The organism is Salinivibrio costicola subsp. alcaliphilus (genome assembly GCF_001996185.1).
GTDB classification, from domain to species: Bacteria; Pseudomonadota; Gammaproteobacteria; order Enterobacterales; family Vibrionaceae; genus Salinivibrio; species Salinivibrio costicola.
This window is the reverse complement of sequence record NZ_MUFR01000017.1, coordinates 1-57671: the sequence shown is the minus strand read 5'-3', so window position 1 is coordinate 57671 and position 57671 is coordinate 1. Positions and strand designations below refer to the sequence as shown.

The 57671-nt window shown below is 47.7% G+C and carries 42 protein-coding genes and 1 pseudogene (1 of these 43 running past the window's edge); 28 read left to right on the top strand and 15 right to left on the bottom strand.

Translation table 11 applies throughout. The features are described from left to right. The 3 genes from BZJ21_RS07665 to BZJ21_RS07655 form a co-directional block, all read right to left on the bottom strand. Positions 1 to 139, bottom strand: partial view of a methylated-DNA--[protein]-cysteine S-methyltransferase gene (locus BZJ21_RS07665; RefSeq protein ID WP_077669489.1) — the 5' portion only. It extends 389 nt beyond the left edge of the window; 139 of the gene's 528 nt are visible here — the first part of the coding sequence; its start codon is at positions 137 to 139; its stop codon lies off the left edge, out of view. A 22-nt stretch (positions 140 to 161) separates the two neighbouring features. Further along, entirely contained in the window at positions 162 to 593 is a 432-nt protein-coding gene (locus tag BZJ21_RS07660) for a DUF3010 family protein (RefSeq protein WP_077461364.1), read from the bottom strand. Between the two features lie 133 nt (positions 594 to 726). Further along, on the bottom strand, positions 727 to 1878 hold the full coding sequence (locus BZJ21_RS07655) for an HD-GYP domain-containing protein (RefSeq protein ID WP_077669488.1): 1152 nt from the start codon (positions 1876 to 1878) through the stop codon (positions 727 to 729). A gap of 184 nt (positions 1879 to 2062) precedes the next feature. Here BZJ21_RS07655 and BZJ21_RS07650 point away from each other — a divergent pair, with 184 nt between their 5' ends. Both BZJ21_RS07650 and BZJ21_RS07645 read left to right on the top strand, forming a co-directional pair. After that, on the top strand, positions 2063 to 2602 hold the full coding sequence (locus tag BZJ21_RS07650; protein WP_077669487.1) for an NUDIX hydrolase: 540 nt from the start codon (positions 2063 to 2065) through the stop codon (positions 2600 to 2602). 17 nt (positions 2603 to 2619) lie between these two features. Next, positions 2620 to 2850, top strand: a complete 231-nt coding sequence (locus tag BZJ21_RS07645) for a DUF3820 family protein (RefSeq protein ID WP_077647345.1) — start codon at positions 2620 to 2622, stop codon at positions 2848 to 2850. Positions 2851 to 2927: 77 nt separating this feature from the next. Here the strand turns inward: BZJ21_RS07645 and BZJ21_RS07640 are convergent, their stop codons facing one another. Next, the gene (locus tag BZJ21_RS07640; protein WP_077669486.1) at positions 2928 to 3443 is read right to left on the bottom strand and encodes a hypothetical protein; all 516 of its coding nucleotides are present in this window, start codon (positions 3441 to 3443) and stop codon (positions 2928 to 2930) included. Between the two features lie 209 nt (positions 3444 to 3652). Here BZJ21_RS07640 and BZJ21_RS07635 point away from each other — a divergent pair, with 209 nt between their 5' ends. Then, positions 3653 to 5350: an SgrR family transcriptional regulator gene (locus tag BZJ21_RS07635; protein ID WP_077669485.1), complete on the top strand. Its 1698-nt coding sequence runs from the start codon at positions 3653 to 3655 to the stop codon at positions 5348 to 5350. Here BZJ21_RS07635 and BZJ21_RS07630 read toward each other — a convergent pair. After that, the gene (locus BZJ21_RS07630) at positions 5347 to 5997 is read right to left on the bottom strand and encodes a hypothetical protein (protein ID WP_077669484.1); all 651 of its coding nucleotides are present in this window, start codon (positions 5995 to 5997) and stop codon (positions 5347 to 5349) included. The two genes, BZJ21_RS07635 and BZJ21_RS07630, sit on opposite strands and share 4 nt — an antisense overlap. 362 nt (positions 5998 to 6359) lie before the next feature. Here BZJ21_RS07630 and BZJ21_RS07625 point away from each other — a divergent pair, with 362 nt between their 5' ends. Beyond that, complete coding sequence (locus BZJ21_RS07625; protein ID WP_077669495.1) at positions 6360 to 7430, top strand: L,D-transpeptidase family protein; 1071 nt, start codon at positions 6360 to 6362, stop codon at positions 7428 to 7430. Between the two features lie 87 nt (positions 7431 to 7517). On the opposite strand, the gene BZJ21_RS07620 is transcribed toward BZJ21_RS07625, so the two are convergent. The 7 genes from BZJ21_RS07620 to malT all read right to left on the bottom strand — a co-directional run bounded on the left by BZJ21_RS07620 (position 7518) and on the right by malT (position 16362). Continuing rightward, positions 7518 to 7763, bottom strand: coding sequence for an Lpp/OprI family alanine-zipper lipoprotein (locus tag BZJ21_RS07620; RefSeq protein ID WP_021023886.1), 246 nt, complete (start codon positions 7761 to 7763; stop codon positions 7518 to 7520). 207 nt (positions 7764 to 7970) lie between these two features. Beyond that, entirely contained in the window at positions 7971 to 8432 is a 462-nt protein-coding gene (locus BZJ21_RS07615) for a copper chaperone PCu(A)C (RefSeq protein WP_077669483.1), read from the bottom strand. 2 nt (positions 8433 to 8434) lie between these two features. Next, complete coding sequence (locus tag BZJ21_RS07610) at positions 8435 to 9022, bottom strand: SCO family protein (protein ID WP_077669482.1); 588 nt, start codon at positions 9020 to 9022, stop codon at positions 8435 to 8437. Beyond that, positions 9022 to 9516, bottom strand: a complete 495-nt coding sequence (locus tag BZJ21_RS07605; RefSeq protein ID WP_077461356.1) for a hypothetical protein — start codon at positions 9514 to 9516, stop codon at positions 9022 to 9024. Before BZJ21_RS07605 ends, BZJ21_RS07610 begins: the two co-directional genes overlap by 1 nt. Before the next feature lie 3 nt (positions 9517 to 9519). After that, positions 9520 to 10449: a DUF368 domain-containing protein gene (locus tag BZJ21_RS07600; RefSeq protein WP_033379293.1), complete on the bottom strand. Its 930-nt coding sequence runs from the start codon at positions 10447 to 10449 to the stop codon at positions 9520 to 9522. A 102-nt stretch (positions 10450 to 10551) separates the two neighbouring features. Further along, positions 10552 to 13461, bottom strand: coding sequence for a pullulanase-type alpha-1,6-glucosidase (pulA, locus tag BZJ21_RS07595; protein ID WP_077669481.1), 2910 nt, complete (start codon positions 13459 to 13461; stop codon positions 10552 to 10554). A 192-nt stretch (positions 13462 to 13653) separates the two neighbouring features. Then, positions 13654 to 16362, bottom strand: a complete 2709-nt coding sequence (gene malT, locus BZJ21_RS07590; protein WP_077669480.1) for an HTH-type transcriptional regulator MalT — start codon at positions 16360 to 16362, stop codon at positions 13654 to 13656. Positions 16363 to 16870: 508 nt separating this feature from the next. Here malT and BZJ21_RS07585 point away from each other — a divergent pair. The 3 genes from BZJ21_RS07585 (at position 16871) to glgB (ending at position 23642) form a co-directional block, all read left to right on the top strand. After that, complete coding sequence (locus BZJ21_RS07585) at positions 16871 to 19321, top strand: glycogen/starch/alpha-glucan phosphorylase (protein ID WP_077461353.1); 2451 nt, start codon at positions 16871 to 16873, stop codon at positions 19319 to 19321. Between the two features lie 123 nt (positions 19322 to 19444). After that, complete coding sequence (malQ, locus tag BZJ21_RS07580; protein WP_077669479.1) at positions 19445 to 21631, top strand: 4-alpha-glucanotransferase; 2187 nt, start codon at positions 19445 to 19447, stop codon at positions 21629 to 21631. Then, positions 21573 to 23642: a 1,4-alpha-glucan branching protein GlgB gene (gene glgB / locus BZJ21_RS07575; protein WP_394329757.1), complete on the top strand. Its 2070-nt coding sequence runs from the start codon at positions 21573 to 21575 to the stop codon at positions 23640 to 23642. Before malQ ends, glgB begins: the two co-directional genes overlap by 59 nt. Positions 23643 to 23828: 186 nt before the next feature. Here glgB and malK read toward each other — a convergent pair whose 3' ends face one another. Further along, a complete protein-coding gene (gene malK / locus BZJ21_RS07570; RefSeq protein ID WP_077669477.1) occupies positions 23829 to 24968 on the bottom strand; it encodes a maltose/maltodextrin ABC transporter ATP-binding protein MalK in 1140 nt (379 codons plus the stop codon). 498 nt (positions 24969 to 25466) lie between these two features. Here malK and malE point away from each other — a divergent pair, with 498 nt between their 5' ends. From malE to malG, 3 genes are all read left to right on the top strand, one after another. Continuing rightward, positions 25467 to 26648 (top strand): maltose/maltodextrin ABC transporter substrate-binding protein MalE, encoded by a 1182-nt coding sequence (gene malE / locus BZJ21_RS07565; RefSeq protein ID WP_021023899.1) that lies wholly within the window; start codon positions 25467 to 25469, stop codon positions 26646 to 26648. 64 nt (positions 26649 to 26712) lie between these two features. Next, complete coding sequence (gene malF / locus BZJ21_RS07560; RefSeq protein WP_077661105.1) at positions 26713 to 28287, top strand: maltose ABC transporter permease MalF; 1575 nt, start codon at positions 26713 to 26715, stop codon at positions 28285 to 28287. Between the two features lie 11 nt (positions 28288 to 28298). Further along, a complete protein-coding gene (gene malG, locus BZJ21_RS07555) occupies positions 28299 to 29189 on the top strand; it encodes a maltose ABC transporter permease MalG (RefSeq protein WP_077461349.1) in 891 nt (296 codons plus the stop codon). Between the two features lie 81 nt (positions 29190 to 29270). Here the strand turns inward: malG and glgX are convergent, their stop codons facing one another. After that, the gene (glgX, locus tag BZJ21_RS07550) at positions 29271 to 31235 is read right to left on the bottom strand and encodes a glycogen debranching protein GlgX (RefSeq protein WP_101494566.1); all 1965 of its coding nucleotides are present in this window, start codon (positions 31233 to 31235) and stop codon (positions 29271 to 29273) included. A 412-nt stretch (positions 31236 to 31647) separates the two neighbouring features. On the opposite strand from glgX, the gene BZJ21_RS07545 reads away from it, so the two are divergent. Both BZJ21_RS07545 and BZJ21_RS07540 read left to right on the top strand, forming a co-directional pair. Then, on the top strand, positions 31648 to 32967 hold the full coding sequence (locus BZJ21_RS07545) for a maltoporin (protein WP_077669475.1): 1320 nt from the start codon (positions 31648 to 31650) through the stop codon (positions 32965 to 32967). 64 nt (positions 32968 to 33031) lie between these two features. After that, positions 33032 to 33859 (top strand): MalM family protein, encoded by an 828-nt coding sequence (locus tag BZJ21_RS07540; RefSeq protein WP_077669474.1) that lies wholly within the window; start codon positions 33032 to 33034, stop codon positions 33857 to 33859. Positions 33860 to 33962: 103 nt separating this feature from the next. Here the strand turns inward: BZJ21_RS07540 and BZJ21_RS07535 are convergent, their stop codons facing one another. Further along, a complete protein-coding gene (locus BZJ21_RS07535) occupies positions 33963 to 36050 on the bottom strand; it encodes a methyl-accepting chemotaxis protein (protein WP_077669473.1) in 2088 nt (695 codons plus the stop codon). Between the two features lie 793 nt (positions 36051 to 36843). Here BZJ21_RS07535 and tssB point away from each other — a divergent pair. The 16 genes and pseudogenes from tssB to hcp-2 form a co-directional block, all read left to right on the top strand. Next, positions 36844 to 37353: a type VI secretion system contractile sheath small subunit gene (tssB, locus tag BZJ21_RS07530; protein ID WP_077461344.1), complete on the top strand. Its 510-nt coding sequence runs from the start codon at positions 36844 to 36846 to the stop codon at positions 37351 to 37353. Between the two features lie 43 nt (positions 37354 to 37396). Further along, on the top strand, positions 37397 to 38869 hold the full coding sequence (gene tssC, locus BZJ21_RS07525; RefSeq protein WP_077461343.1) for a type VI secretion system contractile sheath large subunit: 1473 nt from the start codon (positions 37397 to 37399) through the stop codon (positions 38867 to 38869). A gap of 2 nt (positions 38870 to 38871) precedes the next feature. After that, on the top strand, positions 38872 to 39309 hold the full coding sequence (gene tssE, locus BZJ21_RS07520) for a type VI secretion system baseplate subunit TssE (RefSeq protein ID WP_025740375.1): 438 nt from the start codon (positions 38872 to 38874) through the stop codon (positions 39307 to 39309). Between the two features lie 5 nt (positions 39310 to 39314). Then, positions 39315 to 41084 carry a type VI secretion system baseplate subunit TssF gene (tssF, locus tag BZJ21_RS07515; RefSeq protein WP_077669472.1) on the top strand — a complete coding sequence of 590 codons (1770 nt, stop codon included), beginning with the start codon at positions 39315 to 39317 and terminating at the stop codon, positions 41082 to 41084. A gap of 11 nt (positions 41085 to 41095) precedes the next feature. After that, positions 41096 to 42049 carry a type VI secretion system baseplate subunit TssG gene (tssG, locus tag BZJ21_RS07510; RefSeq protein ID WP_236719535.1) on the top strand — a complete coding sequence of 318 codons (954 nt, stop codon included), beginning with the start codon at positions 41096 to 41098 and terminating at the stop codon, positions 42047 to 42049. A gap of 2 nt (positions 42050 to 42051) precedes the next feature. Next, positions 42052 to 43524: a type VI secretion system-associated FHA domain protein TagH gene (gene tagH / locus BZJ21_RS07505; RefSeq protein WP_077669471.1), complete on the top strand. Its 1473-nt coding sequence runs from the start codon at positions 42052 to 42054 to the stop codon at positions 43522 to 43524. Positions 43525 to 43526: 2 nt separating this feature from the next. Further along, entirely contained in the window at positions 43527 to 44003 is a 477-nt protein-coding gene (tssJ, locus tag BZJ21_RS07500; protein ID WP_077669470.1) for a type VI secretion system lipoprotein TssJ, read from the top strand. Between the two features lie 5 nt (positions 44004 to 44008). Continuing rightward, the gene (tssK, locus tag BZJ21_RS07495) at positions 44009 to 45343 is read left to right on the top strand and encodes a type VI secretion system baseplate subunit TssK (protein ID WP_077577317.1); all 1335 of its coding nucleotides are present in this window, start codon (positions 44009 to 44011) and stop codon (positions 45341 to 45343) included. A gap of 2 nt (positions 45344 to 45345) precedes the next feature. Next, a complete protein-coding gene (gene icmH / locus BZJ21_RS07490) occupies positions 45346 to 46113 on the top strand; it encodes a type IVB secretion system protein IcmH/DotU (protein WP_077669469.1) in 768 nt (255 codons plus the stop codon). Positions 46114 to 46151: 38 nt separating this feature from the next. Beyond that, positions 46152 to 48791, top strand: coding sequence for a type VI secretion system ATPase TssH (tssH, locus tag BZJ21_RS07485; RefSeq protein ID WP_077669468.1), 2640 nt, complete (start codon positions 46152 to 46154; stop codon positions 48789 to 48791). Between the two features lie 2 nt (positions 48792 to 48793). After that, positions 48794 to 50374, top strand: coding sequence for a sigma-54 interaction domain-containing protein (locus tag BZJ21_RS07480; protein WP_077461335.1), 1581 nt, complete (start codon positions 48794 to 48796; stop codon positions 50372 to 50374). Further along, positions 50371 to 51045: a type VI secretion system-associated protein VasI gene (gene vasI / locus BZJ21_RS07475; protein ID WP_236719534.1), complete on the top strand. Its 675-nt coding sequence runs from the start codon at positions 50371 to 50373 to the stop codon at positions 51043 to 51045. Before BZJ21_RS07480 ends, vasI begins: the two co-directional genes overlap by 4 nt. Before the next feature lie 2 nt (positions 51046 to 51047). Further along, a complete protein-coding gene (gene tssA / locus BZJ21_RS07470; RefSeq protein ID WP_077669467.1) occupies positions 51048 to 52460 on the top strand; it encodes a type VI secretion system protein TssA in 1413 nt (470 codons plus the stop codon). A 61-nt stretch (positions 52461 to 52521) separates the two neighbouring features. Then, a complete protein-coding gene (gene tssM / locus BZJ21_RS07465; RefSeq protein ID WP_101494565.1) occupies positions 52522 to 56022 on the top strand; it encodes a type VI secretion system membrane subunit TssM in 3501 nt (1166 codons plus the stop codon). Between the two features lie 48 nt (positions 56023 to 56070). Then, positions 56071 to 57342 (top strand): type VI secretion system ImpA family N-terminal domain-containing protein, encoded by a 1272-nt coding sequence (locus BZJ21_RS07460; RefSeq protein WP_077669465.1) that lies wholly within the window; start codon positions 56071 to 56073, stop codon positions 57340 to 57342. Between the two features lie 191 nt (positions 57343 to 57533). After that, positions 57534 to 57671: pseudogene (gene hcp-2, locus BZJ21_RS07455) on the top strand (type VI secretion system effector Hcp-2); the annotation flags it as partial.

The window sequence follows — 57671 nt, the reverse complement described above, 5'->3', positions numbered from 1 at the left end:
GTATGGGGTCACCGTCGGGCGCGATGCTTGCCGCTGAGGATGACGGTGCTCGGCGAGGCAAGTATAGCCCCGTGAGCCCATTGGTATCCGCTTCTAATGTCAGCATGCCTAATGGCGATGGATATCGGATAACTGGCATGACACATCCCTGTGGTCGATGATTATTTCTTATCTTGATTGCAATAGGCGCAGGCTGTTAAAAACGCATGCTCTTGAAACTGCTTTAAGCCCAATTCTTTTAGATTGACATCGATCGGGTGGCGTTTGAGTGTTTGCTTCATGATGTTATTAGGCAGCACTTCTGCTTCAACCCCATCGATAAGCTGCAAGACCGCTTCCATTTTAAAGCCCGCACTGCTTCCGGCGAATTTACCTTTAGTTTGACGCTCGCGGATCACAATCGTTTCTACTTGATAGTCTTCGACCAGCTTGCTCATGGTGCGGTGGAAATGTTGAATGCTTTCTTGTGATTCGGGTGATGGCACATTGATTTTCTTTGCTCGACAATCAGGTACCGAAAAAAGGTCATTCTCGCTATCTAGCAATACCAGGTTGGCTTCGTTGCCTTTTAGATCAACCGCGCATACTCTCATTGTTTTCTCTCTATCGTTTATTTAGCAAAGCCACAGTCTTTGGTGAAACACAGCCTTTGGCCAAAACAACCTTTGGCCAAAATGGTCACTGAGGCGAGGCAGTATACGCAAAAGCGCCTGCGACGTCACAGGATTAACGAAATGCGTCGACACAGATGTCTAGTGCCCCTTCACTGGTAGCGCGTGCGATGCGCAGATCGTGGCGCCTACCCAAGTCGATATACTCCACCTCGCGAAAATGGTTACTGCGCACGGAGTAGAAGGTTTTCACAACTGGACGCGTGATGTCATCAAGGTTCTCTTGCCACACTAAACCAATACGCCCATCGACAAGTTCCACTAACGAACCAATCGGATAAAAGCCAATACACTGAATAAACGCACGCAACAAAGTGGGATCCAAATGAAACGGAGTCAGTCCCATCATGATTTTAAACGCTTCTGACGGTGACATGGCTCGCTTATAGCAACGATCGGCGGTGAGCGCATCATAGATATCGACAATGCCACTCATGCGGCCAATCGTATGTATTTCTTCACCTTGTAATCCGTTAGGGTAGCCATTGCCATCAAGCTTTTCATGATGCATCAAACTGACATCACGTGCGGTTTGCGATAAATCGGGAATACTGTCTAACACCGGTTGAGAAAAGACCTGATGGAGCTTCATGTGATCGAATTCTTCAGCGGTCAGTTTGCCAGGCTTATTCAAAACCTCATCGGCAACTAATACTTTACCAATATCGTGCACAATTCCACCCACAGCCAACTCTTGTAAAGTATGGTGATCGAATCCTAAATGCTTACCAAAATTAACCAGCAAAAACGCGACGTTAAGCGAGTGCTCCATCAAGTAGGCACTTTTATCTCGAATACCACTGATCCAGGCAACGGCGTGCTGTCGTTCAAAAATATTATCAACAATACTGAGCCCTAAATCCTCAATAGGGGCCATATCGATAGGCTTGTTGGCGTAGATATCTTTTAATAACCGACAAAGCTGTTGTTTTGAGGCATCGATTAATTCTCGGGCTTGTTCCATATCCGCCCCTGTCGCGGCATACTTCCCTCTGACCAAAGGGCCTTTGTAGTGGATCTCATCCAGGTTTAAAAGTTGGTCCGCATCAACCCAAATATGCTGCACCCCACTTTGACGCAGCTTTTCAATCGTTTCAGGTCGACGCACATAGCCAGGCTTTGCCATGCGTGTGCGGGAGTGTTCAGTTTCGATGTGTTCAACATACATGCCGAGGGTTAGCTGTTGTATACTAATTTTTTGCAACATCCTAGATTGCCCTTCCTACATCATCATCCTGATATGAATATCGGGAACAGTATCGCTCAAAGGGCGTACCTACGCTATTTAAATGCGGAGAAAATTAAGTTTCTGTGCGGACAAGACCAGTAGCTCTGTGATGCGCTATGTGTGATATACTCTCGTGCTTAATATCTATCTTTCTGAGCGTTTTATGCAGATTATTGCCAAACATACCGATGAGCGGGTGCTACCGCTAGAGAGTAAAACCGTTATCAAGCGTGATGCAGCACGCGCGATTGTTTTGCAGGGTGATGAGATCTTACTGATGTATACCGCACGCTATGATGATTATTCACTGCCAGGTGGCGGAATTGACCAAGGGGAAACCCAAGAGCAAGGCATGATCCGCGAACTGCAAGAAGAGACGGGTGCCCGAGGTATCCGGGATATTGAACCGTTTGGCTGTTTTGAGGAATATCGTCCTTGGTATCGCGACGGCGCCGATGTGATGCACATGCTCTCTTACTGTTTTTATTGCCAGGTGGATCGTGAGCTTGGAACGCCGACATTTGAACATTATGAGCGACATAATGGGATGCGCCCGGTATGGGTACGTTTGAATCACGCGATTGCGCATAACAAAGCGGTGATGGCAAACAGCGACAAAGCGGGCCAATCGTTGGTACGAGAAACCATGCTCCTTGAGATGATTGCTCAGCAACGTGATAGCACCCAGCAAGCCACAGCGTAATCGGGTAGGATCGCTTCATGGACAAAGCGCAACTGATTAAATTGGCCAATATGCCCATGCCGTTTGGCAAATACGCCGGCCGTGTATTGATTGATCTGCCTGAAGAATACTTGCTGTGGTTTCAAAACAAAGCGGAATTCCCCGACGGCGAGCTCGGTGACTTGATGCAATTGTGCTTGGCACTCAAGGTCGAAGGCTTAGACAGCGTCGTTAAGCCTTTGATACGCCATGATAAAACACCAAGATGAGCATCAATCAAAATATCGAGTCGTTGATGCAGTAGGTACAATCGCGACGAAAGTAACACTCAATGTGTCATGATTGCTTAACGCGCAATCACCCATTGGCGGTTGTCGTCTGTCTTATCCATCATTGCGCGTAGAAGTTGTGCGCGGGCGTCGTCACTGGGTGCAATCAGATCATAAATACCGCTTATCGGCTGGCCGTTTTCTTGAGTGTCGACCCGCATGGCGGCGGCGCAGGTTTCACCATTTTGGGTGCCAATGCATAAAGAAACGCCGGCCTCAGCGACTTCTACGCCATCTTGAAGCGCTAATTGTGCGAAGTATGCCAGCATGTTTGCATGATCTGATTCTGGCCACTGTTTGGCTTGAAGCTTGGCGTATTGGATCATTAGTGGATGGCTATCAACCCAGTAAAGCGTTAATGGATGAGTGGCTGGGGCCGCAGGCATAACGAAGGGTTCAGGTGACTGAGTGGCGGCGTGATAGATATCATAGCCGGTGAGGCTTTCTTGGGTTGGAAACTGAGCTTGTTTGACATGACAAGCCATCCAACGTTGTTTGATATCAAAATGGGAAATAATTGCCGGCGCGTTCATAAACACCCTTTTCATTGCCTACAAAGGAAACGTATCATAACCGAGTCGGCGTCTAGAACAAACCGCCCCTCGCCAATGCCCGCCAATATAGCCTGCTAGAGATCACAGCTTAAGTGTGAGTGATTTAAATATGAGCAGACGTCATGTGCTGAGTTGCGTAAAATAGGAAATAGAAATCCCATTTATTTCGATGATTGAGTTCCTCTTTTATGTCTGGTCAGCGACTGCGTGCACAATTTACCCGCCTTTATCACCACTTTAACGGCGAAGATACAGATACAGCGTTACAAGCGATCGCCGACATCCTCGTGTGCACGCGGCGCAATGCGCGGATGGTCTTGAGTAAGTTAGAGGAGCATGGTTGGTTAACATGGCAACCCTCTGTTGGGCGAGGCAAGTTGTCACGTTTAACCTTTTTACGCAGTGAATCGGCATTGCGCGAAGAGCAGGCGGCGCAATGGCTTACACAAGGTAAAATCGATCAGGCTTTAGCCTGCTTGGATCACGATTCCACCAAGCTGGTCACCTTGATTCAAAAGCAAATGGGGCCGAGTACGCAAAATGGCCGTCAAATTGTGCGTTTGCCTTATTACCGTCAATTAGAAGAACTTGATCCACGTGGACCACTGCGCCGCTCAGAACAGCACTTGGTGGGACAAATATTTAACGGCCTAGTGCGCTATCGGGGCAATGATCGCATTGTCGTTGCCGATTTAGCGCATCATTGGGATGCCATATCCGCAAGCCAATGGCGCTTTTACTTACGACCGGGTGTCCGGTTCCATGATGGGCGCTTGATGACGGAGCATGATGTCATTGCTAGTCTTTCCAACCTCGCGACTCGGCGCTTTTTCGCCCATGTGGCAAGTGTGACATCACCTGGGCCAAGAATGATTGATATTCATCTCTCTTGCCCGGATCCTCTTTTCGTTCATGCGCTCACCCTCCCTGAAGCTTTAATTCTCCCTGCTGATTGTGATCATGATAAGCAATTTGCCTATCAGCCTGTGGGGACAGGCCCGTATCGCGTGGCTGAACGGCAAGCGCATCGTTTGGTGCTGGAAGCATTTGACGATTACTTCGGCTATCGCGCACTGACCGATGAGATCCAAATTATGGTATTCGACGAAGCAGCCATGTGTTATCTCACACCAAGTACCACGCTCACACCCGAGCGACTGGCAAGTCATCAGACGACGTTGAGTCAAAAACTCGAAATGGATCAGGGGGCCGGATATCTGTTGCTTAATTGTCGCGATGGGCTCGCCAAACAGCCAGCGTGGCGAGAATACTTACACGCCAAGTTGTCATCGCTGCAACTGCTACCACGCTTAGCCGCGCACGGCATGGGGGAGTATCGATTATTCAACGCGTATGGATTAATGCCAGGCTGGATGCATTATGTGCAAGCGGAGCGTGAGCTGACCGCGCCGGGCCCGACCTCTTTGACAGTCGCGTATTTATCAGACCACCCCTTATACCCGTTGATTGCGCAAGCCATAACCAAACATTTGTCTGAAGAGGGCATCACGGTGAATGTTTTAGCGCTATCTCCGGCGGAATATTTTAGTGGTCGTTACAGTCGCAAAATTGATATTTGGTTGGGCGCGATGAGCTTCGGTGAGCGCGGACAGGTTGGGTTATTCAACTGGCTTGGTACGCATGATTTGGTGTTACATGCCTGTACGGATGCGCTTGTTACCAAGATAGAGACAGAAACACAACGTTGGCGTGAAACACAAGATGATCATTGTGCTGAAACCTTGGCTCGTTGCCTGGTTGAACACCAGATGATCCCCTTATTCCATATTTGGATGGGAGTCATGGCGACGCCAGATTTACAAGATGTCGCGTCTAATGCCGTCGGGTGGTTTGACTTTAAATCGATATGGCACAAGCCCGGTTAAACCGTCGTGTGCTCTTCGATGCCAAGCGAAAAAGTCGCTGTCATGAGCAAGTATTTGTGCAGTGGTAGGCTGTCTTTTATCCGAAATAGAGGATGAAAGATACGATAGCGTCCTTCGGTTAACCCGAGGGGAGAAATGGCATCTGAGAGGCTAGTGGTTGCAGATACGAGGCGAATACCTTGCGCTCGATAGGCATCGGCATGAATGGGCTGGTGGCCTAACCACCATGAGGGAACGGCTTTACTCGCGTTCGTCCGGTCAATCCAGTGATCGCTCACAATGATCACGCGTCCAGGCTCAGAAGGGTCAGTGATACCGTTGTTGAGTAGCCAAGCTACATCACGAACTAACGCGTCTCGACAGGCATTATTGCCACTAAGTAAGCGGTGCGCAAGGATATAAATCGCGCTGTCATCTAACTGGAGTTTGTACACGGTCTGGCTATGAGGGCGAGTGTCGTCGAGAAGATGAAACTGTGCCGGTCTATCATGCGCTTCAAGCACACGCATCAAGCGACGCGCTAACGCTTTACCCATATGCGTATCGCGCATGCCTCGATTGTGAACTGTCGGATAGTGATGTTCGCACAGCTTGACACAATCTTGCTGAAACTGGCGCAGTGCCAGCGAGACCAGATCATCTAACAAAAACGTTTTACTCCTACCAAAACATCGACACAGCGTTTGTGGCCAAATCGCCCAGTTCAAAGTATGTAGTATATCACTTAAATCACCTAAAAAATCAGCGAGAAACGCTACTTTGTGCGCACTTTCTCATCGTATACCATTTTACGCCAGCGGCTAACGACCGGCTTGCAGCACCTAGGTCCGGCAAGAATTTGCTTTTTGTTGCGAGCCTATTTGGTGTTAGGTTGGTGAGAAACAGGGGTTTGAAGTTATTGATAGATAGACGGGTGTCATCGGTATTGAGAGGAAAACCAAGCGTGAATATCAAGGAGCAGCTGGAGCGCGTGTTTATTTTTAGTCACTGCCTATCGATGCGTGGGCCAATGATTCGGCTCTCGACACGGGTAGGGTTGCTGCTGTTGATACTTTATATACCCACCGGACAGGCTGCGAGTTACCTGTTACCCACGGACGGAAGTCGGTTAGTCGGATCCCTTGAAACACATCAGGTTGAAGAGGGCGAACACCTTGAAGCCATTGCCAAACAGTATAATGTCGGTTTTTTAGCGCTATTGGCGCTGAACCCAGGTGTGGATCCCTACTTACCTGAAGCGGGCGCCTTGATACGTTTACCTCAGCAGTACTTATTGCCGAAACCGCCCCATGAAGGGATTGTGATTAACTTGGCTGAGCTTCGCCTTTATTACTTTCCCGCGCAGGATGCCGCGGTTACCGAAACCGGAGAGCCTATTTCATCGACAGAAAAAAACACCGGTAGGCGTGTTCATATCTTTCCCATTGGTATTGGACGGATTGGGCGAAATACGCCAAAAATGGATACCTTCATTAGTCAAAAGCGAAAAAATCCGACATGGACCCCGCCTCAGAGCATTAGAGATGAATACCGACAAACGCGCGGAATCAGCTTGCCCGATGTGGTACCCGCCGGCCCTGATAACCCCCTGGGTAAGCATGCGTTACGCTTGGGTTATGGGCATGGTGAGTATTTAATCCACGGGACCAATAAATCGTTTGGGATTGGCTTACGGGTCAGTGCAGGCTGTATTCGCTTGCGGCCGAATGACATTGCTTGGTTATTTGATGCCGTGGATGTTCGTACGCCTGTGCGTATTATTGATACACCGACCAAAGTGAGTCTTGAGCCTGATGGACGTGTAATGGTTGAGGCGCATCGCCCGCTTTCTGACACGCTTGATGAGGCGGATAAACGCATCACCCGAGCACCGGATCCAAGGATTTTATCTTTATTTAAGCACTTTGGCCTGTCAACACAGCGTTACCGAGCGGCTTTAGTGGTACAAGAGGGGCTCCCGATTGAGGTGGCTTCTCTCACGTCAGCACAACAGAAAATGTGGCGACAAATAGAACAACAATCAACGTCTCAAGCAGATACGTTCGTCCCGTCAGTCAATCGCCCTGGAGTCAAAAAATAACAAACGGCGCATCGTGCGCCGTTTGTTAAGATAGCTTACCGATTTGGCGTCTATTTATTTCAACGATGAGTAAGCGTTGTTAAAAGCTTATTTTGTGTATGACTGCGCCATATTATCAATGCGCTTATTCGCACGTTTGGCTTCATCATAGGCCATGCCTGATGTGTTTTTCGTCTCACTAACGTCATTTTTCATCATTGAAACGTCATTGGAGAGCGCGTCGACCTTTGCCGATAAATCATTGACGCTTTGTTGTAATGCGGTGGTATTGGTACAGCCCATCAATAAAACACTTGATACGACCGCAGCTAGAGCCATTGGACGGATTTTCATAGATAACCTCGACTGTTGTTTAAAATCGTCATAACGTTAGAAGTATCACGCTTAGACGTGACCACACCTAACCTTAGACGCTAACAAGAGATTTTGCTTGCCAACCCTTCACTTAGCTATCATACCTTGACGCAGTTAACACGAGATGACCGCTTTCGCCTTTTTTGGCTATTTTTTGTACAATCTTGCGGCCGCCGTTACTGCCTCTTATTCGCTACCGCTGTGATGTTTCATGCCAGCCATGACGGTTTTTACCGGAATTTGCTTGGTTAGCGTGTGGCCATCAGCGGTGGTTAATGTCAGTGAAATATGTTCCCCAACCTCTAAAGGTTTTACCAAGTCAAAGAGCATCACATGCAAGCCCCCCGGCTTTAGAATAACTTGCTCGCCCTTCGGCACTAAAATTTGCGCGATTTGACGCATTTCCATCATGCCATCCACCATGGCGTGTTCATGCAGTTCAACCCGTTTGGCGGCTGGTGTGCTGGCGCTCACCACTCGTTTTAGCACCTTACTTTGGTTATCCAACACCATAAAGGCCGCACTGTTGGGCGCACCAGGAGCACTCGCGCGCGCATAAGCATCATGAAGAAAAAATTCGCCATGCGCATGCGCTAGGGGAGCCAGTATAAAAGCAATAGCGGCAATAAAAGGCTTGAGAGATTTCATTGTTATTCCTTATCGTTATCAGTTACCCGTTGAACGGCGGCGACCAGCATGTCGGGGTTTAAGGTGTGTGGGATTTTTTCCAAAAGCTCGCCATCAGGCGAGAGAAAGTAGAAAAAAGAGCTATGGTCAACGGCGTAGTCCATGGCAGAGTCTTCCAGCTCGGTAATGCGGTACAACACACCATAGCGTTTCGCAAGTTGATCAATTTGCGCCCTGGAGCCGCTGACGCCTGTGATTAGAGGATGGAAAAAATGCGCGTACTCGGCGGCTTTTTCGCTGGTATCACGTTTTGGATCCAGCGTGATAAATACAGGCGATACCGCCTTTTGCGTCGACTCTGGCAGCGACTTTAATGCCGCCGACAAAACCGCAAGTGATGTTGGACATACATCAGGGCAATGGGTGTAGCCGAAATAAACAATCCTTGGTCGGGGATCGTCAACATTATATAGGTTGAAAGGCTGCCCATCGGACTGCAACGCGCCAGCTTGCGCTTGTTGTTGTGTTTGTTGGTAATTGTCATAAAGGGCGCGTGCGCCTAAGCCAACACAAACGGCAATAATGGCGACTAGCCAAGCTTTTTTACTCATTATCGCTCCATGCGTACTTTAATGGGGAAATGGTTTTTTGCTTCGTTATCAAGCGTAATCGTGCCTACCCATGTCATGCTATCTTCTGTGCAGACGGGCAACATTAATTCTCCTTGGTAGGTTTGCTCATCAGTTTTTTTGAGCGCAAGCCGGTACTCACCCATGTTCATCTCCACGCCTTTGAGCTTGACCAGTAAGGTATCTCGCGCGAGTGGTTCAGGGCTGATGACCGTCAGTCTATTTGCATTCATAGGGCGCACCGTCGGCTCAGCGAGTGATGCTTGGTAGCCTTTATACTGGCAAGTCTGCTGATTGAGCACGCACGCATCTGTTAGCACGGATGAGTGTGTTGATGCGGATGCCGGGCTGTTTTCACTTTCAACAAAAGTGGTTAGCCAAGTTGGCGTAAAAAACGCAAGCGCCACCAGCATAATGATACTGGCGGGGATCAATAAACGGCGACTCACGGGCATGCGTGAGGATGAAACATTCATGGTTTAGTCCTGTTTAGGCGAGAAGCGCTCCAACAGCAATACCAGCACAAAGCCCGTAATCATGGCAATCACCGCGAGGCCAACTTGTGCCGGATGTCCCACGATTGCCTCGTACGCGCCCGGTAGAAGGTTATCTTGCATCAAAGGGACTTGTTCACCCGATGAGTTAGTCCGCCAGGTAAGAGTATGTTTCCAAGGCCAAATTTTACCCAATGTGCCTAACATTAAACCGGTAAGGAAGGCGAGTGTTACTGCATAAAAACGCTCTAATAACCAGGACAGTAAATGAGAAAAACTCAATAAGCCGACGATGGCACCCAAGGCGAGTAAGCCGAGCATATCCCATTGGCCTTGATGTACCGCGTCTAGAATCGGGCTATACATGCCGAGCAGTAACAGTATAAAGCTGCCCGAGATCCCAGGTAGAATCATGGCGCATATGGCAATGGCGCCGGATAAAAAGACGGTGAGAGGGCTGGCTGTCAATTGCAACGGATTAGCGACGGTGATCCAATACGCAAAGCCGATACCGATAAGCGCGGCGAGTACCGTTCTTAGCGTGATTTTAGGGGCGGGGAGCTGTTTGGCGATATGCAGTGCTGACGCAATGATAAGACCAAAGAAAAACGACCACAGAGGGATGGGATGGTTGGCCAGCATCCAACTAATGCCCTTCGCTAAACCTGCGATACTGCTTAAAATTCCGGCTAATAACACACACAAAAAGGTGCCATTGATGTGTTGCCATACGGCCTTTAAGCCCTTGCGCCGCCAAAGCGAGAACAAGCTCGGGGTAATACGCCGAATACTTTCCAGCAATAGTGTATAGATGCCAGTAATAAACGCGATGGTGCCGCCAGATACGCCAGGAACGACGTCAGCGGCGCCCATTGCTATCCCTTTCAGATAGGTTGAGACCAGATTTTTGACCATAATGCCATTCATCGATAAAAAGCTAAGGGCTGCATTATACCGAGATGAATCGCGCGGGATAGAGCTGATTAAAAAGGGGGAGCAATACTCCCCCAATGAGGGTTAAGGTTGATGAGGTTTCTCGAACACGGCGACGGACCAAGCGGGTACGGTGAGTTTGCCGTTGGTCACTTGAGCGGCCTGTTGGTTATACGCTATCGAGCCGTTGCTCGCATTGGCTTGTAAGCTGTGAAGCTGATAGCCGGTGGCGTTGATGTTATCAAAGTCATTGACCGCCGCGCCTGAGGCATTGATCGCGACGATAATCCCGTCACGCGTTGCATCAATTGTGCTGTCGTGCAGACTGCCACTGTTATCAATTTGCATCACAATTAGCCCCGGCTTTTGTGAGACGCCGGTGTTGTGAAAGCTGACACGTTGGTTGATCACACTGCCTTGGCCTAAGTGGAACAGCCCTGATGACATACGTAGTGCCACCAGCTCATTAAAGTAGCTGTCCATGTTGCTGATTGCCTGTGGTGTTGGTTTGGCCTCGCTGTTGTGGTTGGCAATCACGGTTTCAATCATCGGCCAGTTGTAGCCGTCTTTATCTTCACGCGGCAGCCCTTGATCCCACTGCGTGGTTTGTCGGGTAAAGTCGACGCGGTTATACCAATCGCCCGAGTCGTACGAGTCACGCTGCATGGATTTTGAACGAAGCAGCTCGCTGCCCATGTGAATAAAAGGCACCCCTTGTCCCAGTAGTGCAGTGGAGAGTGACACGGCTTGGGCGCGGACGCGTGTCGCAAGCGGCATCGCGTAAGGGAATTTGTATTGATGGTTATCCCACAAGGTTTGGTTGTCGTGCTTGGAGACATAGTTTTGAACCTCCCAAGCATCTTGCGCGTAGCCAGCCGGTTGACCGTTGTAATCGACCTCGTCACCGCGCACGACATTACCATTGGCAATCTGTAACTGAAAATCTTTTAAGTTACCCGCCATACCCAAACGAACTAGATCGGCATTATGCGGGGCACTGGCTCTTTCCCCGCTGTTTTGCTGTTGTAAATCATTAGGGGTGACCCATTGACCATTACCAAAACCTTGGTTTTTGCGCAGAGACTCGCCACCATCGAACGGACCGCCGCCACGAACCGCATCCCGAAGTCGGTCAGAAAATGAGCCAATACCTGTGCCTGCCAGGTTTGCTTGGGTGGCTTGGACAAACTGGCGATCGTTGGCGACTTCACCGAAGTTCCAACCTTCACCATAGAAATACACATCTGGGTTGATATCGCGGGCAACGTCTAGCGTATGCTCAATCTGCGCTAATGGGTGATGCCCCATCAAATCCCAACGGAAGGCATCGATTTTGTAGTCTTTCACCCAAGTGGCAACCGAGTCATCGATCAGTTTGGCAAACATACGATGCTCAGGTGCGGTGTTTGAGCAGCAAGTGGATTGCTCAACGTCCCCAGTAACGGGGTTAAGGCGCTGATAATACCAAGGTACGACTTTATTCAGCACAGAATAGGACCCTAAGCCTGCTTGGTGGGTGTGGTTGTAGACCACGTCCATCACCACATTCATGCCGATATTTTGTTTGATGGCCATGATCATTTTACGAAACTCGAGGATACGCGCGGTGCCTTCAGGCTCGGTCGCATAACTGCCTTCGGGCACGGTGTAATGGAAAGGATCGTAACCCCAGTTAAAGCTGTCGTATTGACGCATCGCCGCCATTACCGTTTGCACATAGGGGGTATCAGCACTGTCTTGGGCGGCTAAATCCGTTAATGCCGCTTGGATGGTTTGATTGTTGTCGCACTCACTGGCCAGCCTCGGGGTATCTTTTAGCGAGGGTGCTTTGTCACATAGCGCGGAGAAGCGGTCGGTGACATCGATACGCTGCGCCGCGTCCTCGTTGATGGAGGCAATGTCAAATACGGGGAGCAGGTGTAAGTGAGTGACCCCAGATTGCGCGAGCGCGGTTAAGTGTTTGACTGGCTCAGTGGTGTTTTGTGTAAAAGCAAGGTACTTGCCGCGCAGGTTTTGGGGAGTGGATTGATCGAGCGCGGAAAAATCACGCACGTGCGCCTCATAAATCACACTGTTGGCGGGATTTTGCTGCGAGTGAGGCGCACTCAGCGTATCCCAACCACTGGGTTTAAGCGCGGGCGCATTCAGATCGACCACCTGTGAATAGCTGGAGTTGGTCGACAAGCTATGTGAATAAGGGTCCGTGACTTCGAGACGCTCGATGCGATGTGTTTCAGGGTGATAGACCGACAGTTGATAACGGTAATAGTCGCCGTGGTTTAGCGCAGTGGTGGCGACATGCCAGCTTCCCGACTCGGCGTCGAAATCCATTTTAATGGGCGTTTGGCGCTGTTTGGGCGCGTTTTGTTCGCTCGCCGATTGATAGGGCACCAGCGAGACTTGCTGTGCGGTAGGGGCCCAGAGGCGAAACTCAGTGTGTCCAGCGTCAGGGATGGCCCCATAGTTAAGTTTTTCGGCGTGTTCTGCGTACAAGGCATCGAGCGCGCGGGCCGGTTGCACATCGGTTGCGGTTAATACGGTATCACCGTCTTTGGCGATAGCGAGAAGCTGTCCTTTAAGCCATTGCTTCAGCGCGATATCGGCGCTAACAAAGTCAAAATCGAACCCTTTGACGTTACCTTGCAAATGGGGAAACGATGCCTGCCAATTATCGCGGGTGGCAAGGGTAGACTCGACACTCGCGGTGGCGTTTTCCACCTGCTGCGTGTCTGGGTTATAGCGCATCGTGCCATCGGCGGAGTAATACAAGGTCAGCGAGGTGGCGTGGGTTTGATGAGTGAGCAGGGTATCGGCGTCAGCAAATAGCACACTGGCATCGCTGGTGCCCGCATCACGAACGCTGGGGGTTGGGCTGGTATCGATGTTGGTATCGACATCAGGGTTATCGTCATTCAATTGACAGCCTGTTAATACAATCGCCGAGGCAATCGTAAAAGGCAGTGCAAGAGGATGTTTTTTTAACGGAGGGTTCATCAGGTTGACCTTTAATGTTTTGTAGGGAGGTCAAGCTTACTGAGAAGTGAATTGCACCAACTGTGATCGCGCTATAACTCAGTACATCGATGAGAGAATTTTTTGATAATTCAACAAATTATCACAAAATGTAGGCTGAGACTTAATAATAACTACGCCCCCAGAAATCTCTGAGGGCGTAGTGGTGCGAGGTTAATTGCCCATCAGTTGCAAGAGGTTTTCGGCGGTGACGACCGCTTCTTTGCGATTGGCAATGTTGAGTTTTTGATAAAGGTTACGGATGTGGGTTTTAATGGTTGTCCCGGCGACATCTAGTTCATGAGCAATTTGCTCGTTACTGAATCCTGAATAAATCAAGCCAAGTACCTGCCACTCCCGCTGGGTCAATGAGCTGGTTCGTACTAATTCAGGAACGTTTGGATGCTTCACCAGTTTTTCGACAAAGGCTTCATCAAAGTGGGTTGAGCGAGAGCGTTGATGGCTGGCGATTTCTTTCAGTAACTGTTGTGCACGATGACGTTCTAACGCGCCAAGCGCTTGTTGTTCGATCAATGCATGCAACAGCGATGAGATAGCGTCACCCTCAATTAAAAAGTTACCCATCATACCCGTCTGATTGGTGAGTATAAGCGCTTCTTGAAGCTGCGTTTTCGCATACTCCGTTTCATGCTCTTTACTGGCGAGCACCGCTTCCACGATAAGATTTCGGTTCTTATCTGTCACGAGATTGGCTTGGTTCGCCTCGCGACGGAGAAAATCAATGGCTTGGCGAGCCTGATCATACTGACCTAGATGGAGGTGCGCCCGGGCGATATTACGCCATTGAAGCTGGCTAAAGTGATTACAGGCCGACGCGGGGCGAACGGCTTGATGCAGCCACTCCTCCATATGAGGAAGTTCGTGTTTGGCTTGCCAATAGAGTAACAACGATAAAGACGCGTTAGCGGTCCAATCGACATGATAAACCGACTCACGTAATAGATGCTCAATATGCTCAATGTGCTTGGCAGCTTTGTCGAGTTCACCGCGGCTAACAGCGACGCGGGCGAGCATGGAATAACTGTGTAGATGTTTGCTCGGGGGCTGATTCTCTAGCACTTGGAGCCCCTTGTAAGCACAGGCTTCGGCTTCGTCTAAACGGTTCCAACACCAAAGAATTTGTGCGCGAAGGCGTAAAGCAAATTCATGTAAAGGAACTTGGTGTAATTGCTGATCTTCAATGAGTTGATCGGCACTGTCGAGCAGCTCAAATGCCGCTTGCACATAGCCTTGTGCCAGAAGAATTTCACTTTGTTGTAAAATTGCCCAAAGTGCCTGGTGATACACTTGGTGCTGGTGAGCGAGTTTTTCCGTTTGTTGCATCATCGATAAGGCACGATCGAGCTCGCCGAGCACATGGTTCACCTCGCCAACGACAGATGTCGCGACAATACGGCCACGGTAATTGGCGCTATCTAGTTGCTCAAGTGCTTTTTCAGCCAGGCGCATGGCCCGCTCTGGGTCGTTGGCATTAATTGCCACCTGTGCAAGTAGCGCATTGGCATTGCCTTGATAATCAATGTCGAGCGGTATTTCGCGAGCTTGATAGGCTTTTTCTGCACTTGCTAATAGCTCACCCACTTCATGATAGCGATGCTGGCTTTGTGCAAGCCAAGCTCGAAGTAGGCTTAAACTCGGATACTGGTACAAGTACTCGTTATTTAGCTTGCTGATAGCCGCTTCGAGGGTCGATAGCTCCCCACGGTTAAACATCCGCCAACCATATTGATTCAGAATATCTGCCAACAGGGCATCATCCTCGCCATAACGTGCGTGGCGCAATGCTTGATGTGGCGATTCAAGCTTGAGCCAAGCTAAGGCCGCTTGCCGATGCAGTGTTTGTTGCTGCTGTGGGATCCGAGCCTGGCGCTCATGGGCAAGAAATTCAGCAAATAGATGGTGAAAACGGAACCAATTGTTGTCGCCTTCGAGTGGATAAATAAATAAACCGTAGCGGTTCAGAGACTCCAGCATCCCCAACGCGTCGCCGCGCTCCGTTAAGGCATAGACTAATTCATCGTTGAACATTTCTAATACCGACACTTTCATCAAAAACTGACGGGTTTCAGTATCAAGTAAATCAAACACTTCTTCCGCTAAATAGTCCCAAAGGTGGGCATGGTTAAAGCTGGCACACGAGGCCGCGCTTTGCATGAGCGTACGCTTTTGGTGCTGTGCTTGAATCGCAATCAGTTGCAATGCTGACGGCCAACCTTCAACGTAGGTACACAAGGCATTGGCGGTTGACTCATCGACCCCATCGGCCACGCGTTGATTAAAAAAGCGGGTGGTCTCTTCGTTATCAAAGGCGAGTAATTCGTTCCCGATTTCGATCATTAAGTCACGAACACGCAAGTTCGCGGTGCCCAATGGCGGGTTGGCTCGTGAAGTGACGACCAAAGTGAGGTTATCCGGCATGTGCTTGATGAAAAAACGCATGGCTTCATGGATTTCTTCGTTATCAATAAGCTGATAATCATCCAATACCAGATAGCTGGTGGCATGAAAATTCGCTAACTCGGCAAACACATCGGATAAAAGTGCACGAAGCGATGAGAATTGGCGCTTCTCAGCAAGCTTAATGGTGTTTGCGCAGCCTTCTTGCGTGTCTTGATGCAGGGCTTGTAACAAGTAGTTAATAAAGCGGAAGCTATCATTATCACTGTCATCAATACTAAACCAGCCAACATGGGACTGATCAGCCAGCCATTGTGCGGCCATGGTTGTTTTGCCATAGCCGGCGGGGGAGCGGAACATCACTAATTTATAGTGAGGCGCTTGTTGTAGCATATCGAGCACCCGAGGGCGCAATATGGCGTTATAAAGCCGACCTGGTCGAGTAAGTTTTGATGGGATCCACATAACACACTGTCCTTAACCTCAAATACGGTGCCGGCCCCTCAGCGCGACACTGCTTTATCCTCCTTGGAGTCTATGCGACTCCTAGATACCAAACTATGATCTCTCTCCACTCTTGTGTTGATTGCTCCAGAATGGTGCATCTACGCCCTATATTTGTGATTTATATCACAATAGTTTTTTGTTTTCGCTATCCTTTAAAATAGCTTTGTACATTTATGTGTCCTGGAAAATATAGAATTTGCGCTGGCGCACAAAAATAACAAAAGTGATTTCTTACTTTTCATGCTGCTTTTCGAATGCTTTTTGTCCCATAACGTGATGTTGATCACTGGCTTGTATGTGGATGCTAGGATTGATGAGAGGCGGCTCACTGTTGGTGTGTGACACAGCTCTCTACGCCCTGCCATCTCCTCCTTTCCGTCACTGTGAGTGGGAGGATGTTTGTTACTCTCGAGTTGGGCAGGATGAATAGCCATCAAGGTTTCATTCCATTATTGAGAGTTATGACATGACCCCAAAACAGCAACATGCCTTTGATAAAAGTGCGTTTAAAATCAGCATGGTCCAACACTTGACCCAGCTAGGTCACGCACCTGAAACCGCTCAACAACGCGATTGGTACCTTGCCTTAGGGCGTGCATTGGCTGAGCACACAACAGGCGACTTGGTGGCGACTGAAAACGATCAAGCGATCAAACAGGCAAAAAGCGTTAACTATTTATCTCTTGAATTTCTCATTGGCCGTTTGACGGGCAACAACCTGATTAGCATGGGTTTATACGATGTGATTGCTGAGGCCGTTGGTGAACTCGGTCTGGGTCTTACCGACTTATTAGAGCAAGAGCGTGACCCGTCACTCGGCAACGGTGGGCTTGGGCGTCTCGCCGCTTGCTTTATGGATTCACTTGCGGCACAGCAATATCCAGCTGTTGGCTATGGCTTACATTACGAGTATGGCCTTTTCCGCCAATCTTTCGACCAAGGGGCCCAGCAAGAAGCGCCTGATGCATGGCGTGAGCCAGAAGGCTACCCTTGGGAAGTCGTCCGTCCAGATTTGACTCAAACCATTGGTTTCTATGGCCATGTTGAGGTTGTTGAGGAAGCGGGGCATACCTATCGTCAATGGGTGCCAAGCTTGAAAATCCAGGCAATGCCTTGGGACTTACCCATTGTCGGTTACCAAAGTAACACCGTTTATCCATTGCGTTTGTGGGAAGGTCGAGCACTGACACCGTTCGCGCTTGATGCTTTTAATGCGGGCGAGTACACTCATGCGCAGCAAGCTGATATTGATGCGGGTAACCTGACTAAAGTCCTTTACCCCAACGATAATCATGATGCGGGCAAGACGCTGCGTTTAATGCAGCAGTACTTCCATAGCGCCGCCTCAGTGGGTGACATCCTTCGCCGTCACTTGGAAGCCGGACATGCGTTGGCGGCGTTGCCGGAGTATGAAACCATTCAGCTTAACGATACTCACCCAACGATCGCCATTCCTGAACTGATGCGTGTGTTGCTAGATGATTATCGCTTAGGTTGGGATGAAGCGTGGGCCATTGCTAGCCGTACCTTCGCTTACACGAACCACACGTTATTACCTGAAGCGCTTGAAACGTGGAGTGAATCGCTCATGGCAGAGCTTCTTCCTCGCCATATGGAGATCATTTTCGAGATCAATCATCGTTTCTTACAAGACGTGGAGCAAAAGTGGCCTGGTGATGTGCGCAAACAGCAAGTGTTATCCGTGATCGATGATCAAGGTGAGCGCATGGTGCGCATGGCGAATCTGTGTGTGATTGGCTCTTATGCTGTCAACGGTGTCGCGGCCTTGCACTCACAGTTGGTTAAACGTGATTTATTCCCTGAGTTTGATGCGCTTTATCCAGGTCGCATTCAAAATGTGACAAACGGCATTACACCGCGTCGTTGGTTGAAGTTCTGTAATCCTGATTTATCAAACTTGATCAGTGAAAAAATTGGCGAGCAGTGGCCAGCACAGCTTGAGCAACTCGAGCAGGTTGCACAATATGCTGACGACGCTGATTTTCAGAAAACCTTCATGGCGGTCAAGAAGCGCAATAAACAGCGCCTTGCTGACTGGGTAAAATCCAACCTCGATATCACGCTTAACACCGATGCGATTTTCGATGTTCAGATCAAGCGTCTACACGAATATAAGCGTCAGCACTTGAATCTATTGCATGTAATTTCGCTCTATCAGCGCTTGCTCAACGAGCCAAACTTTGACATGGCGCCACGAGTGGTCTTTTTTGCCGCTAAAGCAGCCCCAGGTTATGAACTGGCAAAATCGATCATTTTCGCTATCAACAAGGTGGCCGAAACGATCAATAACGATCCACGCGTTGGCGATAAGCTTAAAGTGGTGTTTATTCCAGACTACCGCGTAAGCATGGCAGAAATTATCATTCCAGCGGCCGATGTGTCAGAGCAAATCTCAATGGCCGGTAAAGAAGCGTCGGGCACGGGTAATATGAAAATGGCCCTTAACGGTGCCTTGACCATTGGTACCATGGATGGCGCTAACGTCGAGATCCGTGAAGAAGTGGGTGACGATAATATCTATATCTTTGGCTTAGATGTTGATGGTGTCACCGAATTACGCCAAAAAGGCTATCAACCCGAAACAGCGTACCAAAATCAACCGCTTCTAAAAGCCGCTTTAGATAGCCTATTGGATGAAACCTTCACGCCAGGGCAGCCTGGTTTGCTGCGTCCTGTCTTTGACAGCGTGATGACAAGTGGTGACCCGTACTTATGTTTGGCTGACTTTGCTGATTATGTCCGCGCACACAATGACATTGATCGTGATTATCGAGACATGTCGCAGTGGGCACGCAAAGCCATTCTTAACACCGCGCTGGTTGGTAAGTTTAGCTCTGACCGTTCCATCCGTGATTATGTTAATAATATTTGGCAGCTAAAAGCGATCAAACGCTAATTGCTAATTGCAATATAACGGGTTAACAACCTGATAGGTGGCAAGGGATTCGCCTTGCCACCTGATAATAATGACAACAATATTGCCCAATAAAAGAAGGGGGCAGACCCCTCGGAGAAAGCGATGAAAGAATCTGCATTAAAGACAGTCGCACACATGGCGAACCTTGCCGACCGTTATATCAGTGCTTGGGGCACAGAAGCGGCGGTGCCAGAAAGTACCTTACATGATTTATTAACGTCACTTGGCTATGACACACGTCATGATGATGCGTTGTTGGCATCAGCGGAGAGAAAACATAAAACGGATGTGCTTGCCCCCGTACAGGTGGTGCAAGACAACGAACCGGTTGAAATTGCGCTTTACCTTGGCACCAGTGCCAGAGACAGTGATTTTAGTTGGCGTTTGGAAACCGAACAGGGCGAGTGCTTTGAAGGTTATCTTCAGTCACAAATTATTCGCGACGAACGCAGTGAGGGTGGCCCGCTCGTTTTTAGTTTACCGTGCGCTCTACCTTGGGGCTACCACCGTCTTTTTGTAAACCGAAAGCGCCGCAAATCTCCCTATCAGATGACGTTAATTATGGCGCCTTCTCAGTGCTATAAACAACCTGAACTGAACGCGCACAAAAAAATGTGGGGGCCGAGTATTCAGCTATACACCTTACGCTCTCCACATAACTGGGGCATCGGTGATTTTGGCGATCTCAAACAGTTGGTCAGTGAATTGGCGTCACGCGGGGCAGATTTTGTTGGTCTGAACCCCATTCATGCGCTTTTCCCTGCCAACCCTGAAGCCGCGAGTCCTTATAGTCCGTCATCGCGTCGCTGGCTTAATCTTTTGTATATCGATGTCAGTGCGGTGCGAGAGTTTTCATTGAGCGCCAAAGCACAGCAACTGGTCGGCAGTGCCGCGTTTCAACGTCGATTACAGGCCGTACGTGATACCCATTGGGTCGATTATAGTGAAGTTGCCGCATTGAAGATGGCGGTATTGCCGTTACTGTTTGAGGAGTTTAAACAGCGGGGGTTGCTGCAACAGACGCATCGTGGCCGCGCTTTCTTAGACTTTATTGAGCAAGGTGGTGACAGCTTAAAACAGCAAGCGACCTTTGATGCATTGCATCAACACTTGCGCGCAGACGACGAGAATATGTGGGGCTGGCCGGTGTTCCCAGAAAAGTACCGTCGTTATGAGAATGCGGCGACGCAAGCCTTTATTGAACAGCACCATGATGACATCCAGCTGTATATGTATTTACAGTGGATTGCTCAAATCCAAATCGAAGAGGCACAAGCGATCGCCGAAGAACAAGGCATGGCGCTCGGTTTATATCGCGACTTGGCGGTGGGTGTTTCAGATGCGGGAAGTGAAACATGGTCAGATAACTCGCCACTCGTGCTTGACGCCAGTGTTGGCGCGCCACCCGATATGTTGGGGCCGCGAGGACAAAATTGGGGCTTACCACCGTTTGATCCACAAGCGCTGCAAGCTTCGGGTTATCATGCTTATATTGAACTGTTGCGTGCCAATATGCGTCACTGTGGTGCATTAAGGATTGACCATGTGCTAGGTTTGTTGCGTTTATGGTGGATCCCGAAAGGCAAGAACGCTAGCGAAGGCGCGTATTTATATTACCCAGTAAAAGACATGCTTGCTATTTTGGCACTTGAATCACACCGTCATCAATGCAGTGTGATTGGTGAAGATTTAGGCACGGTGCCTGACGAAATTGGTGCGTTGCTGAGCGATGCGGGTGTGCATTCTTATAAAGTGTTCTTCTTTGAAACGTCAGAGGAAGATGGTGGATTTATTTCACCGGCCCATTATACCGAGCAAGCGATGGCAACACTTTCCACTCATGATATGCCAACCATTCGGGGATTTTGGCATTGTGATGACTTAAAAATGGGTCAAGAGCTGGGCTTGTATCCGGACGAAGCACAGCTTCAGCAATTGTTTGATGATCGCTTAAAAGCGAAACAAGGGATCTTAGACAGTGTTCGTTGGCATGGCATGTTGCCGGAAGGTGTAGGGGCAGATGCGCGTTATGTGCCGATGGATGGCTATTTGTGTCGCGCACTACAATTGCATGTCACAGCCGGCCAATCTGCGCTGTTGAGTGTGCAGCTTGAAGATTGGTTAGAAATGGACAAGCCAGTTAATATCCCTGGTACGGTTGATGAGTATCCTAACTGGCGACGTAAACTCTCTGTGAACCTAGATACGTTGTTTAGCCGCGAAGAGTTAAATCAACTGGCGAAGGATCTTTCGCGGGTACGCTTACACGCGAGTCATCTATCCGTTTGATCGCCTGATCACCACGCGACCACGCTCTATCCTTAGTGCTAGCCAACACACATGGGATGGAGCGTTTTTCTATAAGGAGCCTTCTGTGTCACATTCCTCTTCCTCGATGACACCATACTATACGCACCCCGATCACTACGACATCGATCTTGCGGCCTTGCACAATCCTCGCTATGCGCATCAGCTCATGGGTGCGCATCCTATGACCTTGCCGGTTAACGGTGAGCCTATTGAAGGCGTGCGTTTTATTGTCTTTGCCCCTCATGCGCAATCGGTCAGCGTGATTGGCGATTGGAACCAATGGCAAGCTGATACCGCCTTGATGACGCCCATTGAAGATGGTTTTTGGGTCGGGTTTATTGCCAACCTTGGCACACACCAACGCTATAAATACGCCTTAACCGGTCCTGACGGACAGGGTTTACCCCATAAAGCCGATCCTTACGGGGCGTACGCTGAGCCTTATCCCTCGTTTGCGTCACTGACTTATGATCAGTCTGTTTATCAATGGAACGATCATCAGTGGCAGCAACGACCCATAACCGCAAAGCATCAACAAGCCTTGTCGTTTTATGAGTTACATCTTGGCTCGTGGCAACATGATGAAAATGGCCAAATGCTGGGCTATCGCGACCTTGCTGCGCGCTTAGTGCCGTATCTGGTTGATATGGGCTATACCCATGTGGAGCTAATGCCGGTCAGTGAGCACCCTTTTTATGGGTCGTGGGGATATCAACCCATAGGGCTTTTTGCACCGACCAGCCGCTACGGATCGCCGGATGATTTTAAGTATTTTGTCGACCAATGCCATCAGGCAGGGATCGGCGTGATCCTTGATTGGGTACCGGGGCATTTTCCCACCGATGATCATGGACTTGCGTACTTTGATGGCACCCCTTTATATCACGATCCTGATCCGCGTCGCGGTTGGCATAATGATTGGCACTGCCATCTCTACGATATGGGTAAAGATCATGTGCGCCGTTTTCTAGTGAATAATGCGCTGTATTGGCTCGATCAATTTCACATTGATGGTCTACGCGTGGATGCCGTCGCGTCGATGCTCTATCTCGATTATTCGCGTGAGCATGACCAATGGCTCCCCAACGCTGACGGTGGAAACGAGAATTACGACGCGATTGCGACACTAAAATGGATGAACGAGTCGGTTTATCACTATTTTCCCAATGCGATGACGATTGCTGAAGAGTCCACCACATTTCCTGGTGTGTCTGCGCCCACGTATATGGGAGGACTTGGGTTCGGATTCAAATGGAATATGGGCTGGATGCATGACAGCTTAAGTTATATCCGTGAAGAACCTGTGCATCGACGCTATCATCACGATACGCTGACCTTCCCATTAGTTTATGCGTTTAGTGAGAACTATGTGTTACCGCTATCGCATGACGAAGTGGTCTATGGTAAAGGCTCTCTGATGGGCAAAATGCCTGGCGATGAGTGGCAACAAACGGCTAATTTACGCGCCTATTTGAGCTATATGTATGGTCAACCCGGAAAAAAACTGAATTTTATGGGGGCGGAGATTGGTCAAACAGCAGAGTGGGATCACGATAGTCAACTTGAGTGGCACTGGTTGCAGTATGAACGCCACCAAGGTGTTCAAGCTCTGGTGAAAGCCCTCAATGCTCTTTATGTGTCGACGCCAGCATTGTACCGACTCGATTGTGATCCGACAGGGTTTGAATGGCGAGTCAAAGATGCGGCAGATATCAGTATCATGGCCCATGAGCGGTTGGGCGATGATGGCTCGCGAGTGCTGGTGGTGAGTAATTTCACGCCTGTACCACGTGATGGCCTTCAGCTAGGTGTACCGATGAGTGGCGACTATCAACTGGTATTAAACTCCGATGATGAGGCATTTTGGGGCAGTGGCTATCCGGTTTACCAAGTAGTGAGTACGGATAAAATATCAGCACATGAGCAACCCCAATCACTGACGCTCAATTTGCCACCGTTAGCCACGGTTTTTTATCGCTGGCAAGGGTGAACAACTTCAAACCACGCTAGACGACCCAATGAGGAACGCACCAAGTTAATTCTTGGTGCGTTTTTATTTGTCGCCTCGCGCAGACCGCAACGCTATGTTTGCTGCACCGCTTACCGCCTTGTTCTAGGTTGAAACCATCAAAAAAGGCCGCGTATGCGGCCTAATCATTATCTTTGAGGCGCCATTTTATGCCGCATCTTCTTCGTCAACGAAGGTCACGCCGTTTTCACGGTGTAGACGCTTGCACGCGCGGCCGTCGCTGTGGAACAAGTGACAGCGGTGAGCGGGAATACCAATTGCGTACTTCTCGCCGGGCTCAATCTCAACCGTATCGAGTTGACGATAGATCACATCTGCATCGGCACTTTCTAGGTTGAGATAAATTTGCGTCTCGTTACCCAACTTCTCAACGATGGTCGCTTCCCCTTCGATTTTGGCATCACCGTCTTTGGCGGCGATTAAATGCTCTGGGCGAATGCCTAGCGACATACGATCACCGCGGGTGACGGTTTTGCCATCGACCGGTATCCAGAAACTAGCCCCCTCACTTAGCTGCACTTTGACCCGAGTCGGCTCAACATCTGCGATGAATACGCTCATGAAATTCATTTTTGGGGAGCCAATAAACGAGGCCACAAAGCGGTTTTGTGGGTAGTGGTATAGCTCAAGCGGTTTGCCCACTTGCGCGACACGGCCTTCATCTAGCACCACAATTTTATCGGCCATGGTCATGGCTTCAATCTGATCGTGGGTGACATAAATCATGGTACAGCCAAGCTGACGTTGTAACTTGGTGATTTGTGCACGCATCTGCACCCGTAACCCGGCATCGAGATTCGATAAGGGTTCATCAAGTAGAAAAACCTGTGGTTGAGACACCAGGGTACGGCCAATGGCGACGCGCTGACGTTGGCCGCCCGACAGGGATTTTGGTTGTCTATCTAATAAGTGACCAAGTTGCAAAATTTCCGCCGCTTGATGCACGCGTTTATCTACCTCAGCCTTATTGGCTTTTGCCAGCTTTAAACCAAATGACATATTGTCGTAGAGGTTTAAGTGGGGATAAAGGGCATAGGATTGAAACACCATGCCGACGCCACGCTTAGATGGCTCAATATCATTTACTCGCTGATCATCAATGTAAAGGTCGCCCGACGTAATATCTTCCAACCCGGCAACGCAGCGCAATAAGGTGGATTTACCGCAACCAGAAGGACCGACAAAGACGACAAATTCGCCATCTTTAATCTCTAGGTCAACGTTTTTAGAAATCATTACATCGTTGTCATACGCTTTACAAACGTTTTTAAACGTGACACTTGCCATGTCGCTCGCCCTCAATCGCTTTTCATTAATTCGGCTCAATTTGCATGATACGTGGTTATGTTATCAATGTGGGTCGTTATAAGCGTTACCGCTTTTGTTTAACGTTCGTTGATGATTAATTAGCCACACTAGGGAAAATACCACTCATGCTTTTTTGATGAGACTCAGTGTGTCTTATCTGCGCTAGCCCTGCATCCTCCTATCATCAATTATTACAGGGGGAGTAGGCGGGGAGGAGGATTTTCTCCTACCTAAAATAATTTGAGGGCGTACTTCACAAAAATCTGAGTTAATTAGTTGAACTTGATCACGTTCAGTTTATTTTTGTGAGCCGCATCATTAGTGACGAGCGATATGGATCACGAATTCGCTCGCATAGGTGTAGGGCGTAGAGACCAGGATGATGAGGAATGAAGAGGAATTACCCATGATAGAGCCTGAAACACAGCTCATCCTCCATGGAATCGTGCTACACCTCAGTAGAAGAAGGATAGAAAGATGAATAAATCACTTAGCGCTGTTGCCCTCGGTACCCTGATTGCACTTGGCTCATTTGGTGCAAATGCGAATATCGAAGAAGGCCAGCTGACCATTTGGATTAATGGTGACAAAGGTTATAACGGCCTTGCCGAAGTGGGTGACCGTTTTGAACAAGACACGGGCATTCCTGTAACCGTGGTTCACCCTGATGGCCTGCAAGACAAGTTCCCGCAAACCGCATCAACGGGTGATGGCCCAGATATCGTTTTTTGGGCGCATGACCGTTTCGGTGGCTATGCCGAGTCAGGCTTATTGACAGAAATCCGTCCGTCGGATCGTTTAAAAGACGGCATGGTCGATTTTGCTTGGGATGCGGTGAAATACAAAGGTAAATACGTCGGTTATCCGGTAGCCGTGGAATCGCTTTCTCTCATCTATAACAAGGATTTAGTGCCTAACCCACCGGAAACGTGGCAAGACGTGGTTGCGATAGATGCCAAGCTCAAAGAGCAAGGCAAATCGGCCATCATGTGGAACTTAAAAGAACCCTACTTTACTTGGCCACTAATGGCGGCTGATGGCGGCTATGCGTTTAAACAAACCGCAACGGGTTATGATGTCAAAGATGCGGGCATCAATAATAAAGGGGTTCACGATGCACTGAACTTCATGAAGCAGATGGTCAAAGATGGCGTGATTTCTTCTGATATGGATTATTCCGTTTCTGAAGCTGCGTTTAACAAGGGTGACACAGCGATGACCATCAATGGCCCATGGTCGTGGGGGAACGTTGAGAAGTCAGGCATTAATTATGGTGTGGCTACCTTACCAACTTTCCAAGGTGAAGCCTCTAAGCCCTTTGTTGGCGTGTTAAGTGCCGGTATTAGCACCGCGTCGCCAAACAAGGCACTCGCCGTCGAGTTTCTTGAAAACTATTTGCTGACCAATGAAGGCCTATCAACCGTGAATGCGGATAAGCCTCTGGGTGCGGTGGCGTTAAATGCTTATCAAGCGGAACTTGCCAAAGATCCACGCATTGCGGCAACGATGGAAAACGCTAAGCATGGCGAGGTAATGCCAAACATTCCGCAAATGAACGCGTTCTGGGCGGCAGCCAAAAACGCAATTATCAACGTGGTTGATGACCGTCAAAGCGTTGAAGCTGCTCTTAACGACGCAGAAAAACAGATGGTTAAATAAGCTCTATCTGCAGGGGGGATGCGTCCTCCCTGCACACTTCAGAATTAAGTGAGTAGCGTTCCTTATGCAGTCAGTCCAAGGTTCTCAAGCTATGACAACGTCAGGCTCTTCTTTGCCCAGCAGCACAAAAGCGTTCATCAAATGGGCGCTGTTGGCCTCTGTGGCTATTATTAACGGTTATGCCACCGTTTTAATGTATTCGCGTGGTGAAACTGCTTTTGCCCTGTTAACCGTGGTGTTAACCGCGTTAGCTCTGTACATTTTTGGTAGTAAAAAGACATATGCCCATCGATACATTTATCCAGGTATCGCGGGAATGATTCTTTTCATCATTTTCCCATTGGTATACACCGTGGGGCTTTCACTTACCAATTATAGTGCCTCCAACCAGTTATCTTTCGAACGCGCTCAGTCGGTATTGCTAGAGCGAACCTTCCAAGGTGGTGATAGCTATCCGTTTTCTCTTTACCAAACGGATAAAGGCGCGCGTCTTGTGGTGGAGATGCCGGAGGCTCGCTACGCCACCAAACCGTTTGACTTTGCAGCCCTTCCAGCCCAAACACTGGCGTTAACGCCAGTCGACAGTATCTCGGGCGAAAAAGCGACATTACGAGCGGTGATCCAAAATCGAGACGCACTCAGCGCTCTCGAACTTAAACGCAGCGATGATCAAATCATTCGGATGAGCGGTTTAAGGAAGTTTGCTGCCATTCAACCGCTTTACAGCCTGCAAGATGATGGTCGTACACTGATCAATAACCAAACCGGTGAAACACTCAAGCCAAATGATGAGATCGGTTATTACCAAGCGGTTAACGATGCCGGCGAATTTGTGGGCGATACCATTTCACCAGGGTATATCGTCCAAATTGGTACCGATAACTTTGAGCGTGTATGGACGGATGATGGGATTAAAGAACCCTTTATTGGCATCTTTATTTGGACGATTGTCTTTTCTGTTTTATCGGTAGGCTTTTCACTTATTATTGGTTTGACTCTTGCCAGCCTTGTGCAGTGGGAAGAGTTGAAGGGTAAGTCTATTTATCGTCTACTTCTTATTCTGCCTTATGCGGTGCCAGCGTTTATTTCGATTTTGATTTTCCGCGGTTTGTATAATCAAAGCTTCGGTGAAATCAACATGGTATTAGAGGCTCTGTTTGGGATCAGTCCTAATTGGTTCTCAGATCCTGTAATGGCCAGAAGTATGGTGATAACGGTCAATACTTGGCTGGGCTTTCCTTATATGATGATTCTTTGTATGGGCTTGCTTAAGGCCATTCCGGATGATCTCTATGAGGCATCGGCCATTGACGGCGCGAATTTCATCCAAAACTTTACCCGCATCACATTGCCGATGATGATCAAGCCTCTCACGCCTCTGCTGATTGCAGCCTTTGCGTTTAACTTCAATAACTTTGTGATGATTATGTTGCTGACAGAGGGTGGACCGAGTCGAATTGGTACATCTGAACCGGCCGGTTATACCGACTTGCTGGTCAGTTACACCTACCGAATTGCGTTTGAAGGCAGTGGCGGTCAGGATTTTGGTTTGGCGAGTGCAATTGCGACGCTGATTTTCATTTTAGTTGGCGCTTTAGCTCTGGTGAATCTGCGCTTGGCACATAAAAACACGCAGTAAGGATATTTAATATGGCAATGGTACAAGGTAAATCCTTAAAATATCGCGTCTGGGCAACCCATATTGGCCTGTGCTTATTTTTGGCGCTGATTTTATTCCCGCTGTTAATGATTATTGCGATTTCCTTCCGTGAGGGTAATTTCGCTACCGGGAGTTTGATCCCGAAAAATCCGTCACTGGAGCACTGGAAGTTAGCACTGGGTTTCTCGGTGACTAATCCGGATGGCACAGTCACTCCTCCACCATTCCCCGTCTTATTGTGGTTATGGAACTCGGTGAAGGTTGCAGGCATTACTTCGTTATTTATTGTAGTGCTGTCTACCACCTCGGCATACGCCTTTGCCCGTATGCGGTTTAAAGGTAAGCAGACTATCCTCGATGCAATGATGATCTTCCAAATGTTCCCGGCAGTGCTGGCATTGGTGGCTATCTACGCCTTGTTTGATAAGTTAGGTCAGTACATTCCATTTTTAGGGCTCAACACTCATGGCGGCTTGATCTTTGCCTATTTAGGCGGGATTGCGTTGCATGTCTGGACCATTAAAGGGTACTTTGAAAGCATTGACGGTTCCCTCGAAGAGGCTGCGGCTTTGGATGGGGCCACGCCATGGCAAGCCTTTAGGCTGGTACTACTTCCGCTCTCAGTACCAATCTTGGCGGTGGTCTTTATTCTGGCATTTATTATGGCCGTGGGTGAGGTACCGGTGGCTTCGATTCTGTTATCGGATGTCGATTCTTATACCTTGGCGGTAGGGATGCAGCAGTACTTGTATCCGCAAAACTATCTGTGGGGCGACTTCGCGGCGGCAGCCGTGCTGTCAGCAGTACCGATTACCGGTGTCTTCTTGTTAGCACAACGTTGGTTAGTGGGTGGTTTGACCGCAGGTGGCGTGAAAGGGTAATCCTCAACCCACCATTGAGTGTTAAGAACCACGTAAAAGGCAGCTGATAACAGCTGCCTTTTTACTGTCGAGGACATTGTGTTACAACCAATCACTATCAATGCAGACCAAAAAGCTCTTTGCTGCCAAGCATTGGAATGCTTCTGGTGCAGTGACAGTCGTTTCATCGGTCGCCGTATCACAGACAATGCGCCACTGGTGATCACTCGGTAGCCGTAACGCTTGGGCGGTGTCGCTGCTATTAATGGCTATAAGCGTGGATTGACCCGCGTTAGAGTGATGCGCGCCGAGCGTGATCTGACAGCTGAACGTTTGCAGGTTTGGCCATTGGTGATCTTGAATCGGATCGCCATTCGAATGGCGCCACGCAATCTGATTTAAATGGCGCTGTGTGCCACTCAATGCATCAATAAAGCGTGGCACAATAGCGTTGCGACGCGCAATCATGGTAGCAAACCAATTTGACCAAGCGTGATCCTTCGTTTGCCAGTTTAGCCAACTCGTGGGGTTATCTTGGCAGTAAGCATTGTTATTGCCTTGTTGCGAGTGACTGATGAGATCCGCGGTCAGAATATGCGGGGTGCCCAATGAGAACAAAATACTCGCGATCATATTACGCTTTTGCTGCTCCCTAACAGCCATGATTGTGGGATCGTCTGTCGGTCCTTCGATGCCATAGTTCGCAGAGCGGTTGTCACCGTGACCATCTCGGTTATTCTCACCGTTCGCGTGATTATGTCGTTTGGCGTAACTGACCATATCTTGCAGGGTAAAACCGTCATGATAGGTGACATAGTTAATCGGCAAATGATCGGGCCAGTGGCTGGCACTGAAAAAGTCACGCGATCCCATAAGACGAGTAGCAAAATCTTGTAACTTGCCTGGATCGCCACGCCATACACTGCGGGTGGTATCGCGGATTTTATCGTTACACTCGGCCCAATTTGCTGGGAACTGGCCTAACTGGTAACCATTGGGGCCAATATCCCAGGGTTCAGCAATCAGTTTGACGGTAGAAAGGATAGGGTCTTGGGCAATAGCGTGGAAAAAGGCACTGTGTGGATGAAAAGCCTCACCGTCTCGCCCCACAGTGGCGGCGAGATCGAATCGAAACCCATCCACGTGATAGTGGGTGGCCCACATACGCAAGGTATCGAGCACCAGTTTTAGCGCGGCAGGGTGGCGTAAATCAAGGGTATTGCCACAACCGGTATAATTGCGCAGCTGTTGGTTATCCTGGAGATACATTGCCTGGTCGATCGCTTTAAAATGCAGTATGGGTCCACCGTCGCCACCTTCCGCGGTATGATTAAATACCACGTCTAAAATCACCTCAATGTCGTGACGGTGCAGCTCGCGTATTGCTGTTTTCAACTCATTAACCGCGTCCTTTTCGGCATAACGCGGATCCGGGGCCATCCAAACATAAGGGTTGTAGCCCCAATAATTGGTTTTTTGCTGGCTGAGTAAATGCGGCTCGGGTAAGCAGGCGGTGATAGGAAGCAGTTGCAGGCAATTAATGTGATGTTGTTGGTAAAACGCCAACATCGCTGGTGAGATTAAACCCAAGTAACGCCCTTTTTCCGCCGGCTCCACATCCGGGTGCTGCTGAGTCAGCCCTTTAACATGAGTTTCAAAAATCACAGTGTCGCACATTGGACGCTGAGGGGATGACACGCCTTGCCAATCAAATGGCGCATGATCCACAACTTGGCAGCGCGCCAGTAATGTACTTTGCGATGGTGTATAAGGAGGCTGATAGCTTAAAGGGCCAGTCACCGCTTGCGCATACGGATCGGCTACGCACCATGTTTGGCCATTATGTGAGATTTCAAAACTGTAATCTTGCCCTGCAACCACATCAGCGACCTCTTTTGTCCAATAACCACGTTTGTATTCGCGCATGGCGAGCCGCTGAGGTTGGTGCCCTTGATGCCACAACAATAAATGCACGCAGTCCTGGTCTGGTGCGTACAAAGTAAATCGACAACCTGAGCCGTATAACTGAGCCCCTAATGAATAAGGAGCAGGAAAACAAATCGACATAAATAACACCATTAAATTAGACTCGCTACCATTAGAGCTTTTAATCATAAACAATTCAATCTGATGTCACATTTATGATGATTGCCCAGTATGTAATTAAGTTTCATGCCTTTAAGAATAAATCTATTAATAGTGATCATGTCGACGTTTTGTAGGCCTGTTTAGCGAAAAATAATTACCAATTACGCCCTCGTTCAGTGACCCAGCTCGACAAGTTTAGATAATTGTCTCTCACTCATCCTTTCTCCTCCTCCCCCTGAAATCGCACGGCCGGATGACGCCAAAATGACCGCTCAGGGATAGGATAATTCCAGGATAACGAAGAAAGCTAAGCCTTGGACACATTGTCTTTTTCCACTACCCACTGCCGGTGTGAAGAGACACGTAAAAAAGGCCCATTATGGAGTAAGGTATGAGAAAAGTAAGTTTAATTGCGGCGGCTGTCGCGACTGCTGTCACTGCCACCTCAGCATTCGCTGTCGACTTTAATGGCTACATGCGAGCGGGTGTTGGTGTTAGTGCCGATGGCGGGCAACAGGTTACGTTTCAAAAAAATAAAATTGGTCGTCTTGGTAACGAAGGTGATATCTACGGCGAAGTTCAATTAGGTAAAGAGGTTTATAATAACGACGGTAAGACGTTTTACGTTGATTCTATGCTTGCAATGACCTCTAATGGTTCAAATGATTGGGAAGGAACCGCTGCTAACTGTGGTCTAGCTACAAATGATAGCGGTGGTGATATCGTTAAGTGTGCAAATGATGCTGAGTTCGCGTTACGTCAGTTAAATGTACGAGCTCAAGGTGTTCTAGATTTTGCTCCTGAAGCTACACTATGGGCTGGTAAGCGTTATTACCAACGCCGTGATATTCATATTTCCGATTTATATTACTGGAATATTTCAGGCGCTGGTGCCGGTATTGAGGGAATTGAAGCCGGTCCAGGTCAACTTTCACTAGCTTGGGTTCGTAATGATCGAAATGATAACTTTAAGCTAGGTGAAAATAACAACGGTGATACTCCTGATACTGGTAATGAAGGTTCTGCGGTAAATGTTAATACTCTAGATGCTCGTTATGCAGGTATTCCACTATGGGAAAATGGTTCTTTGGAAGTGGGCATTAACTACGCTTTAGTTCATGATACTGATGCTGCATCACAAGCGGCTAAAGATGCGAAAAATGGCGTAATGCTAACATCTGAGTTAACTCAAGGCCTTGCAGATGGTTTCAATAAAACAGTATTTCAGTACGGTACTGAAGGTTACTCAAAATCCTTTGCTTTCTACGGTGATGGAAGCTGGTATGGTGCCGAAGCGAAAAGCGGCGCTAGTGGTTATCGTTTGATCAACTGGGGTGTCGTTGGTCTTGGAGATGACTGGGAATTAGGTCACCAACTGCTTTATGGTGTTGGTGAAGAGATGTGGGACGGACAGGATAAATGGAAAGCCATGTCTGCAGTTATGCGTCCAGTTTATAAATGGAATCAAAATAGTAAAACAATTTTTGAAGCTGGTTATTCTGTAGATGATAACGATGGAAATAAAGATAAATACGGTAAATTTACCGTTGCTCAAGCTTGGTCTGCGGGATCAAGTTTCTGGGCTCGTCCTGAGATCCGTCTTTATGCTTCATATCTAAATAGTGATAAAGCGGATAATAGTAAATCTTTCGACAATCGTACGTCAGATGACTCATTACAATTTGGTGTCCAAGTAGAAGCTTGGTGGTAAGCCTTTTTTTAAACTGTCTTTTTTCATAGCCGACAATTGTCGGCTATTTTTTTAGGTGTTTTATATGAATAAAAAAATATTACTTATCTCTGGGTTATTATTACTTAATGGGTGCTCGATGATCGTTGATGACCAATATCAGGTTGCACCTATAGGAAAGGCAGTGACACAGATCCAAACAGCGAAAAAACTGCCGTTAGAAATGGATCAAGAGATCAAGTTAGCGGTGAGTGCGCAAACACAAGCCCTCGATATCTATAGCATTGATAGCCCTAGCGTCGTTTTCGACTTACCTATGGTAAAAAATGGATTCGATATCAATATTGAGGCAGAAATCAATGATAGTGTTTTTGTCCCAAGTGCTAAAGTCATGAACCAATCTGGCGATATTCGTGCTGAGCTTGATGATGAGGGGTTGGTCTATCTAAAGCCCCGTCTAGCCGATGGAAACCGTTTGCAAGGTAATATTAAAGTCCATCCACAAATAGGTGACAGTGCGCTTTACTTGGTTGTTTTTACTGATAAAGATAAACTTAATGAAACGGTGGCGGTCAGTCATCCAGCGAAACTAGACGCAGAGGGAAGAGGGAATTACTTAACCGGAGTGGGTGACATTCAAGTTCCGCGCGCTTTAACCGGGAAGCTTTCAATTGAGGCAACCGCTTTGGGAGCACGTACTGATGCTCCGTCTACTGTGCTGCCAGTGCTCTCCAACACTGAACGTCCGCAACAAGAAAGCGTGAATTTTTATCATCAGGCTATTCGAACCGCGATTGCAGACAACGATGTCGACAAAGCAATGGGCTTATTACGTGACGCCGAACAATTGGGTATTGCCGACGCTGATCAAGTCTTTCGTGAAGCGATGAAAGCACAGTTAGATCGGCAGTAATCGATCTTTGCAGTGACGTTTCATCACATAGCGATTCTAGACAGCAAATAAAAAGGGCACCTGCAAATGGTGCCCTTTTTTGCGATCAAGAGAGTGCGCCGGATTAGACTTTGAACGTCTCGACCAGCTGACGGATGGTGGTGGCTTCTTGGTTCAGCGTATGGTTTGCGCCTTGTGCTTGCTCACTGAGCGATAAGGTTTGCTCTATACGTTGTGAAAGGGCTTGGATATTTTCGGCCACTTGCTGCGAAACGGCACTTTGCTCCTCGGCTGCGCCTGCGGTTTGATAATTGATATCGCCGAGCTGGTGTACCAAATCAACAATCTCGTTTAAGGTCTGCTGAACGGAGACACTCGCTTGATAACCCTCTGCGGCACCGCGCTCACCTTGCTGGATAACCGCTTCAATATCCGTCAATAGTTGGTTGAATGTTTCAAGCGTCGATACGATTTGGTCGACAGATTTTTGTGAATGCTGGGCTAACGCGCGTACCTCATCCGCCACCACTGCAAATCCTCGGCCAGCTTCACCGGCGCGTGCTGACTCAATCGCGGCATTGAGCGCCAATAAGTTCGTTTGATCCGAAATGCCACGAATATCATCGAGTAGTGCGGCAATATCGCTACCACTGGCTTTGACTTCGCAGACAAAACTGTTGGCTTTTTGTAGATCATTGTTCGCTGTTTGATTGCGCGCTACGTTGTTGGTCACATTATCCATACATTGATTCAGTGACGACACCACCGCGGCATTTTTCTCTTTGGAGGCTTCAGAGTTAGTTGCCACATCTTTGGACGTTGCTGTTAGTTGTTCCATGGCCGTCGCCGCTTGATGCAAGGTCTCCGTATTTTCAGATAGCGCTTGGTGCGCATCGGTGATCGCATGGTTAGCTGTCGTTGAAGTATCCGATAAGCGTCCACCTGCTTGCTGAATTTGGCCAACCATCGACTGTAGCGCATCCAGCATCTGATTGACTGACTGTTTGATACTATCAATCTCGGTTTTACCCGTGACGGATAAACGCTGAGTTAAATCCCCACCGCCTTGCGCAATCGCCTGAATGGAGTGATCAACACTGGTTAACGGCGCCAATTGGCGTTTGATGACGACTTGAATGATGACAAACGCCAAAATCAGCACGATACCACTTACCAGATAGATGGTGTTTTGGATATGCGTCTCGGCCTCGGTCATCATTTGATTGAGCTGCGTCACCGGTGCCATAGCAGCAGATATAGGGGTCACAATCATCACCGACCAGGTCTTGGTCATATTGCCAAACTCAATGGGTTGCGATACGTAAAAGTGCGAATCGGTTTGCTTGAATTGGTTTGTTGCGTTCTGGCTTAAAAGGTTAGAAAGTGGTTGGTAAGCAGGAGAGGAAAGTCCTGAGACCGCAGCGCCATGTTGAACGTGCTGATCGGTACTAGCCACAATCCGACCATCTTGACTGATAACAAATAGTTCCCCGTCATTATCGGCACGTTTGGCTAAGAGTGATTGGATTTGCGAGGTCTTGAGCGTACTTCCCACCATAGCAACCGTTTTATCAAAGCGAAAAACGGGAGTTGTCACATCGAACACCGTTTGCGTCTTACCATTAATCTGAGCCGTTCTTGGATCAGTAATACAATCTTTTTGTGTGTTCACCGGGCACTGATACCAAGGGTTGGATTCTGAAAAGTTTTGAGCGGCTTGAAGACGCATTTCTCCGTTCTCATCCACCGATACAGACGGTACATAGCGTCCATCCGCTGCACTGGTTGGGTCGCCATAATAAAAGGCATCGGCCCCTAAGACGTTTTTTTGCCACTCGGTATAGATGTTGTGCCACTCAGGCTGACGTTTCAAAATCGAATACATGATCCTAGGAATATCATCACGATCGAGGATCCTTGATGACTTATTCTTCTCCGCTTCTGACGTATATATCTGAGCAATGGTTCGCACCGTATCGAGCGGAGAAGCGATGTAGGCATGAATCTCTTCACTGAGTGCCGTTGCCCGGTTCTGCATTTTTATCACCTGATCCCGCTTCACATTCTCTGTCACCTGAGATGACATTTCTGATTGACTGGTATTCAGAGTTGAAAGAGAGATGGTGCTGACCAAACCCAGACCGACTAACACGATTGCAGAGGCCGTTAGGCTGATTCGTTGGCTGATAGAGAGGTGACGCAATTTTTTCATAATCACTTTCCGCACAAAGAAAAAATTCGGAGGTCGTCGGGCGGCGTGACGATGGGTGTCGTGCTAGCGAGCAATGGCACAACAGATAACGCGCGCCGACGGTGACGATCAGAGTTTCTAGTGTTGCTCAAATAGACAACAGGCACATCCTCCTTATTTGCGCTTGTAACGCTTGCAATAAGGAGGAGATCAGGAGGGGGAGAGAGCTAATTTGAACGATCAGCTTAAGCCGATCCAGCGCACACCACATTGTCTTGACCGACGTTGTCACGTTGCGACGATCACACTACTTGGATTAAAACAGCAAGCGAAACTGCGCTTATTCACAATTTTGTTACTAACGGAGGAGGGCGTAGGCAGATGGATGAGGTTGCATGTTAGCGCATGTGCTAGCGGTACTAAGCTTTCACTGATGCACAATCATTAAAAATAATTCTATATTTTAATTATTTATATGTGGTTTTTTTAATGATTTAAACGCAATAAAGAAAACATCTTTTTATTTATTTTTTAGAGTTTTTACTCGCTAACATGATGTTTACATATAAATTGTCATGACAATGTCAAGGTGTCAGCGTTGCGTGTGTTTTTGATCATAAAAAATAAAAATGAGGCATTACTCCAAAATTATGCATTTTTAATTAATGTCTAATTTTTCGTTATGTATGCTGGCGCACCGTCAGTGATTGCAGCACAACAGGTCATTGATGTTTGTAAGATGTTAACGCAGTCCAGCGTGGCAGGATCATTCCTGGCTGTGCTGCCATTTTGGTGAAGGTATCGAGGGTTCAAAGTGTCCAAAGAAGGAAGCGTTGCGCCAAAAGAGCGCATAAATATCAAGTACGTACCTGCAACGGGTGACCAGCAAGCGGAAGTAGAGCTGCCACTTAAAACCTTGGTTGTTGGTGATTTTAAAGGTCACACTGAAGATACGCCGGTTGAAGAGCGTGCAACAGTGTCAGTCGACAAAAACAATTTTGAAGATGTAATGCGTGAAAGTAATTTACATCTTTCCACCACTGTAAAAAATCAACTTACTGATGATAAAGACGCTGAACTGCCTGTTGAGCTGTCTTTTAAATCAATGAATGATTTTGCGCCTGACTCTGTTGCAGCTCAAGTTCCCGAGCTCAAAAAACTAATAGAGCTTCGTGAAGCCTTGGTTGCGTTAAAAGGTCCTCTTGGCAATATTCCAGCATTCCGTGATCGCTTACAGGAGCTGCTTAACTCTGAAGAGTCCCGTGAGAAGTTGCTTGCTGAGCTAAGTATTGTCAGTAGCGATGATGACGCTCCGAAAGAGTAATTGATTCAAACCAGTAGTAACTTAAGCCTTAGGAAATAGAAACATGTCTACAAGTGAATCAGTCGTAGAGTCTCCTGAAGTCAAGGAAGGTGGCTTACTTGACGAAATAATGGCGCAAACGCGTATTGAGCCTAGCGAAGAAGGCTATGATGTCGCAAAGAAAGGTGTCGCCGCCTTCATCGAAAACCTCGTTGGCAACGATCAAACCCAAGAGCCTGTTAACAAAGCACTTGTTGATCAAATGCTTGTTGAGCTTGACAAAAAGATCAGTGCTCAAATGGACGAAATATTGCACGACACGTCTTTCCAAGAAATGGAATCGGCATGGCGTGGACTTAAATTATTTGTCGATCGGACGGATTTTCGCGAGAACAACAAAGTTGACATCTTGCATGTGACCAAAGATGAGTTGCTAGATGACTTTGAGTTTGCGCCTGAAACAACGCAATCAGGTCTCTATAAGCACGTCTACTCATCAGGTTACGGTCAATTCGGTGGTGAGCCAACGGGTGCCATTATTGGTAACTATGCCTTCACCCCATCAACGCCAGATATGAAGTTGCTTCAATACATGGGTGCGCTAGGTGCGATGGCCCATGCGCCATTCATCTCAAGTGTTGGACCTGAATTTTTTGGTATTGAGTCGTTCGAAGAGCTGCCAAACATTAAAGATGTCAAGTCCATCTTTGAAAGCCCTAAATATACAAAGTGGCGCTCAATTCGTGAATCTGAAGATGCACGCTATTTGGGTCTGACTGCACCGCGCTTCTTGTTGCGTGTTCCGTACGATCCAACCGAAAATCCGATCAAATCTTTCGTGTATCACGAGAACGTTAGCCAAGCTCATGAACACTACCTTTGGGGGAACACCGCATTTGCATTTGCAACGCGTCTAACGGATAGCTTTGCTAAATATCGTTGGTGTCCAAATATTATTGGGCCACAAAGCGGTGGTGCAGTAGAAGACCTTCCGGTTCATGTTTATGAATCGATGGGCGCACTACAATCCAAAATCCCGACGGAAGTGTTGATCACTGACCGCAAAGAATTTGAGCTTGCCGAAGAGGGATTTATTGGCTTGACCATGCGTAAAGGTAGCGACAACGCTGCTTTCTTCTCTGCCAACTCAATCCAAAAACCGAAGGTGTTCCCAAACACCAAAGAAGGTAAAGAAGCGGAAACCAATTATAAGCTCGGTACACAGCTACCTTACATGATGATTATTAATCGCTTGGCGCATTACATCAAAGTGCTACAACGAGAGCAAATTGGTTCTTGGAAAGAACGTCAAGATCTGGAGCGAGAGTTGAATACTTGGCTCAAACAATATGTCGCTGACCAAGAAAACCCACCAGCAGATGTACGTAGTCGTCGACCACTTCGCGCTGCCAAGATTGAAGTGACTGACGTTGAGGGTAACCCTGGCTGGTATCAGGTGTCTTTGGCCGTTCGTCCTCATTTCAAATATATGGGCGCGAACTTTGAACTGTCTCTTGTTGGTAGGCTTGATCAGTAATCATGGCATACGTTGCGCTAGAAGACAGTGCATTTGGTGTCGGCTTCTTGGAGCGTCTTGAAGCCGGCGCTAAACCTGTATCTGTCACTCAGGGGCCGAGTAGCCCAGACGTGGTGAGATCGATCAAACGCAATATTGCCAATGTGCTGAATACACGTATTGGCGGGGCGCAAAGCTCTCCTGAACTCGGCCTGATTGATTTCAACGATGCGACACTCGAAAGCTTAGACTTATCGCTCAGAGTGAAACTCGCGATCAAAGACTGTTTAGAGAGATATGAACCGCGGCTAACGAATATCCTGGTGACATCAGACTTTGATCCGCATTCACCGTTAATGTTGCGGTTCAATATTGTTGCTACCGTCAACAGTGAAGCGCTGCACGAGAAAGTTCAACTTAGCTTGTTTTTAGACCAGAACCGCCAATATCGGGTGTTGTAAATCGCATGACGAAAGACAAGTATTTTCGAGAAGAACTCGCGTTCTTGAAAGAGCAAGGTAAAGCTTTTACTGAACTGCATCCCCAACTGGCTCGCTTCTTACACGGTCGACACACCGATCCTGATGTAGAGCGGTTACTAGAGGGATTTGCGTTCTTAACGGGCAAGTTGCGCGAAAAAGTGGATGATGACTTTCCAGAGTTAACTCACTCAATCATTAATATGCTTTGGCCCAATTATTTACGGCCAGTCCCCAGCATGTGTATTGCGCAATTCAAACCAGAAGAAAGTCTCAGTGAAAAGCAAACTGTGGTGAAAGGGACTGAGCTTGATAGTAAGCCTGCCATGGAAACTCAGTGTCGCTTTCAAACTTGCCGTGACGTTGATCTTTACCCGCTTTCTTGCTCCAGCGTTCATGCTGAACATACGCGCGAGGCGACGACAATACAGCTACAGATGACGCTCAGTGGTGATATGTCGGTACGAGATGCCAACATTAATAAACTGCGCTTTTATATTGGCGGAGACAAATATAGCGCGCAAATGCTCTATCTGTGGTTGAGTCATCATCTAGAGAAGGTAACGGTGCATGTTGATGGAACAGCATTTTCGTTACCACGTGATGCGTTTTCATCTGTCGGATTTAACGCCGGCGATGCTTTATTGCCATATCCGCAAAATGTTTATGATGGTTATCGTGTGCTGCAGGAGTATTTGTCATTTCCAGAGGCGTTTCACTTTGTTGACATCGGAGGGTTAGATAAAGCCATACCGAGTAATGTATATGGACAGTTTACGGTGCAGCTGCATCTCTCTAAAACCTTGCCATCGGATGTCAGAGTCAGACCTGAAAGTTTTCAGCTTTACTGCACACCCATTATTAACTTATTCAATCATGATGCAGACCCTATTGATTTAACGGGAAAAAACACTGAGTACAAGGTGATCCCGTCGAGTAATAAACCGGCTCACTATGAAGTGTTTAGTATTGATAGTGTCACTGGGCGACAAGACAAGATTATTGATGGCCAGCCTGTTCGCGGTCAAAAGCGGACTTATACGCCATTTGAAAGCTTCCAGCATGAAGTTGAGCGCGTGCGTAACCGCGAGACACTCTATTACCGAGCGCGTGTCAAAGACAGTGTTCGTGGTGATGGATTCGATTCTTTTATCTCTTTCATTCGAGGGGACGAATCGACATCCGTGGACGTCGATGAAGCTGTTTCGATTAAGCTGACTTGTACGAATAGACAGTTACCTTTGGAGTTAGGCGTCGGTGATATATCGTGTCCAACGGATAGCTCACCACCATTTGCAGAATTCGAGAATATCACCATTCCAACTCAAGCACTCCGTCCTGTGCTAGATGGCAGTTTATTATGGATGTTGATTTCTAATTTATCGCTCAATTATTTGTCATTGTTATCCAAAGATGCACTTAGCTGTGTATTAACAGCGTATGATTTCCGTGCGCTTGTCGATCGTCAAGCAGAGCGAGTAGGTAAGAAGCGGCTAAACGCGATTGAAGACATTCAATCAAAGCCAATGGATAAGCTATTGAGAGGAATGCCTGTCCGTGGCTTACAGTCGACGATTTATCTTAATCAAGACGGGTTTGGTTCTGAAGGCGATTTATATTTATTTGGAACGGTACTCAGCCACTTTTTCTCGTTGTATGCGAGCATTAATTCTTTTCATGAGCTCACCGTCATCAACACAACGAATAATGAGAGCTATACATGGCAGACGAGAGTCGGGAAGCAACCACTCATTTAGAAGAAACAGAAATGAGTACCGCTGATCTCGTAAAAGATGCGCGAGTGTATAGCTTCTTCCAATTAGTTGAGCTTTTGCAAAAGCATAAAGGGCTTAACCCAGAGGAAGAAGAATGGGAACGCGAGTGCCAGTTAGTGTTTAGTGCAAATCCGAGTCTTGGGTTTGCTGCATCAGATATAGCATCGCTGGATCAAGTGAATGATCACACAGTGATGCTAACGAACTTTTTAGGACTTGCGGGCTCACAATCGCCACTGCCGGCATTCATTACAGAGCAACTGCTACATGAAGAGCCAGGAGGAATTAAAAGACCCTTCTTGGACTTTTTTAATAACCGATTGATCGCATTGGTCTATCGCATATGGCGCAAATACCGCTATTACGTCAGGTTTCAGCCAGGTGCGGAAGATCAGTTTTCGGCACAGTTATTCGCGCTTGTTGGGCTGGGTGATCCCCAGTTAAGAGGGGACACCCCGATAAACTGGTGCAAAATGTTGGCTTATGCCGGGACGTTAGCGGGGCGAAGCCGATCACCGACAGTGGTTGCTGGCATCATCGCGCACTGTTTTGATCTTGAACATGTAGAGATCCGCCAATGGGTAACGCGCAAGGTAAAGATTGCGAAAGAGCAACAGATGTCTCTTGGCTGTATGAATGGTCGCCTTGGTGAAGACACTGTGATTGGAGAGTCGGTTTTTGATTGCAATGGAAAGTTCGTTATTTGTATCAAAGATCTGACACGAGAGCGTTTTAATGATTTTTTACCGGTCGGTAAAGAGTATCAGCCTTTGTGTAAGTTAGTTGAATTTATTCTGCGTGAGCAGATGGCATTTGATTTGGAGTTGTCGATGACAGATGAAGAAACACCTGCTCTTCAGCTGGGGCAACACATAGCGCTGGGATGGACATCTTTCCTTGGCGAAGAGCTGCAAGATAAGCGTGTATTAATTCAGGTAAGGCAATAACGATGGTCTCACAACATCAAAACGGCATAACACTCGTAGTCGCAAACGCGCAAACCTTAGAATCTGGTTTGTCGGCACAGATTCGTTTTGTGGAATCTGGTGGCACCATTGGCGCATCGCCCGCCGTGCATTGGCGATTAAAAGATCGTTTAGGACGCGTGCATGATTTGCATTGTGAGATCTTAATGGTGGATGGTGCTTTTTGTGTGCGTGATGAGTGTGGACAGACCTTTGTTAACGGTACCGATATGCCGCTTGGTAAAGGGCAATTAGCACGTTTAGCACATAAAGATGAAATGCAAATTGGCCCATATGAGATACGCGTGTTAACCGGAAAAAACGAAGAGGTTGACGCTGGACATATTGATACGCTTTTTGATTCTAACCACACAGATTTGTTAGCGAATGGTCATGAACCAGTCGATGACGAGCCCGAGCTTGAAGATGTATCAGCGCCTATTGATCCCTTGGCCGAGCTAGAGGCATCGACACATATCCAAGGATCAAACTGGTTATTGGAGGGTGAACCAGCCGAGCAGATCAGTGAAACGGGTCATCTGATTTCAAAGAAAAACTTGGTTGAAAAGCAACCTTCGTTTACGCCTCAGGCCGACAGCGAAGATGTCATGTCTGCCTCTGTGCGATTGAAGCGTATTTTTGGATTCGGTCAGAAAAAAAACCAGGCCACCAGTAACAAGTCAGATCAACAAGTATTGGATGCACAGCCAGCGAATATGGCATCACATACTCCTTCCAAGCCGATAGAAAATGAGATGAAGCCAATGGACGAAAAAGAGCTAGGACTTCTCGAGCAAGAAGTGGCCAAGAGTTTGCAAAATGAATCATCGCCTACGCCGTCAAATAACCATGGTGGACACGGGCAACACTTATTAACGGGTCCAATGCTAGAAGGGCTTGGTGTTCGTATAACGAATGAACAAGATGTTCAACGGATGCATTTCCTGTCACAAGAAATGGGTCAATCGTTACAAGCGTGTTTAAAAGGCTTGCTAGCACTGCACGAACAAGCTGCAGACGGACGATTTGGGACGATGAACCGTAATCTTCAACCTATTGAAGATAACCCGTTACGTCTTGGTCTTTCTTACCAAGATACGGTTCGCACTATGTATGACGCGGATAAAAGCTTAGTTCATTTGTCTGCGCCTGCAGCCATTGCTGAGAGCTTAAAAAATGTAAGAGATCATAATGAAGCAACGCAGGATGCGATTTCAGAAGCATTAGATCAAATATTAAACGCGTTTTCACCGGAAGTGCTGTTACGTCGTTTTCAACATTGTCGACGCAATACGGACGCACATGAAGATGGTGAGTCGGCTTGGGCGTGGGAAATGTATTGTAATTATTACAAAGAGCTTACATCTAACCGTCAACAAGGCTTCGCTAAACTCTTTTGGGAAATATTTGAGCAGGTCTATGACAAACGTATTCGCGAAAAACAACAGGAGGGCTAATCATGCTTAAAAAGTTAGGTGTGCTTTGCGCAATCATACTATTGACAGCCTGTAGTTCTTCAGATGAATACAAGCCTGAAGAACAACCCACGACTGCGACGTTTAGTTTAGTCAGTGACAGTGGTGTAAATCCGAATATAGCAGGAGACCCAGCACCTATCGAGGTACAAGTCTTTGAACTCGAAGATGATTCGATGTTTATGTCTGCGGGATTTGATCAATTGCGTACTGACTATGAAGGTGCATTGAGTAGTAACTTTATTAATAACTACGACTATGTTCTGACCCCAGGGCAATTCAAATTTGTCAATGCGTTTGAGATCGATGAAGACACAAATTATATCGGTGTGATGGCACATTTTGCCGAACCTAATCTCGGGGAATGGAAAAAAGCTGTCAAAGTGCTGAACAAAGGCCGCAAGTATCATTTGTTGATGCTATTTCAAGATTATGACGTGAAATTAGAAAAGGTAGGATAAAGGTAATGTTTGCACGTAATCGCGTGATATGGAGCGAAGGGCTCTTTATTAAGCCTCAGCATTTCCAGCAGCATCAGCGCTACAGTGAGTATTTATTGGAAGAGCGGTTAACGTCCGTCAGTAAATATTTATATGGCATTGCTGAGCTGTCACTAAATCCGGAATACCTAGCGTTTGGACGTATTGCCATCGAGCGAGCAGTCGGTGTCATGCCAGATGGAACGGCGTTTCGTATCCCACAAGAAGACGTAATGCCTGAAGCGTTAGAAATCGAAGACGGATCGCTTTCAAATCAGTTGATTTACCTTGCTATACCGTTGCGCAGTGAATCGATTATGGAAGTGAACTGGCCTGATGAAAAAGGGTCAGGGCGCTATGAAAGCCGTCGTATCGATGTACGAGATGTACAGAGTGTGCAAGGTGACACAACCACGCTTGATGTATCACCGATTCAGTTGCAATTGATGCTAGAAAAAGAGGATCGCAGTGCCTATGCCTCTATTCCTATTGCACGGATTTCAGAAAAGCGACCTGACGGCAGTGTTGTCCTTGATGCTAATTTTATTCCGTGCCATTTCAATGTTGCTGGTAATGCGACCTTGCACCGTTTTATCAATGAAATGTCTGGTTTGATGCAAGAGCGCGCAAAAAATATCGCTCAACGTATTAGTTCTCCTTCTCAGGGCGGTGTGGCTGATGTCTCTGATTTTATGCTTTTACATTCGTTGAACCGTCTGTATCCGCAGATGAAGCACCTTGCTTCTTTAGGCAGTCTGCACCCAGAACGTTTGTATGAATGCTTGTCGTCAATTTGTGGCGAGCTAGCAACGTTCACGGATGAAAGCCGCCTGGCACCGTCAATGCCAGCTTATAACCACGATATGCCGGGTGATGCATTTTGGCCTGTTATCCGCTATTTGCGCCAGAGCCTCAGTGTGGTACTGGAGCCTCGAGCCGTCTCTATTCAGCTAGATAAGCGCAACTACGGCCTGATGGTCGCGCCGGTTCAAGACCCGCAATTGATGGAGTCGGCAGAGTTTATCGTTGCAGTTAAAGCACGTATGCCATTGGATGAGTTACGGCGATTGTTCACTCAGCAAACCAAAGTCTCTTCGGTTGAGAAAATTCGCGAGCTTATTTCACTTCAACTGCCTGGTATTCCGCTAATTTCGCTACCTGTGGCGCCTCGCCAGTTGCCTTACCATGCCGGCTATACCTACTACCAATTGGACAAAGAGAGTGCGGCGTGGTCGATGCTCACGAACTCTAGTGGCTTTGCATTCCATGTCGCCGCCGCATTTGATGATCTTGATATTCAATTCTGGGCAATAAGAGATTGATTATGGCAGCCACTGACGAAAGTGTCTTTAAAGACCTCCTACATGATAACGTTGAAAAAATAGACAGTGACCAAGATTACTGGTTTCAACTACGTGGCCACAATGCTAATGCGTTGGTGGATGCGGCAACCCCTCTATTCGGGTTAGCGTTGCGAGTACGTTCATTATCCAGTTGCGAGAATATTGAGCAAATCTACCACCAAACGATCGAGGAAATAAAAGCGATCGAAATAGAGCTATCAGAGCAAGGTTATGAACATGCAATGCTGATGGCATATCGCTATATATTGTGTACGTTTCTTGATGAAGCGGTCATGGGTACCCCATGGGGAGCTAACACCTGCTGGGCTGAGCATTCAATGTTATCTCGTTTCCACAATGAAACATGGGGAGGTGAGAAAGTATTTACCATTCTAGGTCGTTTGGAAAACGAGCCCGAGAGGTATCGACCATTACTCGTGTTTATTTATCACTGCTTGTGCTTGGGCTTTGAAGGGAAATATCGAGTGATTGATGGGGGGTATGCGCAGCGAGAAAAAGTCATTAAAAGGCTACATGACCAACTATTAGATGATGAAAAGCAACCCAAACAACTGAGTGAGGGGAGTGACCATGTTGTTAACACTCGGTATGCACTCAGCCGCCAGGTACCGCTTTGGTCTATTTTTGTCGGATTTCTCGTCTTGTGGGCGGGTATCTTCGCTGGCTATTCATACTTTTTACATGAAAAGTCTGAAAATGTACTCAGTCAACTGAATCAGTTGCTGTGACCCGAACAACATTATATTGATTAGAATTAGGTGTCCCTGTGATTCGAATTGAATTGTCCACGCTCATCGCTAAATTGAATGCGCCAAGCAAATTAGCGCTCGAGCAAGCCGCCTCATTATGTATTGAGCGTCATCATCCTGAAGTCTTAGTTGAGCACTTCCTAGAGATCTTGCTAGATAATCCTTTGTCTGACGTTCGACTCATTACCAAGCAAGCAAATATCGACACTGAGTCGCTTAAGCAAGCGCTCGCAGGTAATTACGAGCGAGATAACACGCTTGATACCTACCCAGCGTTCTCGCCGCTGTTGGTTGAAGTACTGCAAGAAGCATGGTTGCTATCAACCACAGAGCTAAACCAATCAGAATTGCGTTCGGGAAGCGTCTTTTTTGCGGTATTAAATCGCGCCGACCGCTACTTGTCGCGTTCGGCATCTAAGTTATTAGCAGGCATTAATCGCGAGAGCTTGAAAACGCATTTTGACGCTATTGTCGCGGACTCTGCTGAAACTGCCGTGGAAAGTGACCAGAAAAAAGGGCCAAAAGCGCCATCAATGGACGGCAGCGAGTCACCGCTTTATAAGTATTGCTCCAACATCACCGCACAAGCCAAAAATAGTGAATTGGATCCAGTGCTTTGTCGCGAAGAAGAGCTCAACTTAATGGTTGATATTCTTTGTCGCCGTCGTAAAAACAACCCAATTGTTGTCGGTGATGCGGGAGTAGGCAAAAGCGCCATGGTGGAAGGGTTGGCCTTGCGCATTGCGGCCGGTAATGTCCCAGAGCGCCTACAAAACGTTGAGCTATTCTGCCTTGATCTTGGTTTGCTTCAAGCGGGTGCTTCTGTCAAAGGTGAGTTTGAGAAGCGCTTGAAAGGTGTCATTGATGGCATTAAGAGCGCGCCGAACCCCATTATTCTGTTTATTGATGAGGCTCATACTCTCATTGGCTCAGGAAACCAGGAAGGGGGCAGTGATGCCGCCAACCTGCTCAAACCCGCCTTAGCGCGTGGCGAGCTGAGCACGATCGCAGCAACCACCTGGAAAGAATACAAAAAGTATTTCGAAAAAGATCCTGCTCTGACGCGTCGTTTTCAGCTTGTTAAGCTTGAAGAGCCTTCTGTGAACCAAGCCGTTGATATAATGCGGGGGCTTGGCAGTGTGTATGAAAAAGCCCATGGTGTATTGATTGCCGATGATGCCTTAAAAGCGGCGGCGGAACTGTCTGCTCGCTATTTATCTGGGCGTCAGTTGCCTGATAAAGCGATCGATGTACTCGACACTGCCTGTGCACGGATTGCCATTAACTTAACGACTCCTCCTAAACGTCTCGCGTTACTTGAAACACTCTGTCATCAACGCCAGCAAGAAATAGAGATGCTGAAGCGAGCCCAATATATTGGCCAAGCCGTTGATCAAGCTCGTTTAGATGAGCTTGAGACACAAGAGCAAGCGGACGAAGCTGAAAAGCATGCACTGCAAGCACGCTGGGGGGAGCAGCGTTTGTTGGTTGAGGAAATCATTGATCTACGCGCGACACTGTTAAATCCGCCACTATCAGCCGAACTTGATGAGGGTCAAGTTGATGAAGCGTCACAAGAGCAAGACCGTGAAGCGTTAGCAAAGACATTGGCTGACAAATACGATGCACTTAACGCTATTCCGCATGACCAGCGGTTGATGCATCCACACGTTGATGCTGAGCAGGTGGCAGAAGTGATTTCTGATTGGACAGGCGTGCCTATCGATCAAATGAACAGCGACGAGCTCTACAAAATCACAAACCTGACAAGGTTACTGGGAAATGCGATTAAAGGGCAAGACATTGCTATCGAACGCATACATCGGCACTTACTGACTGCGCGTGCGGATTTGCGGCGCTCTGGACGGCCCAAAGGCGCATTTTTACTTGTAGGACCAAGCGGCGTCGGTAAAACAGAAACCGTGGTGCAATTAGCCCAGCAACTCTATGGTGGTAAACAATTTTTAACCACGATCAACATGTCAGAGTACCAAGAAAAACACACGGTCTCACGTCTTATTGGTTCGCCCCCAGGTTATGTTGGATATGGCGAAGGCGGTGTATTGACCGAAGCAATACGCAAGATGCCATATTCTGTGGTGCTTCTTGACGAGGTTGAAAAAGCCCATCCAGAAGTGCTCAACATCTTCTATCAAGCTTTCGACAAAGGGGAGCTAGCGGACGGTGAAGGGCGCATGATTGACTGTCAGAACACCGTTTTTTTCCTGACGTCTAACTTGGGCTATCAAACGATTGTTGACTATGCACACGACAAAGCCAACATTGATGATGCGTTATATCCTGAGCTTGCCGCATTCTTTAAACCTGCCTTGCTGGCACGGATGGAGGTTGTGCCTTATGTCCCACTAGAACGTGACGTGTTGGCGGAGATCGTACGCGGCAAATTAGCGCACCTGGAAGCGACTTTTGCTCAGCGCTATGGCGCAACCGTTGATATTGACGACAGCATAATTGACGAGATTTTGAAGCGCGCGACGCGGAGCGAAAATGGCGCTCGTATGCTTGAGGCGATTATTGAAGGACAGTTATTGCCACCCGTCTCACTCGAATTATTAAACAAGCTGGCCGACAAAGCGGCGATCACGCACGTTCGTCTACTGGCAGATAATGGCGAGTTTAAGGGTGAGGTAGAATAAGAATGCATAACTGGCTAGCTTATGTTACTGACTTAGCTCGGGAAAGGCGAACAACTGACTTGCAGTCTCGCTTTATCCAGATTTTGGTCAGCGAGCTCAAGCTGCGCAAAGGAATGCTGCTGGTCCCGAGTTGTGATGGCAGGCAGCTTGTCTGCCATTCCAGCGGGGAGTCTTGGTCTGTCACCGACTTTGACACGCCATTTGCACACGTGTTGCAAAATGCGACGACTAAGCATTTAGTGGCAGAAGACATTGTTTATTGGCAGTCGAATCGAGCCTTTTCAAAGGCTATTGGCGATCTTGGCTTATTTGAAGCCGTCTCTATTCGACCGTTAATTCGCCATGATAGACATGTAAAACTCTTGCTTTGTCTTATCGGCGATGACCAAACGCTATCTAGCCTTTGGAATGATGCGTCGTTTTTACAGGTGTTGGATGTGTTTGAACATCAATGGTCACTGCTCAATGAAATGGAAGGAGAGGAAAGCAATCGTCGTGCGTTAAAAGCCTCTTTGACTGACATTGAAAAGCAAACACGGCAGCAAGAAAGGGCGGCGAGCCTATCCTCCACCCTGATTGGAGACAGTACTTTAATGAGAAGACTGCGTGAGCAAATTGCTAATGCGGCTTCCTCACAATTATCTGTACTGGTTCAAGGCGAGACAGGAAGTGGTAAAGAACTTGTCGCGCGTGCCGTGCATGATTTATCACCGCGTCGACACCAGCCATTTATTCCGATCAACTGTGCTGCTATTCCTGAACATTTGCTAGAAAGTGAGCTATTTGGTTATGAAAAGGGTGCATTCTCAGGTGCGAACATAGATAAAGAGGGCCTGATTGCTCAAGCAAATGGCGGAACACTGTTTCTTGATGAAATTGGTGATATGCCGATGAGTTTGCAAGCTAAATTACTGCGTGTGCTTGAATTAGGGACGTTCCGCCCCGTCGGAGGAAGTCGAGAGCGTCAATCTGACTTTCGGTTGGTGTCCGCGACACATGTGCACCTGCTGGACAATGTAAAAACAGGCTCTTTCCGTCAAGATCTATACTATCGTTTGCTCCAATATCCGATTCATGTGCCATCGCTTGCTCAGCGCAAAGAAGATGTGCGTCAGCTGAGTTATCACTTTCTTGATAGGTTCAATCATCAACACGGCACCCGTGTAGGAGAGCTGCAGCCTGACGCGCTCGATATGCTCTTGAGTTATAGCTTTCCAGGTAATGTACGAGAATTAAAACACCTTATTGAATACGCATGTGCTCAAACGCCTGATCGTGAATCTATCAGCATTGCGACCTTTAGTGGGCGTATCAGTAACGGGCAACCTGTATCAGGCTCCTCAAACGTTCAGTCGATGCCTATAGGCTATACCAATGGCGCGTCGACGGCTGATAGCGTGTTAAATATTGATGCAGCTTCCATCGCCGATCTAAAACAAGCGTTGCACGACTTTGAGCAACGGATCATCACTGATCGCTTGTCTCAATTTGATGGCGATAAAAGTAAAGCTGCCGATAGTTTGGGCATTCCTCGTCGAACCCTAACCTATAAGTGCCGAAAACTAGAGATAAAAGCCCCATGAATAACCCAAACTATTGTGCACTAGCCGGGGTCATGCTGGTGTCAATCTTGGCACCGTCCGCGGTGACTGGCGCACCTGCTTCCGCTCAAAAGCAAGTTGAGCAAGCCAAACAATGCCGCGCGGTGACGTCACGATTAGATCGTCTCGCCTGTTTTGATCGTGTATTTAATACCCAAGTTTCATCGTCTGAACCTGCAGATAATCACTTAGAAATGCCGTTACAGTGGCGTAGAGCAACACAAGCGGCACAAGACAGTGCGCCAAAAACATGGTCATTGAATCAAAAGGGTGAGGGACGAGGAAGTAGCGCATGGATTACGTTACAGGCGAGTAACATTAACACCGCTTTTCGAGGCAGCGAACAGCCGTTATTGATGCTTAGCTGTATCGATAACTTAAGCCGAGTGGAGTTGATGCTACCGGAGCCGATTGATGATGGTCGGGTCAAACTAACGTTCCCAAGTACTCAGACCCAGTATTGGCGAAATGATGACTCAGGTGTTGTGCTCTCGTCCTCTCGTGGTCTACCTGCAATCCGTCTAATGAAGACATTAGCGCAGGATGAAAGCTTAACCATTCGCTCTAATTCTCAGTACGTTGATGGGCTGACATTTGATACCCAGCCATTAAGTAATGCACTGGGCGCTCTTCGTTCTCGTTGTGGTTGGTAAATATGGAACTGAAAGAATATAAACGCAGCATTTCACAGCCAATCCCGGGAAATAGCGCAGTCGGTGAGCGTTTAGTCGATGATCCTTTGTTTGATTTCGTTGAAGATCAAATGATGAAAGTTGGCTCTCTCTCCCATGCTGATGTTCAGTGGGACGAGGTGGAGCACAGCGTTGTTAAGTTGTTAGCAGAAAAGAGCAAAGACATTAAATTGCTGACTTACCTGCTGCAGTGTCTACATCACCAAGCGTCTCCGGCTCGCTTTATCCTCTCGTTTGAGTTGATGGCATCATTTATGTCTCAGTATTGGGAAGACAGCTTCCCAGCACCGGGTAAGCGTGGAAATCTGCCTCGTCGAAAGTTCTTTAGTCAAATGGCACAGCGATTTTCGATGGCGATAGATAAAACGGACTTTGGCCAGTTTGATGCGCAAGATCGTGAGTCATTGACGAAGGCGATCGCCGAATGGGAAAAGGCAGTTGAAGAGAAAGGCCTGACCAATGACGTCGTCAGTAGTGTCGTCGTGAATGTGCGAGCCGAACTGCGAAAGGCGGAAGAGCGTCAGCGTGCTAACCAAACCGCGAAAGAAACACCGCAAGCCTCGGCGCGAACCGCAACGACAACAGCGACATCCTCTGGCTTAGATGTTGATCACTCCAGCGACAAAGCAACCAAGCAAACGTTACTAAAAGTCGCCTCTTTTTTGGCGGAACAAGATGACGGTATGGCACTCGCGATCCGCCTTCGTCGCTACGCGGTTTGGTACAGCATTACCGCCTTACCCGATCATAAAACCGGCGGCGAGACGCAATTGCGAGGGATGCAACAAGATCGAGTGAAAGACTATCAAGATAAAATGCGGCACCCCGATTTGGCATTATGGCGGCAAGTTGAGCAAAGCCTCACTATGGCACCTTACTGGTTTGAAGGGCACTTAATGAGTTACTCCATTGCTCAAAAATTGGGTCACCAAAGTTGGTGTGACGCGATTCAGTCAGAAGTCAGTCAGTTTCTAGAGCGGCTTCCTGGGCTGGCAGAGCTGAAGTTCAAGGGTGGAGAGCCGTTTGTGTCTGATGCGGTTAAAGATTGGCTAGCTCATGGCAGTACGGGACAAGCAAGTGGAAAGACCGTAAACGGTGACTGGCAAGAAAAGAGAAAAGAAGCGCTGTCGTTGGCCAAAGAGGGAGGTATTGCGGTAGCACTCTCCATGCTAAACGATGGGCTACAAGCGGCACGAGAACCACGCGATCATTTCTATTGGCGAATGATATCGGCCGATCTCATGCGAGCGAATCAACTTAACAGTATGGCTCAAGAGCAGTATCAAACGCTAAATCAAGAAATTAAAACCATGAGCGTCATCGACTGGGAACCCAGCTTGGTGGAACAACTTGAACGCAGTACAACGTCAGAGTGATTAAGGGCGAAAATTCATGTGGAAAAACATTTTTAAAATAGCGAAAAAGCTTAAGCCTGGCATGGTCGCAGCCTTTCCTATTTTATTAGCAGCGATTTTTATTCTTGTTAATGTCGCCATTTGGTGGGCAGGCCCTTGGTTGACGATGGGCGAGAAAAAACCATTAGCATCCGTGATGGCACGCGCTGTTTGTAGTGGTTTTATAACGCTTGGCGCTTTAGCGATTTGGGGCGTATGGCAATGGCGAAAGCTACAAAGCTTCCAAGCAGAGCAAGCGCACACTGAACGATTGCGTGAAGACCCCATTCAGATATACGAAGAGCGCCAAGAGAAAGAGCTGAATCAGGTTGTTGCAAATATGAAGCAAAACTTGAACAAGCGGAATCATCTCTATGCACTCCCTTGGTATCTTGTTCTCGGGCTTGAAAATGCGGGGAAAACTAGCCTAATTAATCGTTCGGGGCAGAACTTTGTTTTCTCTTCGGTTATGCGAGCATCGGGCAAAAAGAGTGAGAATCCATACTCATTTGACTGGTGGATCGGTGACGAATCGGTTGTTATCGACCCAGATGGTGAGTTGCTGACACAAGGACATAAGGACGAAAATAATGATGGTGAGCTTGAGCGTCGTTTGTGGTCGCACTTTGTTCAGTGGCTGGAGCAGACCCGTAGCCGCCGTCCGCTGAATGGGATTGTATTAACCCTTGATGCGTCACACCTTGCCACGGCCACGGCATCAGAACGCAAGGCGTATGCCAACCTATTACGTGCCAGGTTGCGGGAGTTGATGGAGACGCTATCGACACGGCTTCCTGTTTATATTGCACTAACAAAACTCGACTTGTTGTATGGCTTCGAACCGTTTTTTAAACATTATTCTAAGCAGCAACGCGATGAGGTGCTTGGTTTCACTTTTTCTTTAAACTCTGTGGATGACTTGGACTCATGGCTTAAAGAGTTTGATGAAGACTATTCTGCATTTATTGATCGCATTAATGCGATAGTTCCACATGCACTGGCCGCTCCGATTGATTTTGAGGATCGTAAAGCGATTTATAGCTTCTCGCGTCAGATCGCTGGGCTGAAAGATATTCTTGCTACTTTTTTTAATGAAGCACTGGCGAGTGATCAATTCTCTACTTCGGCGCTGGTTAGAGGCGCGTATTTTACCTCTGTCTATCAGCAAGGGGTACCAACGAACGCATTCGATGATGCAGCCTCTCGTCGTTATGGATTGTCACATGCGGTCAATCATGCTCAAAAGGCCAAGAATTCAACGATTTTTTTCACGCAAAAACTATTTAGCAATATTATCTATCCCGAGGCGGGGCTCGCGTCGGATAACTTCCGCGTGGCAAAACATAAACGGCGCTTGATGGGAATGTCTGTCTTGGCATGCTCTATCGCCACTGTCTTATTAGTGGGGACGTGGCATCGCTATTATCTGGCCAACGTCGCACATGCAGATGCGGTATTGACAAAAGTTGATCAATATAAAACCCAATTCTCAAACAGTGCTGCCGGTGCATCGCAACGTGAGGTGCTTAAACCGCTCAACCAGATCCGTCAAGCGACGCTGGAATTTGGCTTTTTCCGCGAAAAGCCTAAATATGTCTCTGACTTTGGTCTATATCAGGGTCATGTGATTGGACCTAAAGTCGAACAAACGTACCTCAACCTATTAAAAAGTCGATTCTTGCCACTCTTAATGGCAGATACCGTGGTGGATATTAATCAAGCGGAGACGGATCAGGAACAGCTAGTTGCATTGCGTGTTTATCGGATGATGGTGGATAAAAGCGGCCGCTATCATGACTATGTAATGGACTATTTTAGTCAACAATGGCAACAAGAATTTGCCGGGCAAAAGGTCATTCAAGAACGTTTACTCGATCATCTCGATTACGCTATGCGCCATACTGACTTGACTGGAGAGCGTATAAGAGGCGATAGAATTTCAGATCGAGTAATGCGTCCTTATGATTTTACTATCGCTCGTACGCAGGCATATTTACGGACTATGCCAACCGACCAACGTGTGTACCGGAACTTGAAGCTAGACGCAGAGACCGTTCTGGGTTCGGGAATGAACCTGCGGAACGCGGTTGGTCCTGTCTTTGATGTTGTTTTTGATGAGCGGGAAGTCGATAGCGAAAACTTACATATCCCGCAAATGCTGACCAAAACTGGCTTTGAAGATTACTTTGTGCCGAAGCTCCAGTCAGTTTCTGACTTGGCGTTGATTGATAGCTGGGTATTAGGTGAAGCAGAAACGGCGCAGTTTAGTGACGCGGATAAAAAGGCACTTAGAAACAAAATACGTGATTTGTATGTTGCTGATTATACAAATACGTGGCGTACAGCGCTGAACGAAATTGATGTGAAGTTTTTCAGTGATATTAACGATGCCGTAACGGTTCTGGATAATTTTACTGGACACGTAGGACCGTTGCAGCGTTTATTACGCACCCTCGAAACCAATACCCAGCTTGCATCAGGCCTCGGTTTGGATGAAGACGCTCAAAAAGCGATCTCAGAAAATCCAAAATATGAGGTGGCGTCACAAATACAGGCACCATTTTCAGATTTGAACAGTCTTGTTAAAGCGGTGAATGACAAACCGGCCTACCTGAGTGAAGTGTTGGCGTCGGTACAGGAGCTAAAAAGCTACCTTAAATCTATCCAAGATGCGCCTGACATAGGTACAGCAGCACTGGATGCGACCAAAGCACGTGTTAAGTTGGTGAATACCGACCCCATTTATACACTTAAACGGATTGCTACCGGTTTACCTGAGCCGCTTGATGGTATGGTTGATAAACTCGCCGATGAAAGCTGGCATGTCGTTAAACAAGCGGCCATCAAACACCTTGAAGTCCGTTGGTATCAAGATGTCTATCGCCCTTATCAACAAAAGTTGGCGAACCGATATCCGTTTAATCCGAATGCCAGTAAAGATGCATCACTTAGCGACTTTGAAAGCTTCTTTGCGCCGGAAGGAACCCTGGATAATTTCTACAATAGTCAGCTGAAAATGTTTATAGATGAAAACATATCAGTTGGGGATAAAGGGACAAATGGGTCGTTAATTCGCCAAGACCTGCTAGCCCAGATCCAAAAAGCACAAAAAATCCGAGAAGCGTTCTTTAATCGTAAAGGTGTTTTGGATGTGAGCTTCTCTGTTGAGCCCTTGCGTTTAAGCAGCAATAAACGACGCAGTGTTTTGAATGTTGATGGCCAGTATGTGACCTACAGCCATGGGCCTAGAGACAGTATTGAGCTCATTTGGCCAAACACGCTTCGTGACTCGGCTACCTCAAAACTGACATTGGTGCCCACGAAAACCAACCTGTCACCACGTAGTGTCGTGATTCGCGGTCCATGGGCGTTGTTCCGTCTCCTTGATCAAGGTGCAGTGGTCTCGGCTAGCACTACCTCGGTTGACTATCAATTCAATGTTGATGGCGGTGGAATGATCTACCGTGTTAATGCTCAGGCTGCCACTAATCCATTCACGCAGCGCTTGTTCAAATCGTTCAAGCTCTCACGCAATCTCTACTAACTGATCATGGGGCGAGTATACTCGCCCCTGCTTTATCAGGAATGCTAAATGTCTTTTATACTCTCGATTGATAACCAGCCGTTTCGTGTTATCCAAGATGTTCAACCCTTGCGTGATGACGAGCGTTATCAAGCAATTAGAGACCAAATCAATAAACGACACTCGCCATTATCCGGGGGGACCGATTGGCAATTTGTAAAAGATAACTGTCAAGCACTCGCCAGTGAGCAGGGTATTGATTTACTGCTCAGTGGCTACTACACCGTCGCGGCGTTAAAAATTGGCGGCCTAGCAGGATTGGCAAACGGGTTGGAATTGATCCTTGCCTGTTTGAATAACGAAGACGCGGTCTCTGAAAAGCGTGCCCGCGCGCGTAAAGAGGCGCTGGAGTGGGTCAATGCGCGTGTGCAAGGCGAACTGAATCAAATCAAGCCGGACCAACAAGCATTACGCGAGTTATACCGTTGTGAAAAGCTCTGCGACACCCTATATCATGTGCTCGAACAGCAGCAACCCAAGTATGTGGTTGACTATGAGGGGATCGCGTATGTGTTGTTTGAACATATCGACCGAATAGAAACACGATTTCATAGTGCACTAAAACAGCAACAACGCGATGAAAACGTTAACCCAACCATTAGTATAAGGGTAAGCCGTATTCGTACTCTATTAGCCGGTGTCGTAGGGGCCTGTTTAACCGCGTTCATATGGCTGGGTTACCCATATATCCCTTACTTTCAAACTCCCTTTCAAGTTGATGCGCCGGCGCCGAGCTTAAATCATGCTGACGCCACGGCGGCTTTTGCAAAAACGCATCAGCCAAGCACATTAGCGCGCTGGGAATCACAATTCGTCCCGTTATACGTGCAATTGACAACTCAAGAATTGGAGCAGTCGATTGAATCGAGCAAAGTACTGGCCAAGGCGCATCTTAATGCACTGGCCACACTCTATGCCGACAATAAACAAACTCGTGAATTATTGACGCGTTATGACATGGAGCGCAAAGAGGCACTGGGAAATACCGCTAAATACATCGATAAGTTTCGCGCGGTTCGAACCAAGATGGCGAATATGGCTCTACTTGCAGAGCAAAACCGCTGGTGGGCGTTGCAAAAGCAAACTCGATCTTTGGAAGATTTCGCCATCAGCTTATCGCCTATTTATGGACGAGCCGATTATGTCGAAACACTTGTGGAACAGGGTGATATCGATAAAGCCAACGCCGAGCTAGCCGTACTTACCGAACGCTTAAACCACCTAAGTTGGAAAGTCGCCCAGCTTCAAGAAAAAATTAATGTCCATCAAGCTACCCGGTAGCCTTATGCTGAGCAACTTTTTGCTTGGCTTGGCAAGAAGTTGCTTGGCACGTGCAAAAAATTGGTCAGGAATATTCTAATATACTGATTTATAATGGTAAAAAACTTGGCATGCATTTCGCTTTATAGGGTGGCGAACAAGCAACATCACCGTCGTGGTGGTGCTCTCTCATTACATACAAAGGAGCGATTATGCCAACGCCATGTTATATCTCGATTGAAGGCGAAACCCAGGGTTTGATTACTGCCGGTGCCTGCACCGCGGATTCTATCGGTGATTCTTTTGTCGAAGGCCACGAAGACGAAATGCTGGTGCAGCAGTTTGACCAC

Coding starts and splice junctions, on each gene's coding strand:
- BZJ21_RS07660 (WP_077461364.1), bottom strand. CDS start 593: ATGAGAGTATGCGCGGTTGATCTAAAAGGCAACGAAGCCAACCTGGTA.
- BZJ21_RS07655 (WP_077669488.1), bottom strand. CDS start 1,878: ATGTTGCAAAAAATTAGTATACAACAGCTAACCCTCGGCATGTATGTT.
- BZJ21_RS07650 (WP_077669487.1), top strand. CDS start 2,063: ATGCAGATTATTGCCAAACATACCGATGAGCGGGTGCTACCGCTAGAG.
- BZJ21_RS07645 (WP_077647345.1), top strand. CDS start 2,620: ATGGACAAAGCGCAACTGATTAAATTGGCCAATATGCCCATGCCGTTT.
- BZJ21_RS07640 (WP_077669486.1), bottom strand. CDS start 3,443: ATGAACGCGCCGGCAATTATTTCCCATTTTGATATCAAACAACGTTGG.
- BZJ21_RS07635 (WP_077669485.1), top strand. CDS start 3,653: ATGTCTGGTCAGCGACTGCGTGCACAATTTACCCGCCTTTATCACCAC.
- BZJ21_RS07625 (WP_077669495.1), top strand. CDS start 6,360: ATGATTCGGCTCTCGACACGGGTAGGGTTGCTGCTGTTGATACTTTAT.
- BZJ21_RS07620 (WP_021023886.1), bottom strand. CDS start 7,763: ATGAAAATCCGTCCAATGGCTCTAGCTGCGGTCGTATCAAGTGTTTTA.
- BZJ21_RS07615 (WP_077669483.1), bottom strand. CDS start 8,432: ATGAAATCTCTCAAGCCTTTTATTGCCGCTATTGCTTTTATACTGGCT.
- BZJ21_RS07610 (WP_077669482.1), bottom strand. CDS start 9,022: ATGAGTAAAAAAGCTTGGCTAGTCGCCATTATTGCCGTTTGTGTTGGC.
- BZJ21_RS07605 (WP_077461356.1), bottom strand. CDS start 9,516: ATGAATGTTTCATCCTCACGCATGCCCGTGAGTCGCCGTTTATTGATC.
- BZJ21_RS07600 (WP_033379293.1), bottom strand. CDS start 10,449: ATGGTCAAAAATCTGGTCTCAACCTATCTGAAAGGGATAGCAATGGGC.
- pulA (WP_077669481.1), bottom strand. CDS start 13,461: ATGAACCCTCCGTTAAAAAAACATCCTCTTGCACTGCCTTTTACGATT.
- malT (WP_077669480.1), bottom strand. CDS start 16,362: ATGTGGATCCCATCAAAACTTACTCGACCAGGTCGGCTTTATAACGCC.
- BZJ21_RS07585 (WP_077461353.1), top strand. CDS start 16,871: ATGACCCCAAAACAGCAACATGCCTTTGATAAAAGTGCGTTTAAAATC.
- malQ (WP_077669479.1), top strand. CDS start 19,445: ATGAAAGAATCTGCATTAAAGACAGTCGCACACATGGCGAACCTTGCC.
- malK (WP_077669477.1), bottom strand. CDS start 24,968: ATGGCAAGTGTCACGTTTAAAAACGTTTGTAAAGCGTATGACAACGAT.
- malE (WP_021023899.1), top strand. CDS start 25,467: ATGAATAAATCACTTAGCGCTGTTGCCCTCGGTACCCTGATTGCACTT.
- malF (WP_077661105.1), top strand. CDS start 26,713: ATGCAGTCAGTCCAAGGTTCTCAAGCTATGACAACGTCAGGCTCTTCT.
- malG (WP_077461349.1), top strand. CDS start 28,299: ATGGCAATGGTACAAGGTAAATCCTTAAAATATCGCGTCTGGGCAACC.
- glgX (WP_101494566.1), bottom strand. CDS start 31,235: ATGTCGATTTGTTTTCCTGCTCCTTATTCATTAGGGGCTCAGTTATAC.
- BZJ21_RS07545 (WP_077669475.1), top strand. CDS start 31,648: ATGAGAAAAGTAAGTTTAATTGCGGCGGCTGTCGCGACTGCTGTCACT.
- BZJ21_RS07540 (WP_077669474.1), top strand. CDS start 33,032: ATGAATAAAAAAATATTACTTATCTCTGGGTTATTATTACTTAATGGG.
- BZJ21_RS07535 (WP_077669473.1), bottom strand. CDS start 36,050: ATGAAAAAATTGCGTCACCTCTCTATCAGCCAACGAATCAGCCTAACG.
- tssC (WP_077461343.1), top strand. CDS start 37,397: ATGTCTACAAGTGAATCAGTCGTAGAGTCTCCTGAAGTCAAGGAAGGT.
- tssE (WP_025740375.1), top strand. CDS start 38,872: ATGGCATACGTTGCGCTAGAAGACAGTGCATTTGGTGTCGGCTTCTTG.
- tssF (WP_077669472.1), top strand. CDS start 39,315: ATGACGAAAGACAAGTATTTTCGAGAAGAACTCGCGTTCTTGAAAGAG.
- tssG (WP_236719535.1), top strand. CDS start 41,096: ATGAGTACCGCTGATCTCGTAAAAGATGCGCGAGTGTATAGCTTCTTC.
- tagH (WP_077669471.1), top strand. CDS start 42,052: ATGGTCTCACAACATCAAAACGGCATAACACTCGTAGTCGCAAACGCG.
- tssJ (WP_077669470.1), top strand. CDS start 43,527: ATGCTTAAAAAGTTAGGTGTGCTTTGCGCAATCATACTATTGACAGCC.
- tssK (WP_077577317.1), top strand. CDS start 44,009: ATGTTTGCACGTAATCGCGTGATATGGAGCGAAGGGCTCTTTATTAAG.
- icmH (WP_077669469.1), top strand. CDS start 45,346: ATGGCAGCCACTGACGAAAGTGTCTTTAAAGACCTCCTACATGATAAC.
- BZJ21_RS07480 (WP_077461335.1), top strand. CDS start 48,794: ATGCATAACTGGCTAGCTTATGTTACTGACTTAGCTCGGGAAAGGCGA.
- vasI (WP_236719534.1), top strand. CDS start 50,371: ATGAATAACCCAAACTATTGTGCACTAGCCGGGGTCATGCTGGTGTCA.
- tssA (WP_077669467.1), top strand. CDS start 51,048: ATGGAACTGAAAGAATATAAACGCAGCATTTCACAGCCAATCCCGGGA.
- tssM (WP_101494565.1), top strand. CDS start 52,522: ATGGTCGCAGCCTTTCCTATTTTATTAGCAGCGATTTTTATTCTTGTT.
- BZJ21_RS07460 (WP_077669465.1), top strand. CDS start 56,071: ATGTCTTTTATACTCTCGATTGATAACCAGCCGTTTCGTGTTATCCAA.